The sequence below is a fragment of the Vagococcus vulneris genome (genome assembly GCF_003950515.1).
GTDB lineage: Bacteria > Bacillota > Bacilli > Lactobacillales > Vagococcaceae > Vagococcus > Vagococcus vulneris.
Genome location: NZ_NGJS01000013.1, coordinates 1 through 57,671, shown reverse-complemented (window position 1 = coordinate 57,671; position 57,671 = coordinate 1). Strand labels below are relative to the sequence as shown.

Annotated in this window: 58 protein-coding genes, 1 pseudogene and 1 riboswitch; of the genes and pseudogenes, 14 read left to right on the top strand and 45 right to left on the bottom strand. The window is 32.9% G+C overall.

What is annotated here, in order from left to right:
- Positions 1-351: 351 nt before the first annotated feature.
- The 4 genes from CBF37_RS08980 to tyrP all read right to left on the bottom strand — a co-directional run bounded on the left by CBF37_RS08980 (position 352) and on the right by tyrP (position 5,439).
- Entirely contained in the window at positions 352-654 is a 303-nt protein-coding gene (locus CBF37_RS08980; protein WP_125984414.1) for a YerC/YecD family TrpR-related protein, read from the bottom strand.
- Positions 655-688: 34 nt separating this feature from the next.
- On the bottom strand, positions 689-2,056 hold the full coding sequence (gene nhaC, locus CBF37_RS08975; RefSeq protein WP_206168059.1) for a Na+/H+ antiporter NhaC: 1,368 nt from the start codon (positions 2,054-2,056) through the stop codon (positions 689-691).
- Positions 2,057-2,124: 68 nt separating this feature from the next.
- Positions 2,125-3,990: a tyrosine decarboxylase gene (gene tdc, locus CBF37_RS08970; RefSeq protein WP_125984413.1), complete on the bottom strand. Its 1,866-nt coding sequence runs from the start codon at positions 3,988-3,990 to the stop codon at positions 2,125-2,127.
- 27 nt (positions 3,991-4,017) lie between these two features.
- Positions 4,018-5,439, bottom strand: a complete 1,422-nt coding sequence (tyrP, locus tag CBF37_RS08965; RefSeq protein WP_125984412.1) for a tyrosine-tyramine antiporter — start codon at positions 5,437-5,439, stop codon at positions 4,018-4,020.
- 704 nt (positions 5,440-6,143) lie between these two features.
- Between tyrP and tyrS the strand changes: the two genes are divergently transcribed.
- The 3 genes and pseudogenes from tyrS to CBF37_RS08950 all read left to right on the top strand — a co-directional run.
- On the top strand, positions 6,144-7,412 hold the full coding sequence (gene tyrS / locus CBF37_RS08960) for a tyrosine--tRNA ligase (protein WP_125984411.1): 1,269 nt from the start codon (positions 6,144-6,146) through the stop codon (positions 7,410-7,412).
- A gap of 225 nt (positions 7,413-7,637) precedes the next feature.
- Positions 7,638-8,246: a transposase family protein gene (locus CBF37_RS08955; RefSeq protein ID WP_165866680.1), complete on the top strand. Its 609-nt coding sequence runs from the start codon at positions 7,638-7,640 to the stop codon at positions 8,244-8,246.
- Between the two features lie 165 nt (positions 8,247-8,411).
- Positions 8,412-8,558, top strand: a pseudogene (locus tag CBF37_RS08950) (transposase); the annotation flags it as partial.
- A gap of 142 nt (positions 8,559-8,700) precedes the next feature.
- Here the strand turns inward: CBF37_RS08950 and CBF37_RS08945 are convergent.
- The 5 genes from CBF37_RS08945 to CBF37_RS08925 form a co-directional block, all read right to left on the bottom strand.
- Positions 8,701-9,060, bottom strand: coding sequence for a hypothetical protein (locus tag CBF37_RS08945; RefSeq protein ID WP_125984409.1), 360 nt, complete (start codon positions 9,058-9,060; stop codon positions 8,701-8,703).
- On the bottom strand, positions 9,057-10,352 hold the full coding sequence (locus tag CBF37_RS08940; protein WP_125984408.1) for a Y-family DNA polymerase: 1,296 nt from the start codon (positions 10,350-10,352) through the stop codon (positions 9,057-9,059). Before CBF37_RS08940 ends, CBF37_RS08945 begins: the two co-directional genes overlap by 4 nt.
- Positions 10,353-10,460: 108 nt before the next feature.
- Positions 10,461-11,180 (bottom strand): DUF805 domain-containing protein, encoded by a 720-nt coding sequence (locus CBF37_RS08935; protein ID WP_125984407.1) that lies wholly within the window; start codon positions 11,178-11,180, stop codon positions 10,461-10,463.
- Positions 11,181-11,319: 139 nt separating this feature from the next.
- Positions 11,320-11,517 carry a hypothetical protein gene (locus tag CBF37_RS08930; protein ID WP_125984406.1) on the bottom strand — a complete coding sequence of 66 codons (198 nt, stop codon included), beginning with the start codon at positions 11,515-11,517 and terminating at the stop codon, positions 11,320-11,322.
- A 264-nt stretch (positions 11,518-11,781) separates the two neighbouring features.
- Positions 11,782-12,261, bottom strand: a complete 480-nt coding sequence (locus CBF37_RS08925) for a GNAT family N-acetyltransferase (RefSeq protein ID WP_125984405.1) — start codon at positions 12,259-12,261, stop codon at positions 11,782-11,784.
- A 177-nt stretch (positions 12,262-12,438) separates the two neighbouring features.
- On the opposite strand from CBF37_RS08925, the gene CBF37_RS08920 reads away from it, so the two are divergent.
- The 3 genes from CBF37_RS08920 to CBF37_RS08910 all read left to right on the top strand — a co-directional run bounded on the left by CBF37_RS08920 (position 12,439) and on the right by CBF37_RS08910 (position 14,454).
- Positions 12,439-12,954 carry a hypothetical protein gene (locus tag CBF37_RS08920; RefSeq protein WP_125984404.1) on the top strand — a complete coding sequence of 172 codons (516 nt, stop codon included), beginning with the start codon at positions 12,439-12,441 and terminating at the stop codon, positions 12,952-12,954.
- Positions 12,954-13,820, top strand: a complete 867-nt coding sequence (locus CBF37_RS08915) for a DUF6681 family protein (protein WP_125984403.1) — start codon at positions 12,954-12,956, stop codon at positions 13,818-13,820. Before CBF37_RS08920 ends, CBF37_RS08915 begins: the two co-directional genes overlap by 1 nt.
- A 121-nt stretch (positions 13,821-13,941) precedes the next feature.
- Positions 13,942-14,454, top strand: a complete 513-nt coding sequence (locus tag CBF37_RS08910; protein WP_125984402.1) for a GNAT family N-acetyltransferase — start codon at positions 13,942-13,944, stop codon at positions 14,452-14,454.
- Between the two features lie 49 nt (positions 14,455-14,503).
- Here the strand turns inward: CBF37_RS08910 and CBF37_RS08905 are convergent, their stop codons facing one another.
- The 10 genes from CBF37_RS08905 to rpsO all read right to left on the bottom strand — a co-directional run bounded on the left by CBF37_RS08905 (position 14,504) and on the right by rpsO (position 27,093).
- Positions 14,504-15,472, bottom strand: coding sequence for an AEC family transporter (locus CBF37_RS08905; RefSeq protein ID WP_125984401.1), 969 nt, complete (start codon positions 15,470-15,472; stop codon positions 14,504-14,506).
- Positions 15,473-15,483: 11 nt separating this feature from the next.
- Positions 15,484-17,124, bottom strand: a complete 1,641-nt coding sequence (locus CBF37_RS08900) for a malolactic enzyme (RefSeq protein ID WP_125984400.1) — start codon at positions 17,122-17,124, stop codon at positions 15,484-15,486.
- 182 nt (positions 17,125-17,306) lie between these two features.
- The gene (locus CBF37_RS08895; protein WP_125984399.1) at positions 17,307-18,170 is read right to left on the bottom strand and encodes an SPFH domain-containing protein; all 864 of its coding nucleotides are present in this window, start codon (positions 18,168-18,170) and stop codon (positions 17,307-17,309) included.
- A 479-nt stretch (positions 18,171-18,649) separates the two neighbouring features.
- A complete protein-coding gene (locus CBF37_RS08890; protein ID WP_125984398.1) occupies positions 18,650-21,376 on the bottom strand; it encodes a YhgE/Pip domain-containing protein in 2,727 nt (908 codons plus the stop codon).
- Between the two features lie 25 nt (positions 21,377-21,401).
- Complete coding sequence (locus CBF37_RS08885; protein ID WP_125984397.1) at positions 21,402-21,872, bottom strand: RrF2 family transcriptional regulator; 471 nt, start codon at positions 21,870-21,872, stop codon at positions 21,402-21,404.
- 195 nt (positions 21,873-22,067) lie between these two features.
- The gene (gene thiT, locus CBF37_RS08880) at positions 22,068-22,628 is read right to left on the bottom strand and encodes an energy-coupled thiamine transporter ThiT (RefSeq protein WP_125984396.1); all 561 of its coding nucleotides are present in this window, start codon (positions 22,626-22,628) and stop codon (positions 22,068-22,070) included.
- Positions 22,629-22,684: 56 nt separating this feature from the next.
- Positions 22,685-22,782: riboswitch (TPP riboswitch) on the bottom strand.
- A 661-nt stretch (positions 22,783-23,443) separates the two neighbouring features.
- Complete coding sequence (locus CBF37_RS08875; RefSeq protein WP_125984395.1) at positions 23,444-24,064, bottom strand: DUF2812 domain-containing protein; 621 nt, start codon at positions 24,062-24,064, stop codon at positions 23,444-23,446.
- Between the two features lies 1 nt (position 24,065).
- The gene (locus CBF37_RS08870) at positions 24,066-24,380 is read right to left on the bottom strand and encodes a PadR family transcriptional regulator (protein WP_240626694.1); all 315 of its coding nucleotides are present in this window, start codon (positions 24,378-24,380) and stop codon (positions 24,066-24,068) included.
- A gap of 121 nt (positions 24,381-24,501) precedes the next feature.
- Complete coding sequence (pnp, locus tag CBF37_RS08865; RefSeq protein ID WP_125984393.1) at positions 24,502-26,646, bottom strand: polyribonucleotide nucleotidyltransferase; 2,145 nt, start codon at positions 26,644-26,646, stop codon at positions 24,502-24,504.
- Between the two features lie 177 nt (positions 26,647-26,823).
- Complete coding sequence (gene rpsO / locus CBF37_RS08860) at positions 26,824-27,093, bottom strand: 30S ribosomal protein S15 (protein ID WP_125984392.1); 270 nt, start codon at positions 27,091-27,093, stop codon at positions 26,824-26,826.
- 261 nt (positions 27,094-27,354) lie between these two features.
- Between rpsO and def the strand changes: the two genes are divergently transcribed.
- Positions 27,355-27,921, top strand: a complete 567-nt coding sequence (gene def / locus CBF37_RS08855; protein WP_125984415.1) for a peptide deformylase — start codon at positions 27,355-27,357, stop codon at positions 27,919-27,921.
- A 97-nt stretch (positions 27,922-28,018) separates the two neighbouring features.
- On the opposite strand, the gene CBF37_RS08850 is transcribed toward def, so the two are convergent.
- The 5 genes from CBF37_RS08850 to CBF37_RS08830 form a co-directional block, all read right to left on the bottom strand.
- Positions 28,019-28,597: an NAD(P)H-dependent oxidoreductase gene (locus tag CBF37_RS08850; protein WP_125984391.1), complete on the bottom strand. Its 579-nt coding sequence runs from the start codon at positions 28,595-28,597 to the stop codon at positions 28,019-28,021.
- A gap of 22 nt (positions 28,598-28,619) precedes the next feature.
- Positions 28,620-29,312, bottom strand: a complete 693-nt coding sequence (locus tag CBF37_RS08845) for a nicotinamide mononucleotide transporter (RefSeq protein WP_125984390.1) — start codon at positions 29,310-29,312, stop codon at positions 28,620-28,622.
- Entirely contained in the window at positions 29,305-30,036 is a 732-nt protein-coding gene (locus CBF37_RS08840; protein WP_125984389.1) for a nucleoside phosphorylase, read from the bottom strand. The genes CBF37_RS08845 and CBF37_RS08840 overlap by 8 nt, the downstream gene beginning before the upstream one ends.
- A 2-nt stretch (positions 30,037-30,038) precedes the next feature.
- Positions 30,039-30,695, bottom strand: a complete 657-nt coding sequence (locus CBF37_RS08835; RefSeq protein ID WP_125984388.1) for a Crp/Fnr family transcriptional regulator — start codon at positions 30,693-30,695, stop codon at positions 30,039-30,041.
- A gap of 400 nt (positions 30,696-31,095) precedes the next feature.
- Positions 31,096-31,887 carry a formate/nitrite transporter family protein gene (locus CBF37_RS08830; protein WP_125984387.1) on the bottom strand — a complete coding sequence of 264 codons (792 nt, stop codon included), beginning with the start codon at positions 31,885-31,887 and terminating at the stop codon, positions 31,096-31,098.
- Between the two features lie 340 nt (positions 31,888-32,227).
- Between CBF37_RS08830 and rpsD the strand changes: the two genes are divergently transcribed.
- On the top strand, positions 32,228-32,839 hold the full coding sequence (gene rpsD, locus CBF37_RS08825) for a 30S ribosomal protein S4 (RefSeq protein WP_125984386.1): 612 nt from the start codon (positions 32,228-32,230) through the stop codon (positions 32,837-32,839).
- Between the two features lie 258 nt (positions 32,840-33,097).
- Here the strand turns inward: rpsD and CBF37_RS08820 are convergent, their stop codons facing one another.
- The 10 genes from CBF37_RS08820 to zapA form a co-directional block, all read right to left on the bottom strand.
- Positions 33,098-34,342, bottom strand: a complete 1,245-nt coding sequence (locus CBF37_RS08820; protein ID WP_125984385.1) for an ABC transporter permease — start codon at positions 34,340-34,342, stop codon at positions 33,098-33,100.
- Positions 34,335-35,240 (bottom strand): ABC transporter ATP-binding protein, encoded by a 906-nt coding sequence (locus tag CBF37_RS08815; protein ID WP_125984384.1) that lies wholly within the window; start codon positions 35,238-35,240, stop codon positions 34,335-34,337. The genes CBF37_RS08820 and CBF37_RS08815 overlap by 8 nt, the downstream gene beginning before the upstream one ends.
- A gap of 19 nt (positions 35,241-35,259) precedes the next feature.
- Positions 35,260-35,952, bottom strand: a complete 693-nt coding sequence (locus CBF37_RS08810; RefSeq protein ID WP_165866679.1) for a DUF2812 domain-containing protein — start codon at positions 35,950-35,952, stop codon at positions 35,260-35,262.
- 36 nt (positions 35,953-35,988) lie between these two features.
- The gene (locus tag CBF37_RS08805; protein ID WP_125984382.1) at positions 35,989-36,282 is read right to left on the bottom strand and encodes a PadR family transcriptional regulator; all 294 of its coding nucleotides are present in this window, start codon (positions 36,280-36,282) and stop codon (positions 35,989-35,991) included.
- 166 nt (positions 36,283-36,448) lie between these two features.
- The gene (locus CBF37_RS08800) at positions 36,449-37,654 is read right to left on the bottom strand and encodes an NAD(P)/FAD-dependent oxidoreductase (protein ID WP_125984381.1); all 1,206 of its coding nucleotides are present in this window, start codon (positions 37,652-37,654) and stop codon (positions 36,449-36,451) included.
- A 343-nt stretch (positions 37,655-37,997) separates the two neighbouring features.
- Entirely contained in the window at positions 37,998-39,785 is a 1,788-nt protein-coding gene (gene uvrC / locus CBF37_RS08795; protein ID WP_125984380.1) for an excinuclease ABC subunit UvrC, read from the bottom strand.
- 83 nt (positions 39,786-39,868) lie between these two features.
- Positions 39,869-40,180 (bottom strand): thioredoxin, encoded by a 312-nt coding sequence (trxA, locus tag CBF37_RS08790; protein WP_125984379.1) that lies wholly within the window; start codon positions 40,178-40,180, stop codon positions 39,869-39,871.
- Positions 40,181-40,257: 77 nt separating this feature from the next.
- On the bottom strand, positions 40,258-42,636 hold the full coding sequence (locus tag CBF37_RS08785) for an endonuclease MutS2 (protein ID WP_125984378.1): 2,379 nt from the start codon (positions 42,634-42,636) through the stop codon (positions 40,258-40,260).
- Positions 42,637-42,697: 61 nt separating this feature from the next.
- Positions 42,698-43,246, bottom strand: a complete 549-nt coding sequence (locus tag CBF37_RS08780) for a CvpA family protein (protein WP_125984377.1) — start codon at positions 43,244-43,246, stop codon at positions 42,698-42,700.
- A 19-nt stretch (positions 43,247-43,265) separates the two neighbouring features.
- Positions 43,266-43,733, bottom strand: a complete 468-nt coding sequence (zapA, locus tag CBF37_RS08775) for a cell division protein ZapA (protein ID WP_165866678.1) — start codon at positions 43,731-43,733, stop codon at positions 43,266-43,268.
- Between the two features lie 156 nt (positions 43,734-43,889).
- Between zapA and rnhC the strand changes: the two genes are divergently transcribed.
- Complete coding sequence (gene rnhC / locus CBF37_RS08770) at positions 43,890-44,822, top strand: ribonuclease HIII (RefSeq protein WP_125984375.1); 933 nt, start codon at positions 43,890-43,892, stop codon at positions 44,820-44,822.
- Positions 44,823-44,905: 83 nt separating this feature from the next.
- On the opposite strand, the gene CBF37_RS08765 is transcribed toward rnhC, so the two are convergent.
- The 8 genes from CBF37_RS08765 to pepA all read right to left on the bottom strand — a co-directional run bounded on the left by CBF37_RS08765 (position 44,906) and on the right by pepA (position 49,108).
- Positions 44,906-45,271, bottom strand: a complete 366-nt coding sequence (locus CBF37_RS08765) for a hypothetical protein (RefSeq protein WP_125984374.1) — start codon at positions 45,269-45,271, stop codon at positions 44,906-44,908.
- 108 nt (positions 45,272-45,379) lie between these two features.
- On the bottom strand, positions 45,380-45,691 hold the full coding sequence (locus CBF37_RS08760; protein ID WP_125984373.1) for a DUF1292 domain-containing protein: 312 nt from the start codon (positions 45,689-45,691) through the stop codon (positions 45,380-45,382).
- Positions 45,692-45,761: 70 nt separating this feature from the next.
- Complete coding sequence (ruvX, locus tag CBF37_RS08755; RefSeq protein WP_125984372.1) at positions 45,762-46,181, bottom strand: Holliday junction resolvase RuvX; 420 nt, start codon at positions 46,179-46,181, stop codon at positions 45,762-45,764.
- Positions 46,178-46,444, bottom strand: a complete 267-nt coding sequence (locus CBF37_RS08750) for an IreB family regulatory phosphoprotein (protein WP_125984371.1) — start codon at positions 46,442-46,444, stop codon at positions 46,178-46,180. The genes ruvX and CBF37_RS08750 overlap by 4 nt, the downstream gene beginning before the upstream one ends.
- A gap of 92 nt (positions 46,445-46,536) precedes the next feature.
- Positions 46,537-47,154, bottom strand: a complete 618-nt coding sequence (ytpR, locus tag CBF37_RS08745) for a YtpR family tRNA-binding protein (protein ID WP_125984370.1) — start codon at positions 47,152-47,154, stop codon at positions 46,537-46,539.
- Between the two features lie 75 nt (positions 47,155-47,229).
- Positions 47,230-47,685: a universal stress protein gene (locus CBF37_RS08740; RefSeq protein WP_125984369.1), complete on the bottom strand. Its 456-nt coding sequence runs from the start codon at positions 47,683-47,685 to the stop codon at positions 47,230-47,232.
- A 25-nt stretch (positions 47,686-47,710) separates the two neighbouring features.
- Positions 47,711-48,022, bottom strand: a complete 312-nt coding sequence (locus tag CBF37_RS08735) for a thioredoxin family protein (RefSeq protein WP_125984368.1) — start codon at positions 48,020-48,022, stop codon at positions 47,711-47,713.
- 9 nt (positions 48,023-48,031) lie between these two features.
- Complete coding sequence (gene pepA / locus CBF37_RS08730; RefSeq protein ID WP_125984367.1) at positions 48,032-49,108, bottom strand: glutamyl aminopeptidase; 1,077 nt, start codon at positions 49,106-49,108, stop codon at positions 48,032-48,034.
- 197 nt (positions 49,109-49,305) lie between these two features.
- On the opposite strand from pepA, the gene CBF37_RS08725 reads away from it, so the two are divergent.
- The 4 genes from CBF37_RS08725 (at position 49,306) to CBF37_RS08710 (ending at position 53,481) form a co-directional block, all read left to right on the top strand.
- Positions 49,306-49,665, top strand: coding sequence for a PepSY domain-containing protein (locus tag CBF37_RS08725; protein ID WP_125984366.1), 360 nt, complete (start codon positions 49,306-49,308; stop codon positions 49,663-49,665).
- A 1,054-nt stretch (positions 49,666-50,719) separates the two neighbouring features.
- Positions 50,720-51,403: a response regulator transcription factor gene (locus CBF37_RS08720; RefSeq protein ID WP_125984365.1), complete on the top strand. Its 684-nt coding sequence runs from the start codon at positions 50,720-50,722 to the stop codon at positions 51,401-51,403.
- Positions 51,339-52,502, top strand: coding sequence for a sensor histidine kinase (locus CBF37_RS08715; RefSeq protein ID WP_125984364.1), 1,164 nt, complete (start codon positions 51,339-51,341; stop codon positions 52,500-52,502). Before CBF37_RS08720 ends, CBF37_RS08715 begins: the two co-directional genes overlap by 65 nt.
- A gap of 97 nt (positions 52,503-52,599) precedes the next feature.
- Positions 52,600-53,481, top strand: coding sequence for a D-alanyl-D-alanine carboxypeptidase family protein (locus tag CBF37_RS08710; protein ID WP_125984363.1), 882 nt, complete (start codon positions 52,600-52,602; stop codon positions 53,479-53,481).
- 500 nt (positions 53,482-53,981) lie between these two features.
- Here the strand turns inward: CBF37_RS08710 and CBF37_RS08705 are convergent, their stop codons facing one another.
- From CBF37_RS08705 to CBF37_RS08695, 3 genes are all read right to left on the bottom strand, one after another.
- Entirely contained in the window at positions 53,982-54,794 is an 813-nt protein-coding gene (locus tag CBF37_RS08705) for a TraX family protein (protein ID WP_125984362.1), read from the bottom strand.
- Positions 54,795-55,011: 217 nt separating this feature from the next.
- Positions 55,012-55,503 carry a thioredoxin domain-containing protein gene (locus CBF37_RS08700; protein WP_125984361.1) on the bottom strand — a complete coding sequence of 164 codons (492 nt, stop codon included), beginning with the start codon at positions 55,501-55,503 and terminating at the stop codon, positions 55,012-55,014.
- Between the two features lie 2 nt (positions 55,504-55,505).
- Positions 55,506-56,186 carry a hypothetical protein gene (locus CBF37_RS08695; RefSeq protein WP_165866677.1) on the bottom strand — a complete coding sequence of 227 codons (681 nt, stop codon included), beginning with the start codon at positions 56,184-56,186 and terminating at the stop codon, positions 55,506-55,508.
- A 281-nt stretch (positions 56,187-56,467) separates the two neighbouring features.
- Between CBF37_RS08695 and CBF37_RS08690 the strand changes: the two genes are divergently transcribed.
- Positions 56,468-57,259 (top strand): TraX family protein, encoded by a 792-nt coding sequence (locus CBF37_RS08690; RefSeq protein WP_125984359.1) that lies wholly within the window; start codon positions 56,468-56,470, stop codon positions 57,257-57,259.
- Positions 57,260-57,671: the final 412 nt, after the last annotated feature.

Here is a 57,671-nt window from a genome sequence, read left to right as displayed (position 1 = left end):
AGATAAGTTTAATATATTCTTGTCTCTGCGAAAAGTTGTCTAAGATTTGATACTAACACCACTTTGATTATCTTCCCAATATATCAACGCACTTACTTGTATTGATTATTTTTTAATTAGTAGTTAATAAATAATTTAATGGTAAAACTTAAGAAATTCTAGAATAGTCCTCCGATATAAACATAACTATTGACACACTTCAATATTAAATACCATTTATATCTAATAAAATAACTAGGTATAAAAAAATAAAGAAGAGGCAAGACATTAATTAGATAATGCCTTACCTCTTCTTTACTATGCTTTCCCGTAAAAACATATATCGTATTTTATTTATATTGGCTAATACAATTATTCTTCATTATACTTTTTCACTCGATCTAACAAAATTTTATAAGAATCGTTACCTTCCTCAATGGACCGTTTTACCCTTGAAATAATCGCTGTACTTGCCTGCGTTACTTCTCGAATTTCTTGATACGTCTTTCCTTCCAACAACATCTCCGCAACAGTGAATCTTGTTATAAAAACTTTCATTTCTTTAAGCGTCATCAAATCGTCAAAAAACGCATAGCATTCATCCATATTATCTAACTGTAAGACACACTGAAAAAAACGATGGATATCTCGATCTGGTAATTGATTGATCCTCATTAATTTTGCCCCTCCCCCGATTGATTAGACTTAATTAGTTTTCTACTTTTATAAAAAAACCAAATAGAATCGTTACTAGAGGTAATACATAACAAAAGATAGCATATGGTAGATAAGACATTGTTGGAACACCTAGTGTGCTTGTTATAAATACTGCACTTACTCCCCAAGGAATCAATGGGTTTATTGTGCTCCCAGCATCACATAATGTTCGTGATAAATAAACTGAAGGTATTCTCAGTTTATTAAATGTCTTTTTATAAGCTTCTCCTGGTAAAATAATCGACAAATACTGCTCCCCAATTAGCAAGTTAACTCCCAAACAAGTTAATGCGGTAACCAAGATGACTTTCCATGTGCTATTTAAGCCGCCCCCAATATTCTCCAGTATTATATCAATAATCGACATTTTTAGCAATAAACCACCTAACGATAATGCTAATATAATTAATGAGACTGACCACATCATACTTTGTATTCCCCCTCGTGATAACAAAGCATCGACAATCTCATTATGAGTATTAGCAATGTATCCATCTTGAATCCAATTACCTATCTTAAGCAATGGTATTGAAGGTTGATATATTTTAATTAAAATAATTGATAAAAATATATTTAGTAACAACGATGGAATCGCTGGTATTTTTCGCCAAGCACATAATAAAAGAATAATCACAGGTATCAAAACAATAAAGCTAATCGTAAAATGAGACCGTAATGTCCCAATTAATATTTGAATGTCTTTCGTATTGTGGCTTTTTAGTGACTGATGCCCAATCAATAAGTAAAAAACAAATGAAATAATCATTGTTGGAATCGCAGTCTTAAATACATTTTTTAAGTGGTCAAATAAATCTACATCTGCAGTAGCAGCTGCTAAATTAGCTGTATCAGATAATGGCGAGACAACATTACCCAGGAAGGCACCTGACACAATAGCACCTGCGATTTGAGACAACTCAAATCCCATTATTTTCCCCATCCCAACAAAAGCAATCCCCACAGTTGAAATTGTTGTAAAAGAGCTACCTACTGATGCACCAATTAATGCACAAATAAGAAAAACAGCACTTAAAAAAAATTTAGGCGTTAGAAATGAGAAACCATAGACCATAATGGTTGGGATAGTCCCCACAGCTATCCATAGACCAATTAAAGAACCAATCAAAATAAATAAAATGATTGGAATGATTCCCGGTTTTACTCCTTCAACAATCCCCTCATGAAGATCATCCCAACTGGCATGTTTATACTTCATAAAACCTACCATCAATATGATTGAGAATAAGATACCAACATGCGCTGGTAATTTAAAGCCGATAATACTGGTTCCTATTGTCACTAAAATTACCAATAGGATTCCCACTGATTCTTTAAATGATACGGTTTTATTTATTTTCATCACTCCTATCTAGAAAAAGTCGATGCAACTGACTCACACCGACTTTCAAATCAAGTAAATTTAATTAACTATTTAACATCATAGATAGCATCTAATTTATCTTGAATAGCTTGTTTTATTTTTTCAGCATAAATATCAAATACTTTTTTATCATTCATGTACGGTGACATAGCTGAAGCTCTTAAGATTGTTACTTTTTGTTCTTTTTCCCATTCAGCATCGCTAAATCCTAATCCTTTAACGAAATCAAGTGGGCTATTGCCGTATTCAGGTACTGCGAAATCTGTATGTGATGTAATAAATTCATTTTCGTAAGTACCGCCTTTTTCATAAGAAGCGTAACTATAAAATTCATCATTCAAATCATTCATCACTTTAAGATCAGTATTACCTTTTTCATTGAAAACATAATCAACCATATTAAAGTCAGGATGAGTTAAAGCATGCATTACAACTGTTTTATCGCCAACTTTAAATTCCAATCCATTGATAAGTTCATAGAAATGGAATGCTCCTTCGATACTTGCACCAATTAATTTACCAAAACCTGTAACATTTAATGGTAAGACACGATGTGCTGTCCAAACTGCTGCAGCTGTTGCTCCGGCTTTTGAACCTTCAAGGATATAAGCACCAAGTAAAGCTGGAATATCTGCACCTTTTTTAAATACATATGTTGCAAAGTAAGAAATCATATCACGCATACGAACATCTTTAATTACAACACCACCAGCTGAATAAGGAATGTATCCCATTTTGTGTGGATCAATTGTTACAGATTCGCAATCAGAAATTGCTCTGAAAGAGTTATAAACTTCTTCTGTTAACCAAGTATTTTTGTCATAGAAAATATTGTTTTTAGCATAAACCTCTTCAATATTAGCATAATCAATAAATTTGTCATTTTCATCTAAGAAAATAGAACGAGCATAACCACCGTAAGCAGCATCCACATGGATATAGAAGTAAATACCTTCTTTAGCTAATTTTTCACGTAAAGCAACAATTTCATCAACACGGTCAATTTGTCCTTCTTCTGTTGAACCAACAACAGCAACCACACCTAATGTTGGGATTCCTTGTGCAGCTAAATCACGAATTACTTCTTCTAATTTTTCAACGTCCATACGGTATTCATTTGTAACATCACAAGCGATAACTTGATCTAGTCCAACTCCAATAATATCAGCTGATTTTAACCAAGAATAATGTTTTGTTTGTGGAACAATCCATTTTCCTAATTTTTTAATATTTTCACCACTACGAGCTGTTTTTTCTTTAATCTCATCATACTTATCTTGATACTTATCAAGTAAATCTAATGTATCTTCAACTGACATATTTAATAATTCCCATTCAGTTTTGTCAGCTAATGCTTCAGGAACAACTTTTTTAATTGCTAATGGAGCAGATTTAAAGTTACGAGCATACCAGATACCTTCTAAGTTAGCGATTGAACCATCACATGCGATGTGACCCCAGCCATTTTCATAACTCATTAATGTGGCAAAATCGTGACCTACTTCTTCTTCCATTTTTGATGTTGCTGGTGATGATTCATAAGCAACATTATTTCCATTCCATAACATAGCAAAGTTATAAGCAATGATAGCTGGTAATAATGTTTCTGAATTCATATGTCCCCAGAAACGACCTGCTGAATGCCATGGCATTGAATCAGTACGCATTTTTGAGCTTAACACGTTAAAAACGGAATTCATGTTATCGACGGTTGCTTGGAATGATTCGCTACGACGATCTTGTGGTGTAATAACTGGTAAATCTTGTGGCATATAATTTTGTCTCCAGCCAACATGTTCATCAATCAAACGGTTTAAAATATCTTTGTAGATATCAACGTTTTCACCCTTGTCACCTAAGAATAATGCTTTTAAATTTGTATCAGTTGGATCAATAATATTTTTGTTAGACATAATACTCTCTCCTTCTATTAAACATTTTTATTTATTGTCTGTGCCTGTGTTTTTCCATGATGTTTTTTTGTTTTTATAAATCAGTAATGCAATGCCCACCATTATTACAGTGGCAGCAATTTGATAAATAACATAAGCAACATGTCCATTTTCTCCAATAGAAGCTGGTGGAATTAAACTAACTGCGATTGTTAAGACAACACTTAAAATAGCTAAGCCTGCAACGCCCCACATTAAGCCATTTCCTTTACTACCTAATCTAAATGGTCTAACGGCTTCTGGCATACTGTACCGTAATTTGATAGCTGAAATAGCAATTAAAAAATAAACAATACAATAAAGAATAGTTGTTGTAATTGTAATAACTAAAAAAGCAGAACTAACATCTGGAATTAATCCATATAATAAAGAAACAAATGAGATAACAGTCGCTTGAACTAAAACGATGTTGATTGGAATACCTTGTTTATTACGTTTTTGGAAAAATTTGGGTAAGTTTCCTTCATCTGCTACTTTAATCATTGATTTACTTGGTCCTAAGACCCAAGCACTTAATTGTACTAACACACCAATTAAAATCATTAATGAGATAATGTTATTAAATATGGCAGGAATACCTAAATCTTCTGTCATAATAACAAATGGTTGTGTAATATTTGCAAGATTCATTTGACCATTTGGTACTGCATTGGCCACACTTAAACCTGCCACTAAATTAAAGAAAACTAATACTAATACTGATACAATAACAGCGATTGGATAGTTTTTCTTTGGATTATCAATATTGTTTGCATGAACAGATGAAATTTCAACACCAGCAAAAATGAAGATAATACCTGTTAATGTTGGTAAGCTTCCTAGATTACTTAAATCTGGGAGCAATTTACTCACTTCAAAATTAGCTAAATAACCAGTTGTTGTAATGCCGTTTTTAATAAAATAAGCAATACCTAAAATAACTAAAGCCAAGAATGGAATATAAACACCAATAATAGAGCCCCAGTCACCGGCAATCTTAACCATATCAAATTTTAAGTTAAGTAAAGTAATAACCCAATAAGAAATTAAAATCATAATCATAACAAAAATATTGTTATTACCTAAGTCCGGCTTATTAATGACATAACCTAGTAATACACCTACTGTTGATGCCACCATTACCATACCAAAAAACATTTGAACCCATAATAACCATGATGTTACAAAGCCCCATTTTTCACCTAGAGCATTTTTAACCCAAACTTGAGGTCCACCTTCTTCAGGCCAAGTAGTTGATAACTCTGCAGAAATTAATGCAATTGGTAAAGCAAAAGCACAAGCAGCAATCAACATATAAAAAATTTGGGTCCAACCAGTAGATGCCAAAGTCGGCACGCTACGAACGGTTCCGAAAAAAGCCATTGTAATACCAATTAGTCCAGCTAAGGATAATTTTTTCCCTTTACTCATAACTGTTTTAAGCTCCTTTATTAAATTTTTAAGCACTGCGTACAATGATATAGGCCTATATTTTATGACGACGCATGTTCTTTTAACAACAAAAGTATACAAAATCACAATGTTTAATTCATTAAACTTATTATAGATAAATTAAAGAAAAATGAGAATAATGGTTAGCCCTATCTTCGCTTTAACGCACTAAAGCGTAAACCTGTTCATACATTGAATTTGCTCAAACTTTGCTAATTCTAACTTTTTTAATTTTTTATATTATTTAATCAGAATGTCATTAAAAATAAATGTTAGTTTCATGTTGCATTGTAATTATATTCTAATGTTAAATATGCCATTCTTTATATTTAACGACCTAATAAAAAATAAAAAATCTGTTTTTTTATTTTTTATTGATTGACTTTCTTTTTTTTTTAAACTATGATGAATTTATCAAATAAATATCTTGATTTTGAACAAAGTAGTTTATCTTGTTTGTAGCAAAAGAAAGCTGATGGGTGATGAAAATCAGCACGCTGGATAAATGAATTACATTCAAAGACTAAGTCAAGCGTCTAACCTAACGTAACATGGTTACGAGTGGTGTTAAGTAACTTAACACAATTTGGGTGGTACCACGGAATAGTGATTTCGTCCCTATAGATTAATATCTATAGGGGCTTTTTTATTTTTATTATTAACTTATGAAGGGATGAAGTAGTATGAGTAAGAACATTATTGATGAATTAGAATGGCGCGGAGCAATCAATCAACAAACAGATGCTGAGGGCTTGAGAGAATATGTAGAAAGCCATAAAATTTCACTTTACTGCGGAGTGGATCCAACAGGAGATAGCATGCACATCGGACATTTGATTCCATTCATGATGTTGAAACGTTTCCAAAACTTTGGTCACCATCCTTATATTTTAATTGGTGGTGCAACTGGTACAATTGGTGATCCTAGCGGTCGAACAAGTGAAAGACAATTACAAACAATGGAACAAGTTCAACATAATGTTGATTCATTAACGAAACAAATGAAACAGTTATTTTTCTCTAAAGATAACGAACATGAATTAACAATGGTTAATAATTACGATTGGACACATGATTTAACCTTATTAGATTTCTTGAGAGATTACGGTAAAAACTTTAATATTAATACTATGTTAGCAAAAGACATTGTCTCTAGTCGATTGGATTCTGGTATCTCCTTTACTGAATTTGCTTACCAAATTCTTCAATCTATGGACTACTTACATCTATTCAAAGCACATGATGTACGTCTTCAATTAGGTGGCGCAGATCAATGGGGTAATATCACTGCTGGATTAGACTTAATCCGTAAAAAAGAAGGAGCTGAAGCAAAAGCATTCGGCTTAACAATTCCATTAATGTTAAAAGCAGATGGTACTAAATTTGGTAAAACAGCCGGTGGAGCAATTTGGTTAGATGCTAATAAAACATCTCCTTACGAATTTTACCAATTTTGGTTAAACCAAGATGATCGTGATGTCGTTAAATACTTAAAATTCTTTACTTTCTTAACACAGGATGAAATTGAAGAATTAGCACACAAAGTGAAAACTGATCCTCATAAACGTGAAGCCCAAAAAGCATTAGCTGAAGAAATGACACTTTTCGTTCACGGTAAAGATGCTTTAAACGATGCTTTAACTATCACAGAAGCATTATTCTCAGGTGATGTTAGTCAATTAACTTCTGATCAAATCGAATCTGGCTTTAAAAATATGCCTTCTAAAACAATGCCAAAAGATGCTATAAATATTGTTGATTGGTTAGTTCAAGCTGAAATTGAACCTTCTAAACGTCAAGCGCGTGAAGATGTAACAAATGGTGCAATTTCAATCAACGGTGAACAAATTAAAGATCTTGAATTTGTTGTCAGCCCAGATAATTCATTCGATGGTAAATTTATTATTGTTAGAAAAGGTAAAAAGAATTACACATTAATTACTATCAAGTAATTTCTATTAATACAATAATACTTTTCAAGCTCTTCAATCATATTGAAGGGCTTTTTTTATTCTGGCAATATAATTTTTGATGTGGATGAAGAAATTCATCTACATCTATTTTTTTACAAAAAAAAGAAACATATGAATTTTCCAGGTAAAATTAAGTGACCAAACCAAACTTTAGAAGGGAAGATTCATATGTCTCACAACCATTGTATCCGAGTTTCGCTTGATTTGAAAGGTGAAAATATTTACTTTGATTCTATTTTTTGTGAAGAAGAGATTACTAAAGGAGTTAAATCTAAAATTTATAAAGGAAGACTTACTTATAAGCCTTTGGCTTGTCCCTGCTGTGGCATTAAAAACAAAAAATATTCCATTGTCAAAAATGGTTTTATTACTTCTCGAATAAAGTGGTTAAGTGTTGCTCATTACCCAACCTATCTTTTATTAAACAAACAACGATTTCTTTGTCGTCTATGTCATTCGTCTTTTCTAGCGGAGTCTTTAGAAATTGATAAACATTGTTTTATTGCTAATAGAGTGAAACAATCTATCGGCATGGAATTGTCTGACGCTATATCGCTGAAAGATTTATCTAAAAGACACTTTGTATCGCCGATTACAATTAATAGAGTTCTCAATTCATTAGGCAAAAAGCTATCAAATAGCTTCACCGACTCACCTCAAAGCTTATGTTTTGATGAATTTACATCTGTTAAAAATAAACAGGGTAAATATAGTTTTATCTATTTAGATTCTGTCTCACACAAAATCATTGATATTTTGCCGGAAACAGATATAATGGATTATTTACTTAGCCTGAATCAAGAATTAACTTAGACTTAAGCTTCATCAAGATTTACTCTATTGCAGTAAAACAAATGATTCTGAGGCTTTCTCTGACCTACTTCTATTGAGAAATGAGTTGATTTCTGATTCAATGAAAACTTCAGTTAAAACGCTGAGAAAACATTTACTAAGAATTGATTTCCATTCTCTAACGGACCATTAGAGGGATCTATTAATAAAATTAAACTAATTAAAAGAATAGCTTACGGATATAGAAGCTTCCTAAACTATAAATATAGAATATTACTAAGTTTTAAAGACAAACAAATAAGCAACAAAAGCCAGTCGGATTTCATTGCTTAAATTCAGCTTATTTTTACTCATTCACATCATTTGATGTAGAGCCTAATAAACTCAAGTGTATAGCGAATTAAAAACACCTTAGACTTTAGTGGTATTAATCCATGATAATGTTCTTCCTTCCAGTAGAGTATCACTATTAATTTTACTTATTATACCACGCTTTAGCTTCTTCAAGGCTAATATGTCTAATCTGATTCAACTGTATGGTCATGTCCTCTATATACAAATAATCTTCATCATAACCCATGAGCTTTCCCCTAATATCTGGCATATAACCACCCTCCATATCTCGTAAATTCAATTGAATTATTATCTCTAAATCTTTGTACAACGAATAATCGATGATTTCAAATATATCTGATTCTGTCATTTCCGTTTCTGCTGTAATAAGATTATCACGAATTTTTTGATCCACATCTACTTCTCTCATATGTTCAAACAAATAGAATCCATTATATTTTTGTATACCTCGATCATAATAGTAATTATTTAACTTAATCATAATCCATCCATTCCTCCCGCATGCCCACCAATTAAAGTCGATCGCTTGATAGCTGTTGCACCCTCTAAATAACTACTAGCACGAACAATTGATTGAAAACCATAACGTTGACGAATAACATCAATTGTATTATCTAACTCTTGATTGGAGATACTCTCATTTGGAGATTCAAATAAGTTGAGCTGTAAAAGAGTCCCATTTTCTAACTTTGAAAAACTAATACTTATATTTCTAATGGCATAGCCTGCATCATAGCGCTTAAAAAGTATCAAGCAATAATCAGCTAGCTGTCTAGATTGATTTGTCGCTGGAATAGTCATCTGTCGACTAAATCCCTTCTCACTCTCATTTTTTGAGTATCCTATAGTTAAATGGACACAAGCTGTTTTCATTCCCTGTTTACGTAGTCTTGTCGCAACTTGTTCAGCCATTTCTCGAATAATTATTCTAATTTCAGCACGTTTAGTATAATCTTTCAACAAAACTTGACTATTACCAATACTCTTAGAACGCGGTGTATACGTATCTGAAATATCTGTTCGATCAATCCCCCAAGCATGTGCAATTAACTGTTGTCCTATGACACCTAAAGATTCCTTCATACGAAAAAAGTCATATGCTGCCAGTTCCTTAATTGTTGCTATTCCCATTCTATTTAAACGCTTTTCTGTTCGTTTATTAATGCCCCAAAAATCCGTCATGGGTGTAATCTTCCAAACCTTTTCAGGAACATTTTGATAGTGCCAACTTGCAATTTTCTCTGGCGTACATTTTGCTTCATTATCAAGAGCTAATTTACTAAGAAGCATATTATCACCAATACCAATCGTACAGTATAGTCCTGTTTCTTTAAAAATATCCTTATGAAATTGACAAGCAAATTCATACGCTGACATTCCAAATAATTTTTTTGAGGCTGTTACCCGTATAAAAGATTCGTCAATCGAATAAATTAAAATATCTTCATCTGCGACATAGCGACGAAAAATATTATTAATTTTTATATTTGTTTTGATGTACATGTTCATACGTGGTGGAACAATAAGTAAGCGAGGATCTTCAGGAATTTCATACCTACGTGTAATATTGGTTATCCCTAATTCTTTTTTTGCCATTGGTGAAGCCGCCAGAGCCAAACCACCTCCGCTTTCTGGATGACTCATCACCACTAATAATGCTTTTAAGGGATTTAATCCTCTAGCCACACATTCAATACTCGCGTAAAAACTCTTCATATCAACACACAGTGTTTCATGTATTGGTTCCAAATTATAATCGAAATATTGTTCCATTATTAACCACCTCAAACCAATTATACAAACATACGTTCTCTTTTTCAAATTATTTTTAACAAAATAAAAAAAACGCCTTGCATGATAGTATGCAAAGCGGAAATATTTTTAATCTAAGTTTTTCTTTTCATGATCAGCTTGATTAATTGTTGCCTCTTCATTTATTTTATCAAGTTCAGCTGCTTGAGGGCCTTCTTTAGCAAATTGTTTATCATCACTAACATTCTTTACTTCTTTTTGCTTAAAAATAGCTCGTAATATTTTATTGTCGCTACTTGTTGCAAAAAATCCTGTTGGCATAAACGCAGTAAGGCTTATGAAAAATGATACTAGCATCGTAATAAATGTTAATGAAACTGGTAGATATAACCCGCCAAACATTGATGGGAGTGCCGATAAATCAGGGCCTCCATGACCAGTATAACCAATATTTGCAACTATTCCACTCAGCATTGTCGCATACACATTGGTAACCACTGTATAAGTCAATGCCCCATAAACCAGGTACAGCGTAAAAATACTTTTACTTCGAATGCCGCTATCTCTCATACGTCTCACTGATAACGTTAGGCTTGGAATAATAATTGCGATAGAAAATAAAAACATCAGCATCGTAACAAAAAATATTCCTACAGCCGAATTAAAAGCTAGTAATACTCCTGATAACATCATTAAGAAAAACAAACAAATATAAATAATACCTAAGAAGAGTTGTGCCCACCAATAGCCACTACGAGTGGTTGTTCCTCTGAAATCTAGATAGCCAGACCAAAAATCTTTTATTGCTTTACCAAACGATACCTTACCTGTTTCTTCTATTTTTTTCATACGAGCCCCTCCTTACATTTCCATTAAATATATCATATTTATTTAGTTTTTTACAACACTTTATTATTTAGTGTATATTTTTTATTTCAATTACAACAAATTCAATATTATTTTCTTTCTCAAACGCACTTAACACCTGTTAACTCAGTTCTGTCTTTACCTTTGCTGCCTCGGTATAGCGAACTAGATAACTAACACTTAATAAAATATTTTCTTCAATAACAGTCAAATTAAGTATAGGTTTCGGGTCTTGCTGAAAAGCATCAAGTAATTCTTGTATTTTTTTGTCCTCTTTTAAATCTGATAATTGTGTTGCATAGTAATGATTGGTAATCATTACTAATATTTCTTTAGCATACTTCCAATCGCTATCATGACCTATCGTATACTGAATCTCTTACCAATTAAATTGACCTAACTCTATATAATTTGCAATATTATTTTCAAATATTACTTTATTAGGGTAGCGTATCGTTCATCCAGTTAACGCTTCAAACGATAGCCACTTTTTTATTTCAACTAACTCAATTAGTATCTATTTAAACCAAAAAATATCCAAATATTCAAATTTATAGCAACTATGTACCATTACACAATTAGTTTAATTTTTCTCATAGACATAATCATTCATGATATATCCTTCACCTATGTCAACGTAGCGTTCATCCACTCTTTTAAATCCTTTATGCTCATAAATTTTGATGGCTTGCTCATTTCCCTGATTAACATTTAAATGCAACACCTTACCCTTACCTAATTCGTCATACCAGTCAAATAATTGAGATGATAAACCCTTTCCGCGTACTGAATTATTTAAATAGAGTTTGCTAATATAAATCTGAGTATCCGTTTCCTCATATGCTGTGTAGCCGACATTTTCTCCCTTATAACGGATTAAAAAATATTGAGCGCCACTAGCAATTTCCTGTTTAATATTATCAATTGACTGATAATTAGTCATCATGTATGTTACTTGATCAATACCAATAATCGGTGTAAACACCTCACGCCAAATTGGTTCTAATATTGTAAAAAGCTGTACGATATCCTGATTTGTTTTAACAAGTTGTTTTTCTAACATCTAAAAATCCCCTTCATTTTTATTTTTACTCAGTTTATCATAAATTTATTGTTACAATTATTTATCTAACTTTAAATTCTCTTTACAATTTATCCATAAAAAATTCACGATTTAAAAAATGTTTCGTGTTAGAATAGAGTTTAGACGTTCTATCTAATTTATTAAGGAGATGAGCAGATGGCGCAAAAACGAGTTGTGGCACCCTTTTTAAAACCGATTGCCATACTAACAATTTCCGTTGGGATTTCAACAACAACAGCAGTATTTGATAGTAAAAGCTATAAATCACCAAAACCGGAAAAAGTTGAGCAAACTGTTAAAACAACCGATACCACTAATCTGAAAAAAAATACCGATCAAACTACTGGTGGGACAACACATGGAACTGAAAATATTGAAACTAATGAAAGTAGGCAGCCTGCATCTCGTGATTCTGAAAGTCGCGGCGCAGATAAAGACAACAATTCAACACGAGAAACATCCCAAAATACTGATCAATCAAACAACGATAATAATAGAAATTATATAAATGATTCAAATAATAATCAAAAAAATAGCAGCGATAAAAACGATACAAATGTTACGCCCAATGATCATAACGGAAATGAAGACAATAATAATGATGCCCAAATAAATGATAACCAAGAAAATTTTAATCGTGTTAACAATAATCAAAAAGCTGGTGATAACTAATGGAAGCTCTAATTACCTTAATCTTTACGAATATCAGCAAATTTTTGAACTACTTGAATATTAACCCACGTTTACAAAATAAAATCTTTACCGTTGCCGGATTAGTTCCGACTTTATATATTCTTCGAATTGTAAATGGCTATTTTAGGAATGAAAATTATTGGCAAGCAGTAGTATACTTAATAATTTTTATTATTTTAATATATTTTACTATCATTAATTTCATCTATTATTTTCATGACCGAAAAGTTAAGTGGGATGTGACAAATTTCATTGAAGATATCGTACCGGAAGATGCCACATTTAATGGGACTGCTGCGACAACTCCAATGGGGAAACCAGTTATTCACGGAAAGAAGTTACCTTTAAACTTAGTCGAAGATGCTGATTTAATCATTAATGATGTCGTCAATAAGTTAATTGACTCAAAAGAGATTAAATCACACGAATTAAATGAAAATACCTACCTAATTGATAAATACACGCTTATTCCTTATTATAAAATACGTCACAGCGAGTTATGGATTGGTTCAACCTATCACGATTTAATCAAAATAGCTAAAATTAAATTAATTGATGATGCTGATGAACTTATTCCTCTTGGCGTTTTCGTATTAGGTGGCCCTTACAGAGTAGATGGTGTCACATATAAGGAGCCCTACCGCGTACAATTACGTGTGAGAGATAATCAGGAATCTGACGAACCACCATCAAACCCTGTCCCAACAACACCTAATACATCGAAAAAGAAAGCAAAAAAAAATCGAATGAAAATTCGCAAAGAGAAAGAAATCCAAAAAGAGAAAAAATCTGAAAAACAAAAACCAACGATTGATTCTTCTGTAAAAATAAAAAAAGATGACTAGCCATATTTTTAAAGCATGAGACGAGAACGTCCCATGCTTTTTTCTAATAAATAGTTACCTTTTAATATATTATATTGTACAATGAAACTATCTTATAATGACAATTAGGAGTGATTAATTGATGAAAGAATTCTCTCATCCAACGTTTCCAACCATCCAAATCCGCTTATTAAATGAAAAAAATAATTTTGCGACAGTTAAACAATTTTTACTTGAAACAACTGACTATTTTACAGATTATCAAAAAAAAGAACCGACTAATGAACAAGTAATCACATTTTTTAATGAGCTACCACCAAATACATCAATACACAAAAAAAATGTTTACGGAGTATTTGATCAGGATACTATGATCGGGATGATTGACTGGGTGATTGACTATCCAGAAGAAAATCAATCAATTATCGGTTTATTTGTCTTACGACATGACTATCGCGGCGTTGGTTTAGCTCAACCGCTCTATGATGCTTTGGAACAAATGGCGAAAGAGACTGGAAGCCAAAAAATTACTTTAGGAGTACTTGAAAGTAATCTCCCTGCGGTAGCATTTTGGAAATCTCAAAATTATCAAATCTTAAAAAAAATTACTTCTAATTACGGTCCTGAGTTAGTGATGACAAAAGCATTGAATTAACATAAGAAGCATTGAATGACTTCCATTCAATGCTTCTTCATCATTCTGCTTAAAATAAAATACCTAATAGAGAATTAATAATAGGAATAACAATAACAAACAAAATTGTACTTGTCGTTACAATATTTGTAGCATACTCAACGTCACCATGTGCTTCATTCGCTAGAATTGGTAAAACGGCTAATGCTGGTGCCGCTGATTGAATAATCAGTGTTTGTGATTCTAGCGTTGGTAAATTACCAAAGATATCACCGCAAAAAGTAATGAGCGCAATCATAACGGCTGGTGCTAAAACGAAGCGACCAAGCAAAGCAACTATTGTATCCCTATCAAAGTGAATACTCTTAAGCCCGGCATCACACAAAACAATCCCAATATATATTAGTGATAATGGTGTAACAATATTTCCCACATAAGTTAATGTCGAATTAATGAATGCAGGCACTGGAATGGTTAGCAGTAAGAAAACTAAAGCAACTAAAAAGCCGATTAAAGGAGCCGGTAATAACTTTCTCCAATTAAAAGATTTCTTCGATCCACTGCCGTTCTTTTTTGTCGGATCATCATTAGCGATAATTAAGGCGCCAAATGCCCAAGTTGAAACAGTGTTAGTCACATAATAGACTAAGAAATAGGGTAAACTCTTTTCACCAAATAATGCGATATTTAAAGGCAATCCAATAAAGATGGTATTAGCATTAACAACTGTATTAATAAACACACCTTTTCTGCCTACAGGTACTTTTAATACCGCGACTAAAATATACGCAACTACGTAACCCAAAAAGACAGCTAAAAATGAATACAGCAATCCATTTGATAATGAAAATAAAGTCTCTCTAGTTAAATACTTTAGAACAGACACAAATATTGAAGCCGGAAGCGCCACGTTCATAATTAATTTTGAAACATTTCCAGCAAAACTATCAGAGAACCATCCGCGCTGTCTTAAAATAAAGCCTAAGGCAATCATTAAGATAATTGATAGAATACTGCCGATTGATGTTAAAAAAGCCACTTAAACCCCTCCTAGTTATTTAAAGATTGGTATTTTGGTTGCCATTTAATTTTTTCAATAGCGGCCTTAATATCAGAAATAGATTCTTTTGTTATGCCTTGATTGACAGCACTCTCTCCAACTGCAACTGCTACAGTTTCTGAGAATTCAGTTAATTTAGAAACTGGCGGTAAAACAGCTGCCCCGTCCTTGCTTGTATCCACGATACCGCCTAATGAATGGGCTGCCTCAGAAATCATCGTATCATTTAAAACTTTGGCTGTAGACGCAATAGTTCCTAGACCTAACCCTGGATAGACTAAAGCATTATTAGCCTGACCTATTTCATAGGTAACACCTTTATACTCTACTGGTGCTGCAGGAATACCTGTAGCCACAAGTGCTTTCCCATCAGTCCATGTAATTAAATCTTGTGCCGTTGCTTCGGCCAATTTTGTCGGATTGCTCAATGGAAAAATAATGGGTCTTTCTGTATGAGCTGCCATCTCTTTAACAATATCCTCTGTAAAAGCACCTGCCATAGTGGATGTACCTACTAAAATTGTTGGATGAATTTCTTGGACAACCGCCTTAAGTGTCGTTAGCTGATTTGCATTTTTAAATTCTGAGCGTTTTCTAGTAAAAGGCTTTTGTTCAGGTGTTAAATCATCCATATCATCGAATAACAATCCTTGTTTATCAACTAAATAAAAGTGTTTACGCGCTTCATCTTCTGATAGACCTTGTTGCAGCATTTCTTCGTATATTCGGCTGATAATACCAGCTCCAGCCGTCCCTGCACCAAACGAAAGGTATACTTGATCTGTTATTTTTTCACCTGATATATTTAAGGCCCCTAGAATACCAGCTAGGGTAACAATTCCAGTCCCTTGGATGTCATCATTAAAAGTTGTGATATTCTCTTTGTATTTGTTTAAAATATTTGCAGCATTTAATCTGCCAAAATCTTCCCAATGTAAATATAATTTAGGAAATAATTTTTCTGTTGTTTTAACAAACTGATCAACAAACTCATAATACTTATCTCCACGAATTCTTTCATGACGGTTACCTAAATAAAGCGGATCTTTCAGTAGCTCTTCCCGATTAGTACCGACATCTAGCACTACCGGCATTACTGTACTAGGGTCAATTCCTGCAGCAGCAGTATAAACCATTAATTTTCCGACAGAGATATCAACACCATTTACTCCCCAGTCACCTATCCCTAAAATACCTTCTGCATCTGTTACAACAATCAGCTGAATATCACGACCATCTGCACCATTTTTTAGTGTTTCTTCCATTAATTCTGGTTCATCTATTGATAAGTAAATAGCGTTTTGTGGCTGAATGAATAACTCACTATAGTTCTCAATTGTATCAGCAATCGTTGGATCATAAACAATCGGCATAAACTCTACCATATGTTGGCTAAATAAATAGTAGAACAATGTCCGATTAGTATTAAAAATTTCCATTAAGAATAAACGTTTTTCCAAATCAGATGACTTACTGCTGTATTGATCATATACCTGATTGGCTTGTTCCTCTATTGTTTGTACTTTGGGCGGAATAAGACCAGTTAATCCAAACCGTTTTCTTTCTTCTTTAGTAAAAGCTGTCCCTTTATTTAAAAAAGGATTATTCAATACTTGATAGGCTGATTTCATTAATGTATCTCCCTTTCATGTAATAAATTAGTCTTTTTCTAAAAATATATCAATTCATGACTATATTCGCATGATATTCTTTTAACTAAAAAACGTCAATCATTTCCCCTTATACAAAACATAAATAACACTTAACTAAAAAAAGCATTAGAATTTCCATTTCTAATGCTGAATTACTCCTATTATTCTCGTACATCTCCTGTATTGATTACCGGTTGCGTTCCTTTATCAGTAATAATCGAAACAAGCAGATTATTAATTAATTGCAATTTTCGTTCATCGGTAAATTTCATCTCTTGACCTTCTTCAATTTGTTCTAGAGCCATTTGCGTCATCGACACAGCTCCTTGAACAATCGTTTGACGAGCAGACAGAATTGCTTTAGCCTGTTGTCTTTGCAGCATGGCACTTGCGATTTCTGTTGCATAAGCCAAGTGATTCAAACGTGTTTCAATAACTTCAACACCGGCAACTGATAAGCGATCTTCCAGCTCTTTAGCCAACTCTTCAGATACCTCAGTTGTATTACCTCTTAACGTAACATCATTATCTTCAAAGGTATCATATGGATATTTTGAGGCAATATGTCTGATTGCTGTTTCACTTTGAATCTCAACAAAATCACGATAGTTATCAACACCAAACAGAGCTTTTGCAGTATCAACGACTTTAAATACAATGACAGCTGAAATTTCAACGGGATTGCCATCAGAGTCATTAACCTTCAAAACAGCACTATTAAAATTTCTAACTTTTAATGACACAGGTATTTTTCTTACTAGCGGAATTGTTATAAATAGTCCATTTGATTTAATTGTTCCTAGATACTTTCCAAAGAAGAGAATAGCTTTCGCTTCATTAGGCAGAACAATTGTAATTGAACTTAAAAAAAGTATCGAACACACCATTAAAACAAAGCCGATGACACTAAGAATAGGGGAACTTTCCACATTAAGTGCGAATAATATACCTCCTAAGATTAATGTAATCAATAAAACAACTGTCGCCAAATAACCATTGACATGAAATGCCTGTTTTTCTTCCATACAATTACCTCCATTTTATAATAATACCCCCATGTTACAACACCTGCTATTAAATCTCTACCATGAAATAGTCTCTACAAGATAATTTAGTGCCTCTACACACGACGTATCATCTGCTAATTTAATTATTGTCAGAGACAGGTTCATCTACGTACTGTCCTCAACAGCAATGTCCCAATTCTTTGCACTTTCAAAGTTCATTATATCACCAGAATAACTTTAATAATCATAAAGATCCCTGAGCCAGTATTGGTTTCTTTAATACCTTCCAACATTTTTGGAACTCTCTCAACAATATTTTCCTAAGCAAATCACAACCCTTCCAACATCTAATTAACAACACTTTCTGATTGATTAATAATTTTTTTGTGGAACGACAGCCCGTTCAATTTGTTAGTTATATAAATATTATATCATCTTATTTAATTTATCGAAAAAATAGAAAAGCCATGTACGTTACGTACACGGCTCTCATATAATTAATGTAAAATCCGACCTTCTTTAAGATTCTCATTTAATTTACTGAATAAACGATCAGCTTTCGGATAGATAACATAACCAACAATAAAGAATACTACTGTCACACTGACTAAAACAGTAATGGAACCAACCGCATTTGGCCAATAAATGCCACCAACTGATTCACGTAAAAGCCGAACAGCATAAGTAAATGGAATATATGGGTTAATCGCTCTGAAAAATGGTCCCGACATCTCAATTGGGAAGTTCCCAGCACCTGCGGAAATGGAAAGTACCAAGATGATGATTGCAATCCCTTTCCCTAAATTATCGAATAACGACACGAGAACGTAAACCATGGTCATAAAACAAATGCCGATAATGAAAGCAAATATAAAATTCCAAAACGGCTCTTTTGTATAAGCTCCTATCATGAATTGATTTCCCAACACAACAATAAACGTTTGCCAGAAACCAACTGTTAGAAAAGTCATAAAGCGAGCTAAAAATTGTTGACGTTTAGTAAAACGACCCTGTTGCTTTTCATCTAAATAGACTTTTGTCGTTGCAATACTTGAAAATAATATAGCTCCTACCCAAATACACAACGCTGTATAGAATGGTGTGCTAGCAGAACCATAATTAGGAATTGGATAAACTTCAGTAGTCTTTAATTTAACAGGTGACGATAAGAAATTACTTTCTTTATTTGCATCGGCTTTCAAGTACTTAATAACTTCAGTTAAATCAATATCTTTTTGACCTTCACGTATTTTTGCACTGGCTTTTTGAATTCCCTGTTTCAAATTTGGCCAGTCATTATTTACCATATCAACAGCCATGCCTAGAGCTGATTCGAGTTTGGGTGCTTTCTCGTTAACCTCTCCCATTGTCCTACGAATATCTGTTTCAATACCTGGTAATTGCTCATTGATAAAAAACGTAGCCAAATTCATTTTTTGTTTTAATAAAGGAAAATCATTTGTAAAGAAGTTCGCTCCATCATTGATACCACCAACAATTAAGTTCATATTTCCATTTAGCAACAGATTGGCTGAATGAATTTCCTGCTGAACTGCGGGCATTTCTTGACGATATTTTTCTAAAAATCCGACAGCCTCTTTAATTACTCCTTGTGTATTGGTCATCAAGTCATCTAAGCGATCAATCAAATTATCATCAATAATTGATTGTGTTGCATTTCCAGCACTGATTAATAAATCTTGGACTTGAGAAATCAAGTCATCAACTGATGATTGAACCGCACTAATGTCGATTCCAGAAATAATATTATTTATATTAGCTGCTTCTGCACTGATAGCAGATAATTCCTCTTTAATACGGTCTGGAGAAGATGTAATGTCATCCCAATTTGTCAAAACATAATCTACTCGTTGTTGTGTATGATTTATGGCTAACTGTAGATCAGTCAACTTATTAATAATACCATCTAATGCATTAGTTCCTAATAATGCTTGCAAATCTTTTAATAAAACAATCTCATGCCCTATCATATTGCTTTGCGCAGTCAAACGATCTGATAATTTAACTAGATGGGTATGAATAGCATTTAATTCATCTGGTGTTAATTTTTCATTAGCAATCAAATCAGAAATGTCTGCCGTAATCTGAGCCGTTTCACCAGAAATGATTAAAACAATTTGTAAACCTGAGTCAATTCCAGATGCGATATTTGGTAAACTCTCTTGAACCTTATTTAAATCTTCACTAACCTGAGGTACTAATTTATTAGCAGTAACAGCGATTTGACTAACTTCAGGTAATATCTTTTGCGTATCTTGAATAATACCTAGACCTTTGTTAGCCTCATCGATGGCTTGATCCATTGTACCAGTAATTTTGTCAAAATCACCATCAATCATTGCAACCTGACGTCCTGCATTTTGAATTTGGGGAATACGGTCTTGAACTTTATAAACCAAGCCACCAGTTTCTTCAATTTGCGGCATTTTTCCATTTAGGGCTACAACTTTTTGTGTCATTTGATTTAATTCAGGAATATATCCAACAAACTCATTGGCCATGTCTAACTTTTGCTTAAATTCAGGCATTTTATTATTAAATTGAACCAGTTCTTTCGTGTAACCATCAATGACATCAATGTTATCATCTAATGTCAAAATCTTACTTGTTATTTTTTTGATTGAAGGTAAATTTGAATCTAAGTCAAAACCAATCTTATTCAACTCAGCAAATAACGTTTCACTGACTGTACCGATAAATTCAGATGAGATAGTATCTTGTAAAGTACTTGCCCCTTTATCAGATATCTTGGGAGCAATCGCATTGATTTTCTGGTTAACGCTGTAAACCAATTCTGGTTTCTTGATATCTCCTTGAATAAAACTCGTTAAATTTTTTGAAAAATCTTCAGGAATGTAAATTCCTGCATAGTATTTACCACTTTTAACACCTTGATCCAGTGCTTTTTTACTATCAACGAATTGCCACCCCAAGGTATGGTTCTTCTTTAAATTTTTTAACATATCATCCCCAATGTTAACTTCATGTTTCATTACATCAACTGTCTTATCATCTGAATAAACAGCTATTTTTATATCAGATGTATTTGAATAGGGATCCCACAATGCACCAATATTAAACCATGCGTACAATGACGGAATAATCATTAATGCCAGCATTAAAATCAATGTCAATTTATTATGAAATATCCGTTTCCAATCTGCTCTATATAGTTCTAAAACATTTCCTATTCTTTGTTTCATCTTTCTCTTCCTCTCCCCTACACTACTACTCAATATTCCAATCGCGCGTCGGTTGTGTTTGATAATCAATAAATACTCGATCTAAAATATCCTTTACTGTGATATCCTGCAGCGCAGCATCCCAGGCTTTATCTGCTTGGGAAAAAAAACTTTCAATAACATTTTCGCTACTTTCTGCTATATCTGTAAAATCAGAAAATGCCTGTTCCAATACACCGACATGTGGAAATGAACGGAAGGGCCCTTCAATTGATTCAACTATTTCTAATAACGATATCTCTTCCAAATTACGTTCAATGTAAAAGCCGCCATTTGCACCTGACACACCTGAAATAATTTTTGATACAACTAATTTTCGTAAAAGTTTTTTTACATAAGAGGGAGATACCGTTAACTTTTCATAAATTGCTCGTGAAGATGCTGGAATGTCCTTTGTTTGTGTCGCCAACATTGCCATTATCGCTAACGCCTGCTCTGTCGCATTCGTTAATTTCATGAAATTCCCACTCCTTATTATCTACTTCAAAAAGCTATTATAGACTTATAATATCTATAATTCAACTATTATTAACGCAAAAAAGATTAAATAACGAATTATTTTTTATATAAACTATTATAGCTTTATATTATCTAAATAAGAAAACAAAAAAGAAAGATATCTTTTTTAAAAGACACTTCCTTTTATCATTTATCAATATGATTTTGGTATAAATAGTTGCGAGTTTTTCTTTAATAACAGTACAATCACAATATAAGTCACTATACCAGTTAACACAGCACTTGTTCCGTTAATAACCAACGAATAAACTACTGGTGACAATCCCCATATAGCATATTTTCCCCAAAATATAAATCCAGCAATAAAATGGAATACGTACCTAGCGATTAAACCAACTGTCGTCCCCAATAAAGCATATGTCTTTGCCTTATTTGATTTGAGAGATAAAGCTTCTTGAAATCTTCTACTATATACCCCGGCCAATCCAGTTGCCAAATAAGCAAAAATATATTCGATTAATCCTTGTGACAAGGTTAATATATAGACCTTCCCTAATAGAAAATGCAATAATCCCCAAACTAGACCAGAATACAACGCAGGCACTGTCCCGCGTCTTAGAGCATAAATAGTTAGTGGTATCATTCCAAGCGAAATTGAAAAACCTGGTCCAAATTTTACAGGTATAAAAGACAGCACCATCGCTAAGGCTGCTGCAATAGCACCTTCTAACATAATTCTTGAACGATTCGACAAAAAAAATTCCTCCCTTATTATCAGCAAGACCAGCCAATCATTCAAAGAGAAGATTTGTATTCTATCCACACAATTCCTACGACTGTTTTAACAATATCAGGTTCTAGGGTTTAGAGTATTCTCATTCTCAGCAAAAGCTCCCCTTTGTGATGGCGGTATTATTTTAATGTATGCGTTATTATCTCATTAAATTTGAACAACGTCAATCAAGTTCATAAAACTTATAACTATTTCATAAATACTATTTTTGTTATGATACAATTTTATTTAGAAAGAGGCAGGCATAAAAAAACTGAAACAATAATTCGATATTTATTTAATTTTCATCATGAGCTTATTTTTTTACACCCACCATATATAAATTGATAATCAGTTAACAATGAGGCTCCTTATTATCAAAATTAGTTAATTGTCAACCTTAACTTTACCAAAGCATACACTACTTTGATTGTTCACCGCTTTCTTTTACTTTGGATTAACTTAAATATTCAAGAGAATATATTTAATTAAACAAGTTATCTATTAACCAATACTATCAGTTTTCTATTCATAAATCTTTGGTAATTAGTACTTAAATACATACAAATCAGTATCGTACAAGTACTTATTAAAATCTTGATTGAAATTATCTTTTATTCATTAGTCCTTATTTTACTATATAAATACCATATCCTATCAATCAATTTTGGTCCCTTTGTAGTTATTTTTTAATCGTTAAATTTTATCAAAATACTGCCACTAACTATTTTATATCCTTGTATAAATTTAAACTATTCTGTTAAAAGTTCAATCCAATTAACGTAGTTGAACCTTTACTATATTTTTTGTTTTAATTGATTGATTGAACGCTGCGCCACGATAAAATTGGTTAATAAAATAATTAACACTGTTGGAAAAACTAAGTACGCTGCTAAACGTAATAAAGCGAAAGGCAACTCAAAAAGTATTGCTTTAATCATTAAATTATGTGGCATAGCCCATAAATCTTGAGTTAGAAAAATCGATGATGGATTTTTAATGAATTGAACAAACGAGTCTTTAAATAGGATGAAGTATACTAACAACAAGCTGACATTAGTTGTCCCGATAGTATTTCTAACACGAATTTGACGCTCCAGTTTCGATTCAATATCAGAAAACAATTCATCATGCTGTTGTTTTTGACTAATAAAATATTGACGACCTTCTTTTTCATATCCTCGTATATATTCCCAACCAGAATCATCCATAAATTGTAAATAGTCTTGTCGTGCCTCTTTATTTTTAAATGATCGGCAATCGATACGAATTACTTTATCAGTTGATAGAGATGTCTCCTTAAATTTATAGATTCCATCGCCGACAGGTCCAACTAATAATAATCCTTTAGTTAATTGTTTGTTTAGCCATCTCTCTTCACGATCAATTGATGCAAAATAACGAATTTTTCGTTTCATCTTATCTCTCCTCCAATTTTTTAAATAATGACACACATGCTGCCATCCGTTCAGCTTCTTTTTTCAGTAATGACTCACCCACATGTGTAATCACATACATTTTACGTCTTTCCAAGTCAGAAGGCACTTGCTCTATCAGTTCTTGTTTAACTAACGTATCAAGTGCACCATACATTGTTCCTGCAGCAATTTTAACACTGCCGTTACTTAATTCCTCAATTAACTGAATAGCAATATATCCGTACGTCGGTTTTTTAAAAGCAAGCAAAATATAGAAAACCGTTTCAGTTAGCGGAAGTTTTGCTTTTGCTGTCACACTCATCAACTCCTTAATTTCTTCTCAACTATATAGTATCACTATATAGTTCCGCTGTACAGTAGTACTGTATAATAATTAAAAAAAAGAATCATACAAATGTATGATTCTTTCAAAGTTATTACTCTTCTGTTTTCGCTGGAATTTCTTTTTTCTCTTCTTTAGGCTTTTCGATTAACACTTTACGAGAAGCGTTAACACGACCTTGTTTATCAACCTCTGTTACCTTAACATCAATCTTATCATTCATTTTAACAACATCTTCAACCTTATTCACACGTTCATGTGCTAATTGTGAGATATGTACTAAGGCATCTTTGCCTTTAAACAAATTAACGAAAGCACCGAATTTTTCGATACGAACAACTGTTGCATGGTAAGTTGCACCTACTTCAACTTCGCGTACTAATTCTTCAATAATTTCAATAGCACGTTTAATTTTTTCACTATCAGAATGAGCGATACTAACGTTACCTTCTTGATCAATATCAATTTTAACATCAGTTTCTTCAATAATTTTATTAATTGTTTCTCCACCTTTACCGATAACATCCTTAATCTTTTCAGGTTTAATTTGGATGATTTCAATCTTAGGTGCATAAGGGCTTAACTCAGCACGAGGTTCAGCAATGGTTGATGTTAATTCAGCTAGAATTTCCATACGTGCTTTTTTAGCTTGAGCTAATGCTTCTGTTAGGATTTTTTCAGTGATACCTTCAATTTTAATATCCATTTGCAAGGCTGTAATACCATCTTTAGTCCCAGCAACTTTAAAGTCCATATCACCTAAGTGATCTTCCATACCTTGAATATCAGTTAAAATTGTATAATTATCGCCATCCATAACAAGTCCCATTGCAATACCGGCAACAGGTGCTTTGATTGGGACACCAGCATCCATCAATGCCAATGTTCCAGCACAAATACTGGCTTGTGATGAAGAACCGTTAGACTCTAATACTTCCGCTACTAAACGAATTGTATAAGGGAAATCTAATTCACTTGGAATAACTTGAGCTAAAGCTCGCTCACCTAATGCACCATGCCCAATTTCACGACGACCTGGTGAACGCATTGGTCCAGTTGAACCGACACTATATTGTGGGAAATTATAGTGGTGGATAAAACGTTTGCTATCTTCAATACCCAGCCCATCAATAATTTGGTGTTCACCTAAAGGTGCTAGCGTACAAATTGATAAAGCCTGTGTTTGTCCACGTGTAAAGAGACCTGATCCATGTGTACGAGGCAATAACCCAACTTCTGATGATAGCGGACGGATTTCGTCAATCTTACGACCATCTGGGCGTACTTTATCAACTGTAATTAAGCGACGTACTTCATTTTTTTCCATATCTTCTAAAATTTGGCGAACTTCTTTCATCAATTTGTCAGCTTCTAATTCTTCAGCGAATTTTTCAGCATAGACTTCAATGATCTCTTCTTTTAGGCCAGAAATATTATCTTCACGTGCTAATTTTTCTTCTGTTTGAATGGCTTCAATCATACGTGTTTTATAAGTTCCGTTGATTTCAGTATCTAAATCAGCATCAACTTGTAATAAATTGATTTCCATTTTTTCTTTGCCGATTTCAGCAGCAATATCTTCTTGGAATTTAACTAAACGTTTAATTTCAGCATGTCCAAATAGTAAAGCTCCTAACATATCGTCTTCTGATACTTCTTGTGCGCCACTTTCTACCATGTTGATAGCGTCTTTAGTTCCAGCCACGCTTAATTCAATGTCTGTTGCTTCCATTTGTTCAACGTTTGGATTAATAACGTACTCACCATTCACACGACCAACTTCAACACCGGCAATCGGACCGTTGAAAGGAATATCTGATACACATAGTGCTAAAGATGAACCAAGCATAGCTGCAACTTCTGGTGCACAATCTTGTTCCACACTCATTACAGTATTAGTAATTTGAACTTCGTTACGGAAACCTTCCGCAAACATCGGACGAATTGGACGATCAATTAAACGCGCTGTTAATGTTGCACGTTCACTTGGACGACCCTCACGTTTGATGAAGCCTCCAGGTACTTTACCTACGGAATACATTTTTTCTTCATAATTAACAGTTAATGGGAAAAAATCAACATCTTTTGCTTGTTTTGAAGCAACAGCCACAGATAAAACCACTGTGTCGCCATAGCGAACTAAAACAGCGCCATTAGCTTGTTTAGCTAATTGACCAATTTCAACTGATAACGGGCGTCCACCCCAGGTTGTTTCAAATACTTTCTTTTCTGAACTCATATATAGTCTCCTTTATTGTGACAAAAACGCGAACAGTCTACTAAACAAATGTCAACCATCTATTGAATAAGAGATAACTCACATTTGGATAGTAGTGTTCCCTTCACGTTTTGTATAGTTTGAATTAAAAGAAAAGCGAGATCAAAACGACCTCACTTCCCAATAATAAATGAATGATTAACGACGTAGTCCTAAACTTTGAATTAATTCACGGTAACGAGGAACATCAGTCTTACGTAAGTATGCTAATAAGTTACGACGGTGACCAACTTTTTTCATTAATCCACGATATGAATGGTGGTCTTTTTTGTGTACATGTGCATGTTCGTTTAATGCGTTTATTTCAGCAGTTAAAACAGCGATTTGTACTTCTGGAGAACCAGTGTCTCCTTCATGACGTGCATATTGTTTAATGATTTCATTTTTGCGTTCTTTTGTAATTGCCATTTCTTTCACCTCTATAATTTTATTTTCCCCACATCTGCGTATATCGTTGGTGATTCGATAAACATAGAAATAGGCGGCGTAGTATCTCTACCACACGTTACTACTTTACTTGATTTCATAAGTAAAAGCAAGAATTTATTGTGTCTTTATTCTTTATTTATTTTCTAAAAAGCTTTTCTTTTCGAGTTCTTAATATTACAATGAACGATATAAATTATGTTAAAATAGAAAGAAATAAAGAAAGGAAGGATCACACTCATGGTGATTACAATGAATGATGTGATTCGTGAAGGGCACCCTACATTGCGTGCCGTTGCGAAAGAAGTTCCTATTCCCTTATCTGATGAGGATGTTGCATTAGGGAAAGACATGCTTCAATTTTTAAAAAATAGCCAAGACCCTGAATTAGCAGAAAAATATAAATTACGCGGCGGTGTTGGATTAGCTGCTCCGCAATTAGATGTTTCAAAGCGAATTATTGCCTTAGAAATTCCTAATACTGAGACAGAAGGAGCTGACCCTATTCTAAGTACTGTCATGTACAATCCAAAAATTGTCAGCCACTCTGTTCAGCAAGCCTGCTTAGATGAAGGAGAAGGTTGTCTATCTGTCGATCGCCCTGTACCTGGTTATGTGATCAGACAAGCCCGTATTACAGTGAGATATACTGATATTAATGGGGATACACAAAAAGCGCGCTTTAAAAATTATACTGCTATTGTTGTTCAACATGAAATTGATCATTTAAATGGTATTATGTTTTATGACCACATTAATGAAAAAAATCCATTCTTTGCACCTGAAGATGTTTTAATTCTTGGTAATTAAAAAGCTTGTCTGGCTTAAGTAAAGTCAGATAAGCTTTTTTTATAGCAATGGTTAACCATGCTTGACTAGATTAGATTGCAAAACATAATTAAATAAATTATATTCTTAAAGTTGTTTTTTCAGCTGCCAAATTTAAAAAATCTACTCTTTCTTCATTAGTAATACTGCTTACTGATCCTAAGTGCATCCACTCAATATCTTGAAAACCAACATCAGATAACGTAGTTTTTATCTGGTTTCTAAAGCAATCATTTCCATGTTCATATATTCCTTCTGCAGATTGTTCAGAAGTAGTAAATATCATTGTTTTTTTTATATTTAATAATGGTTTAACTCCATCACCATCATCATAAAAAGCAACCTTATTTAAAAATACTTTATCAAAAAAACCTTTTAATCCTGCAGGCGAACTGTACCACCAAATAGGAAAAATAAAAATTACTTGATCTGTTTTTCTAATTATATTTACATACTCCTTTACAAGAGGGTCAAATATCTCACCACTTTGATAATGTTCTAATTCTTCTATTTGCATCATTGGATTAAAATTGTCTTTACATAAATCGATGACATTATAATCACTATTATTTTTCTCTAACTTTTTCTTTAAACTATTTAAAATCGCATGATTATAGCTGCCTTTCCAGGGATGATCAATTATAATTGTTGTTTTCATAAATTTTCCTCCTATTTACTAACTATTCTCCGTATCCAAACCATAGAACAACTGCTTTTATTGAATTTAATAAAAACATAAACGTCATTACAAGGTAAATAACAGCTGTCGGATTATTTCCACTAATTATGATATAAGTTTGTAAAAACAAATTAATGATATTAATCACACAAAAACCTACCCAACCAATCGCCTTTCCCTCAACCATTAAGTACTGTGAAACAACTTGAATAATAAAAACTAAAATGTTAGCAGAAATAACCCACGTTGGTGCATTTGCAGGTAAAATAGTTGAACCAAAGAAATAAAGAATTAACCCACCACCTATAGCAATGACTGCCGATATGTATAAGTTTGATTTCGTTACTTTGGTGACCTCAATTTGTTTACCCATTGTTAAAAAACCTTTTGTATAAAGGAAAAAAGCATAAATTCCAACTAACATCATGCCGGATAGGCCAAATTTGTAATTATTAAAAGTATCAAGCAACGCTCCTATAATTCCTAATCCAGTTGCTAATTTTCCAGTCTGATTTGCCAAAAGTAATACAACTGTCATCCCAATTATACTCCCCATAAATGACGTAACAGTTGTTAAGCTTAAATGCCCCTTTGAACTTAATATTGTACTAATTACAACTAGAATAATGCCTGAAATAATCCATATCGTATCCCATAATCGACTATTCAAAACTTGGTATAATTTTTTACTCATTACGTATCCCCCCTGTCAAAATGTTAAGTGCTAGTAAAATTGAATTTTTCTCTCCTTGATGGAGTATTTCTTCACCACTAACTAATTGGTTCACACCCTCTTTCAACTCGTCTCCAAATGGTACGACGTTATTTAATATTGATAATACTTTTACTTTTTTAAGAGATCCTAGTACGTACAGTGAACTCGTCTCCAGGTCAGCACCTAAAACATTATGTCTAGACCAATAATGTTCTACTTCACTATTTTTTTCATAATAAAATCCATTATGGCTTCTAATTATTCCTAATCTATAAGGTATATCATTCTGGCTCATTGCTCGTTTTAATAGATAAGGATCAGGGATTGCAGGATACTCTGTTGGAACATAATCCTCAGTAGAATGCTCGTCCCTAACAGCTCCTGTGGCAACCATAATCTCTCCAGGCATAAAGGTTTTTGTCATAGCACCACAACTCCCTACTCTAACAATCTCTCGAATACCAATATTAATCAACTCTTCTAAAGCTATTATAGTTGATGGAGAACCAATACCTGTAGAAGTAACTAAAATTCTTTCATTATTATAACGACCAGTCATTGTTTTAAATTCTCTGTTATAGGCAAGAAGAACTGGATTCTTTAATAATGCTGCAATCTTATCTACTCTATTTGGATCTCCAACTATAATTGCTTTAAAAGTATCATCTTGATTTTCAATTTGTAAGTGCGGCTGTAAATTCATCATTATTCCTCCTTATATTTTTTTAATTCCTTTTTATCTAGTACTCTGATTAATCCATTAATATTTGAAATAATTTTTTTTTCCTTTAAATCTCGTAAGATTCTATCAACGCTTCTAGAGGAAGAAGATACACCTGCTAAAATTTGATTACGCTCAATCACACCAGTCGAACTCTTTAATTTTAATAATATAAAACACACTTGTTCTTTTGTAGAAAAAAGCGAATAGACTTCTGTCAAATTACTCAAGCGATATATTTGTTCACAGAGTGAGGACAGTAATCTATTATTTATATTTCTGTCTAAATCTAACCACTTTAAAAAATCTTTCCTACTAATTCGAAGTAAGCATATTTCACTCTTAGACTGAACTGAAACACTAAATGGATTCTTGTTAACAATTTCATGTTCCCCTATAAAGTTTCCTGGTTTATAAATATCTAATACTATTTTTCTACCGTTAATATTCTCAATAAAAATTTCTACCAACCCATCTACTAAGATGTATACATATGGCGAAATAGTTCCCTTACGCAAATAGAATTCATTTTTTTTAAACTTTATAACTTCGATTAAATTCAATACAGAATAAGGACAATCTTCAAGTATTTTCTGAACCTTATCATTCGTACTCAATAAATTATTCAGTTCTTTATTCATTTCATCCTCCTTATATATAATATTATAACTAGATAATTAAGAATAATCACTGTATTATTTCTCTTAAAATACCGCTTTTAAGAAAGCGCTTACCGAAAAAAGGAGACATTTGTCTCTCTAATCATTTATAAATACTAGCAAATATATTTTAAGATAAAGAAATTTTTAATCTATAAGGTGTTTTAGCAGTCAAATACGACAAAATATTTCTATCATGAAAAATTGAGAACTACCTGTCTGCTCTTTAAGTTTAATTTATCAATCATTACCTTAGATGGTCAGAAATAATTCCTTTAACAACGTATAACTAGACTAACTAAAAATTGAAAGGAGCCGAAGATTTTTTCTTCGACTCCTTTGTTTTATCTCAATAATATTAAGTGTATTATTGATTAAGATTTTAATCTAAATAGTGTAGTTCTGGTTGTTTATTAAGCCAAGCATAGCCTAACCCAATAACTAATCCGCCGCCAATAAAATTGCCGATAAAGGTCATAATCAAATTTAACCCAATACCGCTTAATGTCAGACCGGCAAGCGGACTAGCTGCTGAAAAATAGGCTAACGGAAAGTAGATAAAATTAGCGATAACGTGCTCAAATCCTAAAAACGTGAAAATTGAAATGACTAGAATAATCGCCATGATTCTTCCGGCATCACCTTTGACAACCATCGACATGACTACGGCTAAGTTAACGATAATATTTGCAAAAATCCCTTCAATCAGTGTTTGCATGACTGTTTTATCTAATTTTGCTTCTACAATATGAGCTAAGAAATTATCACCTGACAAACCTTTAAAAGCATCGGTTTGTGCGAGTAAATAAGCACATACTAGGGCACCAATTAAATTAAATAAGACGCAGACACCTAATATTTTGGCTGCTTGGCCTGTTGTCAGTTTCTTACGGTATTTTGCAACGGTCATATACATCATGTTTGATGTACCTAATTCTGCGTTCAAAAAGATTATCAGCACTAAACCTAAACCGAATGCTGCAGCATAAAGCAATTTTCCGGTTGCACCGTCAAATTTTAAACCCAAGCCTAATGCTATTGCTGACCCTAAACTCAAGTAAAGCGTAGCAAGTACTGAACGTAAAGCATATCTGCTAAAGCTGTTTGTAATCAAATGCTGCTTCTTATTAATTGAATAATCTAATTTCCCCATCAATTCTGATTGTTTTTCCATCTTTTGTTGATTCCCCTATTTTAAAATTTGTTTATTTATTCACTATATCGAATGACAAAAATGAAAGCAATAACATTTGTTAATAAAATCACATGTGTTTTATGATTAAAAGTAAAATACTATTTGCTTTCTTCTATGAGAAACGTTATAATAAAAGGCGTGTAAAATAATGCAGCTAGAAAATAAACAGCTCGTTCTTAGTTTGTCTGCCTAGCAATAGGTTCAATTGTGTAACTACGGCTGCAAGAGTGAAGATTGAAAGACACACTATCCGAATGTTAATATTTTCAAGATCTTATTTTACTCCAAAAAAAACACAATTATATTGGAGGACTTTTTAATGTCACGTTATACTGGACCAAGTTGGAAAATTTCAAGACGTTTAGGTATTTCATTATCAGGAACTGGTAAAGAATTAGCTCGTCGCCCTTACGCACCAGGTCAACACGGACCTAACCAAAGAAGAAACAAATCTGAATATGGTATGCAATTAACTGAAAAACAAAAATTACGTCTTATGTACGGTTTAAACGAACGTCAATTCCGTAACTTATTCGTAAGAGCTGGAAAAGTTAAAGAAGGTAAACATGGTGTTAACTTCATGATCTTCTTAGAACGTCGTTTAGACAACGTTGTTTACCGTCTAGGTTTAGCATCAACTCGTCGTCAAGCACGTCAGTTTGTAAACCACGGACATATCTTAGTTGACGGAAAACGCGTCGACATCCCTTCATACGAAGTGGAAGTTGGACAAGTTATTTCTGTTCGCGAAAAATCTAAAGATTTAACTTTCATCAAAGAAGCTGCTGAATCAACTGTAGGTCGTCCTGCATTTGTAAGCTTTGACGCTGAAAAACTTGAAGGTAGCTTAACTCGTTTACCAGAACGTGATGAATTACCACAAGAAGTTGACGAGTCATTCGTCGTTGAATTCTACAACCAAAAACTATAAGAGTTTCTTATATCCTTTTACCATCGCTTTCGAGCGGTGGATTTTTTTTGAAAATAACTAAAAAAATTCATACTTTCCTATAAATTCCTTAAAAAATATCAGTTATACTATATATATTAAGTGGATGAACTTGGTGTTTTTACTATATAAACTTTGGGTTTGTCCTATTATATTATATAGGTGCAGGTTCGACTCCTGCCGTCCACGTTAACAGGAAAAAAGAAGCGAAGATACTTTTAAAGTATGTTCGCTTCTTTTTTATTTGCTAAATTTTAGAGCATCTTTAAATACGTTCATCATGCTCTTATCACTATAAATAAGAACCGTTGATTTATACACTTTAGCTGAAAATTTTAACAAAATAGCAATAGCTAAAACTAATAAACCAATTGAAAAGAATAATTCAGGCTGTGTCACATCATCATTAGCGATACGAATTGGCATTGAGAACGATGAAAAGAACGGAATATATGAAAATATTTTAATCAAAATATTTTGTGGATCAGAAATTCCCATCATCAATACTGGTAAAGCAGCTGCTAAAATTAAATAAGTCACTGGTGCCGCCGCTTTAGGAGCATCTTCTGAACGACTTACCAGCGACCCCATAAATGCTGATAATATCGTATAAATCAATACTCCAAATAATAAGAATAACAAATTGTAGCCTAACAGCCCTTTTGCTATAGCACCCACAGATATTGAATCAGTAATATCTTTCATCAACTTACTGTCTTGCATAAAGTAATATGCGCCTAATCCAGTTACTAAATAAACACTGACTTGTGTCAAAATAACTAATGAAATTCCAACAATTTTTCCATAAAAATGATTTGCAGCACTTGTGCTAGACAGAATAACTTCCATAATACGAGTCCCTTTTTCAGAGGCGACTTCTTGTGCTGTAATAGAAGAATACAGCATCACAATCATATACATTGCCATAACAATAAAGAAACCGACCATTGTCATGATCATTCGATTTTCTGTTTTATCTGTCATTTTATGATTCTTGAAATCAACTTGCCGATTTTTTAATTGTGCGGGCGTCATCAACCTTTGAACTTCTTGAGGACTTAATCCCAGCATTTGGCTCGACTTAGCTAATTGTATATTATTCAAATAGCCGTGCATCTTTTGTGAATCTTCACTACTCATTGTATCGGTGCCGATAAACTCACATGATAGTTGTTGATTTTTTTCTTTAATGACTAAATAACCATCAATTTTTTCCTCTTCGAGAGCTTTTTGAGCTGACTTCTCAGTAGTTATCTTTTTATCTACAGTAAAATCTTTTTTCGATTGTGTAATAAACTGGTCTCTTACTTGTACCGCTTCACTGATAACTGCAATTTTGCCAACTTCTGTAGCTTTGCTGCTGAAATACCCAGCGCCCAAAGAAACAGCAATCATTAGGAACGGTGCCAATACCATAACTAAAAAACTCACTGTTTTAACATGCTTTTTATACGTTTCCAAAGCAACTACCCAAAATTTACTCATGACCTTCACCTACTTTTAATTTGAATATATCTTCTAATGACGGCGGTTGCTGATTAAATACTGGAATATATTTCGTACCAGCTGCTATAATGTCTTCGAAGATTACCTTGCCGACTTCACTATCTGCTAATTGAATATTGTAATAATTTGGTCGAATTTCTTTAACATCTAAAACACCATCAATTGTAGCCAAATCAGAGCACGACAATTGAGTCTCTACTTCTAAATGTGTTCGTCCAAACTGCTCTCGAATACTGTGAACTGGCCCGTCCAACACCACGTCTCCTTGACGAAGCATAATTAAATGATCACAGATTTGTTCAACATTTTCCATGTTATGACTTGAGAAAATGACACATGATCCTTTACTTTTTAATTCAATAATTCCTGCTTTTAATAGTTCAGCATTTACCGGATCTAATCCACTAAACGGCTCATCTAAAATAACTAATTTCGGTTCATGAATAAGTGTTGCTATCAATTGAACTTTTTGCTGATTTCCTTTTGATAACGACTTAACTTTGTCCGTTTTTTTACCCTTTACCTGAAATTTTTCCATCCAATAATCGATTAACGGTACAATCTCTTTCTTTGTTTTACCACGCAACTTGGCAAAATAAATCAATTGATTTTCAATCGTATCTTTCGGATACAATCCTCTTTCTTCAGGCAAATAACCGATAATATTATAATCATCTTCAGTTATATCATGACCATCCCACAATATATTTCCCGAATCCGGATCAATAAAATCTAAAATAAGACGAAACGTTGTTGATTTTCCTGCCCCATTTTGTCCAATCAATCCTAAAATTGTTCCTTCTTTAATGGTAAAAGACACATCGTTGACTGCTGTCATCTCTCCAAAACGTTTTGTCAAATTCTTAACTTCTAACATATGACGCCTCCAAATCTATTTATAATAAACCCAAATAACTAACAACAATACCAATCACACCACCAACGCCGCCACTAATTAACATGATTAGTACTGAATCTCTTACAAAGCGCTGTCTCTTAGCAAATTTTTCTGGATTTTTAAAATTAGCAGTCCGTGTCGGATATGTCACACGAAAATAGCTAATCAAAAAAATTGCGATAAGAGGAAATAAAATTCCTGCTATCAGAGAAACAAAAATAAAGTAATAAAGTCCTACAGGTATATTCTCAGACAATTGCTTTACTAGTGCCGATTTGAAAAATAATGCTAATAATAAGCTAATAGCACCATAAATTGTGTACCACTTGATAAGCCATATATTTTCTGATTTTATTCGCTCTTGATAGGTCTCAGAATCTGTATATACAAAAGATGTTGCTGGTGCAGCTTTTAAAAAATAGTATTTTCGCCGATAATTTGTCATAACTTGCCATCCGCTGGCTTCATATAAGTCTAAATACTCTCCTACTTCGCTAGGTTTGCCAGTATAAAAATCGATTACAACTTCAGCATGTTCTGGTCTAACTGGTTCAAATACGTAAAATCCAAAAAAATTTAATTTTTTAATCTGCCATCCTTTAGCAAGTTCTTGTTTTAAACGTAATGACTCTAATTCTGAATAAAACGTAATCCCTCTCGAATAGAGATATTTTCTTTTACCGATTTTCATCATGAAGCCTCGCTCTCTTTATCTTATGATTTGATGCTAAACCAGTGTTTCTCCCAGCTCAACTAACTTTCGTCGTCTATTGATTTCCTGAGATAACTTTTCTTTGCCTTTCATTGTTATCAAGTAAATTTTTTTACGATGATCATCCTCTTCTAATTCTATATCACCTGATTTAACCAGCTTTTTTAATATCGTATACATACTTGCTGGTCCAATTGACACGTCACCTTGAGTCATATCAGTTACGTCTTTCATAATAGCATAGCCATGCTTTGGTTCTAACAATGTTAAAAGAATTAAGTACATTGAATCTGTCAAAATATCATCCAAGCATGCCATCCCCTTTCATATATCATTAAGTGATATATCACTTAATGATATAGTACTTAAAATTTTACATGTCGTCAATAAAAAAAGCAAGTTATCTAAAACGATAACCTGCTTCAATCTACTAATTTCTATCCATCTACATCATTTGACGTAGAGTTATTTTTAATTAACGATAGTAGTCAAAACGACCTTTTTTAAGAAGAGTTGATGCATTACCAACTTCTAATAATGATTTATTGATAATACTTTTCTTCATGATTGATCCAATATAACCACGAACTTCTTTACCTTTAACATTTCCCATGCCAACATTATTTCCGATAGATGCTACTGTACCGGCTGATTTAAATGTAAATGGTTTTGTAGCTTGATTTTTAATAGTTAAACTTAAGTTTTCAGCAACTGCATCACCTTGTTTTAAAGCGATTTGTGCTGTTGTAGGATATGGACGTCCTGAATCTTTATCCATTACCGCACAAACGTCACCAATCATAAATATTTCAGGGTAGCCTGCCACAGTTAAGTCAGGCTCAACCATAACACGACCGCGTCTTTCATCAAAGCCTGACTCACCAATAACTGGACTTCCTTTAACACCTGTTGTCCAAATAATTGTGTTTGCTTTAATTTCTTTCAGGTCACCATTTTCTTCATAAACTACTGTTTTATCTTTAATCTCTTTAATTGGCGTGCCAACTTTAAATGTTACACCACGTTTTTTCAAAATATCGATTCCGTATGTGCCCAGTTTTTCTGAGAACATTGGCAGTAACTTAGGCATTGCTTCAATACAAGTAATCTTAACTTGTTCTTTAGGGAAATTCCACTTAGCTGCTAATTTGGGAATACGGTTAGTAATCTCGCCTAAGTATTCAATACTTGTAAACCCTGCACCGCATACAACGATAGATAAGTCTTGAGGATCCTTTGATTTTTGATAACCAGCTAATGTCGTGTCTAAGTGTTTTCTAGCTAATTCAGCTGTCTTGATATCAACAAGCGGCAATGAGAATTCATCCACACCTGGAATGCCAAATGTTTCTGAAACAAACCCTAATGCCACAACTAAATAATCATAAGATAAATCACCAGTTCTTTCTAATGATACTGTACGTTCATCTTTATTAATTTTTGTCACTGTGTCTTTAACAAATTTAACTTTACTTTTATTAATGACATCTTCAACATTAAAACAGATTTTATCTGCAGGTTCTGTTCCGGCAGCGACCTCGTGCAATTGTGTTGATTCATAATGATAATCATTTTTGTTTACAATAATAATTTCGATATCTAAATCTTTCTTTTGTAATTCTTTTACTGTTTTTAATCCTGCATATCCTGCACCTAAAATAACAACTCTTTGTTTGCTCATTTTTAAATTCCTCCACGTCTATTATCATAATCAACTATAGTTTTTTTTCACATGATTGTCAACTGTTCAGTTTCAAACAATTTAAAGCAAATTTATCATTTTTTCTTGTTAAATCTTTATCTTATTCACGTCTTTATTTGTTATTATTTCCATTACCATTATAACAAAGGTACCTTTATACAACAAGTGTTAACCCTTTCTTTTGCGAAAAAGATTGTGAATACTAGTACTAATATGCCGATATAAAATAACACGAATATAACCGTAATTGTTTTACTAGTCGTTACTTGATACCTAGATAACACTTCATTTATTAAATATCTAAATTATTAGAAAACAATAATTATAATTTATTTTTTATTTCACTAAAGTACTGGTAGACATTCGTCGCAATGTTTTTAGGCAACCCTATTGCTATTAACTCTGCTAATTCTGCTTGCTCAATAGCTTTCATAGACCTAAATTTTTTAAGTAGCATTTGTTTTCTCTTTGGTCCCAATCCGTCAATATTATCTAAAATAGACGAAAAACTTGTCTTGCTTCGTGTTTCCCGATGAAATGTTATCGCAAACCGATGGACTTCATCTTGAATACGCTGTAATAAAAAAAATTCTGGAGACTGTCTTGGTAGTGAAACGACGTCTAAATTCGGACCAAATAGTAATTCACTTGTTTTATGCTTATCATTTTTAGCCAGGCCAGCAATTGGGATATCCAAGCCTAATTGATTTAAAAGGACATCTTGTGCCGCATGCACCTGGCCTTTTCCACCATCAATTAAGATTAAATCTGGAATTGGTAAACCATCTTTTAAAACTCGAGCATATCTTCGGTAGATGACTTCACGCATCGATGCATAATCATCAGGCCCATTAACTGTTTTAATTTTAAATTTCCGATAGTCACGTTTACTTGGCTTTCCATCCACATAAACCACCATTGCTGATACTGGATCGGTGCCCATAATATTAGAGTTATCAAATGCTTCAATGCGATTCGGTGAAGGAATCCCCATATGCTGACCCAGTTTATCTACCGCACCAATAGTTCGTTCCTGTTTTCGTTCAATCAAATCAAACTGCTCGGTTAAATAGATTCGTGCATTTTTATTTGCTAATTCAACTAGTTTTTTCTTCTCACCTCGTTTAGGTTGCAAAACTTTTGTCTGAACAATTGCTTGAACAAGATCAGTATCAATACTCGTTGGAATCAAGACTTCTTTAGGAATAAAGTGTTGATTTTCTTGGTAAAACTGTCCCATAAAAGATAGAAAATCGTCTTCAGCTTCATTATAGAAAGGAAAGTCAAAGACGCTTCGCTCAATTAATTTACCTTGTCGGACAAAAAAGACTTGCACACACATCCAACCTTTGTCGACAGCGTACCCAAATACATCTCGATCAATAAAATCAGCATTAGTCATTTTTTGCTTCGTCATAACTGTATGGATTGCTTCAATCTGATCACGGTATTCAGCAGCCTGCTCAAAATTCATATTTTCGGCAGCAGTCAACATCTTTTGCTCCAACTCATCTTGAACACCCGTGTATCCACCGTTTAAAAAACTTTTTATTTCTTCAACAATTTGCTTATACTGTGCTTCAACCTCTGGATTAATACACGGACCCAAGCACTGCCCCATGTGATAGTACAAACACACCTCATTAGGCAGATTTTTACACTTCCTTAAAGGATAAATCCGGTCAAGTAGCCGCTTTGTTTCATTTGCTGCATTTACGTTCGGGTATGGACCAAAATACAACGCCTTATCTTTTTTTACTTTACGTGTAATCAATAAACGTGGAGCCTTTTCATTAGTAATCTTAATAAAAGGATAGGATTTATCATCTTTTAAAAGAATATTATACTTAGGCAAGTTTTTTTGAATCAGATTAATTTCAAGCAAAAGAGCCTCAGTATTTGATTCGGTCACAATATATTCAAAGTCAACAATTTCACTAACCAATCGTTCTGTCTTAGTATCATGGCTTCCCGTGAAATATGATCGCACTCTATTTTTCAAAACTTTAGCTTTCCCAATGTAAATAATCGTACCTTGCTTGTCTTTCATTAAGTAACAGCCTGGCTGATCAGGTAGTAAAGCTAATTTATTTTTTATACGTTCGTTCACAGACATCACCTCTTACTTCTAGTATACACGATTCACAAAAAAATCATTTAGCAACATACTTATGCTAAATGATTTTTTATTGTTTATAAATATTTATTAAAAACTTGTTCTAATTGAGCTTTTTGATGAACGCCAATAAGTTTTTCGACCAATTCTCCATCCTTTTTGATCAATAGCGTCGGGATACTCATGATTCCGAACTCTTGAGCAGTATTTGGATTATCATCTACGTTCATTTTCACAATTTTTACACGGTCTTCATATTCTTTAGCTAAGCTATCTAATATTGGCGACTGCATACTACAAGGACCACACCAAGGTGCCCAAAAATCAACTAATACTAAACCATTACTTGTTTCCTCTACGAAGCTACTATCCATTATTTCTTGTACCATTATTGTCATCTGCCTTTCTGACTTCTATATAAATAGAGTATACCAAAGACTTATTTTACTCGCTAACAATCTGCCTGTTATTTAAATGTTGCGATTGTCGCGCCATCTCCTCCTTGGTTTGGCGGTGCATACTCAAATGTTTTAACTTGCGAATGACTACGCAGATACTCTTGCACTCCTTGTTTAATGGCTCCTGTACCACGACCATGAACGATTGTGACTTGTGGGTAACCTGCCAACAAGGCTGCATCGATATATTGGTCTAAATCAGCTACCGCTTCTTCATATCGTTTACCGCGTAAATCCAACTGTGTCTTAACTGCTTGGCGACTGCCACCGCTATCACTGCGCACACCGGTTATTCGCACGCGAGCTTCTTTCTCTGGAGCAATTACTGCCATGTCATCTTCTGACACAGTCATTTTAAGAATACCCAACTGTACTTGCCATGAATCATTACTGACTTTCTTTAACAAATTTCCACGCTGCCCATATGTTTCAACAAGCACATCATCCCCAGCTTTAAACTGCTTTTTCTTTTTAGCTTTTTTCAATACTTTATTTTTCTTTAAGTGAACTTCTTCTTCATGTTTTAAACTGGATAATTTAGTCTTAGCGTCAATTAGCTCATGTTCTTTAACCTTAGAGTCGCTCTGACTGCGTAATTGCAATTGGCGGATATCATTGATTATTTTTTCAGCTTCTTTTTCTGCATCAGCAATTAACTGATTGGCTGATTTTTTAGCTTTATCCATTTCACGTTCACGCTCAGTAAAGAACACTTGATAGGCCTCTTTCAAATCATGATGTAGCAACTCTGATTCCTCAACAAAATGACGTACCTCTAGATATTCTGTTTCCGTCATTTTTCTTTGATTTTCTAAATCTGAAATCATTTCATTTAAGTCTTGGCTCTCACCATCGATGATTTGTTTAGCTCGATCAATAACTGACAAATCAAGACCTAAACGTTTTGAAATATCGAACGCATTGCTTCGACCAGGAATTCCAATTAATAACCGATATGTAGGACTCAATGTATCCACATCAAATTCCATACTTGCGTTGATTGTACTAGGACGATTATAACCATAAATTTTTAATTCAGGATAATGCGTTGTTGCCATAACATAGGTACCAGCTGCACCGACTTCATCTAAAATCGAAATGGCTAACGCAGCTCCTTCTTGCGGATCGGTACCCGCTCCCAACTCATCAAACAAAACCAAACTGCGACTATCGATATGACGTAAAATATCCACAATATTTGTCATGTGTGATGAGAATGTACTTAAATTTTGTTCGATGGATTGTTCATCGCCAATATCAGCATAAATTTGCGAGAAAACACCAATGGTACTTTCTTCATCCGCAGGTATCGGCAGACCAGCCTGTCCCATCAATTGAAGAAGTCCCAATGTTTTTAGTGTAATTGTTTTACCACCGGTATTCGGCCCTGTGATAACAATTGCCTGGTACTCTTGTCCAATAATAATATCATTAGGGACAACCTTTTCTGGATTAATTAACGGATGTCTAGCTTGTTTTAGGTCGACATAGTTTTCTTCATTCACATTAGGAACAATTGCTTTAATCTGCTTGCCATATAAAGCCTTAGCATTAATAAAATCTAATTTTCCCAAGACAAATGCATTTTGTAATATATCTTGGCGATGCGGCATTAATTCATTGGATAATTCAGCTAAAATCCGATCGATTTCTTTACGTTCGGCAATCTGATGCTGACGTAATTTGTTATTCAATTCAACCACTTGTTTCGGTTCTACAAAAACTGTTTGACCAGATGCACTTTGGTCATGAACAACACCACCAAAATGACTCCGGTACTCGCTTTTTACCGGGATAACATAGCGGTCGTTACGCATCGTAACAATTGTATCACTTAAATAATTAGATTTGCTGCTGCGTAAGATACTGTCTAATTGTTCTCTGACTCCTTGTTCCGAACGACGGATAGCTTGACGGATACCTTTTAACTCCGCAGATGCTTCATCTGTCACATATCCATCCTCGTCAACTGCTATTTGAATCTGTTTAGTCACTTCTGGCAAGGCGACTAACTTTTGATGCCATTCGTATAAACGATACAGCTCAATATCATCATCTTCTAGTTGATCAAAAAATTTTTGAACTTCTAAAACCGTGCGAAGAACACGCCCTACTTGAGCTAATTCTGTTCCATTAAGCATAGCACCAATGTCTATTCGTTTCATATGCGGTTTAATATTTTCTAGTTTTGCTACAGGAATGCCTCCACGTAACCGTAATATTTTATACGAATCCTCTGTTTCTAAAAGATTTTCCGATACTTTATCATATTGACTCATGGGTACAAGCTGTTGTAATTGCTCTTCGCCAGATTTTGTCACAATAAATCGCATTAATTCTTGTTTCACTTTATCAAACTCTAATGTTTGACTAATTTTTCGATTCATTTAACCACGCCTTCCTACGCGTTATTATATACATAAAGAAAAAGAACCAGAAACGGCCCTTTTACATGATTGTTTTGGTAATCCACCAATGGGTGAGCTGCTTAGAAATAATCGGTGTGTGCTCAACGAGTAATCGAGCGGGACCGCTTTTTTGAAATAATTGTTGAATATAAGGGATAGGAATCATCGCCATCATTGTCAGAAAAATAGTTAATCCTATAATAACAATAATTGTATTTAAAATTCCACCAAACAAATCATTGTCTCGGCTTAATAATGCTGTAAATGATAACTTATAAAAGAATATACCAATAAAACGTGTTACCGCCCAACCGATAAATAGAATGGCAACAAAGGCAAAAGCTGCATAGAATGCCTTATCCATTTCAAATACAAGATTTTTATTGAAAAAGACCAATTTAGTTTCCTCTGTAGGTGCCGGATAAGGAATTAAAAGGGTCAATTTACGACCTAATGACAAATAATTTGCTTTAGCTGCGAGAAAGGATATAAAATATCCACCTGTATAAACCAACTGCAACGCCAACCCGCGCTGGTAACCAACATAAAAACCAGTTCCAATAAATATTAAAATAAATAGTGTTAACATAGCCTCAACCTTACTCCGGTTATTTCTTCCCGTGATTTTGTAGTTTTTTATGATTATTTTTTTGAATTTTCTCTTTAACTTGCTGATTTAATAATTTTTGCACTTCTATTTGATGCTGCATCTCTTCTTTACTAAGTTCCCGTTTTTCATTTGATAAATTTTTACGCAATTCTTTTTCATTTTTTTGTAGTTCATCTAAACGACTCTCTAAATCTTCAGCATTCGCTGCTTCTGTTTTTAGACGTTTGATTTCATCTTCTAATTGAATGATTTTTTCTTGCAACTTTACTTGAACTGATAATGTATTAATCGCTAATAAAACAGAGGCTTGTTCAGCTGAAATAGATGGTGCGCTTTCTTTAATAGCTGCCAACTGTTCATTTGCCAACTCACTAACTAGATCCATATGTGCATGAGATTCTTTACCGATAATCGTGTAGTTCTTGCCGGCAATCGAAGCTTTGTATCTGATTTTTTCTTCAGTCATTTTCCTCATGTCCCCCCTACGAAAAAAAACTCCGGACAAACTCAGTCTAATTATATCTAACTTTTTGACGATTGACAATTTTATCATTTTTTACTAAGTCAAATTAATAAAATATTGGTATACTAAACCTAACGACTAAAGGAGCAAAATAAACCAATGACACAATCAATTACATTAAAACTATCAAAAGAAATAATTAACACAATGAAAAAAAATTATCATCATGTACTTGTGAAAACACCACCTTACGCAATATTTTCAGCCAAACTGCCAGGTGTAACTATTACAGCTTATGAATCTGGAAAAGTTCTATTCCAAGGAATAAAATCAGAACAAGAGGCTGCTGCTTGGGGACACAAAAATACCTCTCCAAATAAAGTTTCAACTAAACAATCAACCACAGACTCCAGTACTTTACCCTCTGACTTTGCTGAATGGTCGGTGATTGGTAGCGATGAAGTCGGCAACGGCAGTTATTTAGGTCCAGTTGTTGTCTGCGCTACTTATGTCACTAAAGAGCAGATTCCGCTGCTTAAAGAACTAGGTGTTAAAGATTCTAAAATGCTGACTGATACGACCATTCGTCAAATAGCAAAAGAATTAAAATTATTTTTACCTTACCAAGAATTAACTGTAACGCCTGATAAGTATAATCACATTCAGCCTGACTACAATGTCAATCGCATGAAAGTTGCTTTGCATAATCAAGTGATCTACCTCTTATCGCAAAAAATTAAGCCCGAAGTTCCTCAAGCGATTTTAATCGACCAGTTTACGACTGAAAAAAATTATCTGAATTATTTAAAACGAGAAAAAAACCCCGTCACTGAACTGCTTTACTTCAAAACAAAAGGCGAGCAATATCACTTAGCCGTTGCGGCAGCTTCAATTATTTGTCGGTCAGCTTTTCTTGATGCACTCGACCAAGCAAGCCGCGAACTCGGTTTTACAGTTCCTTCGGGTGCCGGAGTCAAATCAGACCAGGCTGCTGCTAAAATTTTAAAACGCGGCGGAATGGATTTACTAAATAAATATGCTAAACTGCATTTTGCCAATACAGAAAAGGCTAAAAAAATCGCATACCGGTAAAAATTCAGCAATATCTTATGACTCTTTAAAAATAAATAAGCCTCACGACATCAATTATCAGTTAACTGTTGTCACGAGACTTTTTATTTTTCCACACTAATCTCAGTCTTTGCTACCTTATCATATAAATAATCAAGACCCTTTTCCACCTGTTTCATCGGCGGTACATAACTATTTACAGTAACAGGCCTAGCACAATCTAAATCAATTGTTCCGATGCCCGTTACACGGCTAAGTTCACTCGTTGAAATACCTAATTGATCTGCTAAATCAAACATCGTGCTGATTTTATTGACACGATGTTTCATCATGTAGAAAGACGCTGGATAACAAATCAGAATGACTATCAAATTAAGCCAATTAAGCTTATTCGGCACTATAAAAGCACCTAATACAAATAAGCTAATCAGAACAGCTGTAACAATCAGCATTCTCTTCTTTTCAGACATCTAATCGCCTCCCCTTTTATAGTTTTATTATCCCTTAACCAAATAAAAATAACAATTCTTTGAAAAAAAAGACTGAACCCGCTAATGCAGATTCAGTCTTTAACAATATTATTCTTGACTGTCTTCGTCTTCAAAAGCATTGAATACTTCTTCAATCATATTCCATTCTTCTTCAGTTTCAACTTCCATTAATTGACCTTCAGCATCGCCATCAGCTTGCTCATAAGCATAAGCTAATAACTCAACTTCTTCACCTTCAGGTGTACTTGCATCATACAGTAAAACATAATCTTTACCGAATTGCTCTTGTCCGTCAATTGTTAGATGAATACGGAATAAGACTTCGTTTCCTTCATCATCAATTAAAGTAATTAAATCTTCTTGGTCGTGATCGTGATCATGGTTATGTTCATGTGCCATTAGTGCATCCTCTTTTCTATTATCATTCTAAGACAGACATATTATACCTAAAATCAGTAAAAAAAGCCTGTTAAAAATTTTTATCTAAATAATTTTGTAAAATCATGACAGCTGCTAGCTTATCAATTACTTTTTTCCGCTTAGCCCGTGATGTATTAGCCTGTTCAACAAGCATTCGTTCTGCTTGAACGGTTGTTAAACGCTCGTCTTGATAGACAACTGGAAAACCAAAACGTTCAATCAGCATGTCTCCGTAGGTCATCGAAGCTTCAGCACGTGGTCCAATACTGTTATTCATATTTTTAGGTAATCCAACAACAAATTCAGTCACACCGTACTCTTTGACTAATTCCGCCACACGGTCTAACCCGAACTCACTAAGGTCTTCATTAATTTTAATAATCTCAACACCTTGGGCAGTCCATCCCATCGGATCGCTGACAGCAACACCGACTGTCCGCGATCCAACGTCTAATCCCATTTTTCTCATAATGTATCGATACCATTATGATTTAAATATTCTTTAACTAATTCTTCCATAATTTCATCGCGTTCATGACGACGAATTAAATTACGTGCATCTTGATAACGAGGAATGTAGGCAGGATCGCCTGATAAAAGATAACCAACGATTTGGTTAATCGGGTTATACCCTTTTTCCTTTAAGGCTTGATAGACAATTGCTAATGTTTCGCTGACTTCTTTTTTATTATCATTAAAATCAAAACGGACTGTTTCATCTGTAAAACTCATTACACTCGCCTCCTATTTCTATTAAGGTAGTTCCTATTCTACAAGAAAGTAGTAAAAACAACAATCAATTACACATAACATTTGGATAATCTTTAGATACCGACTTGAAACTCACGGCCTATCTGCTCGTCAGCAGGCAGCTCTAAGATACCTTTTTTGGTTGGCGCATTAGACAGATTTAATTCCTTCGCAGAACAAATCATTCCAAAACTTGCTTCTCCTCGCAGTTCGCCAGGCCAGATAATCAGACCATCCGGCATCATTGCACCAACCTTGGCTACAACAACCTTTAAACCTGCTCTGATGTTGGGGGCTCCACAGACAATCTGCAATGTTTCGCCATTGCCCACTTCTGTCTCAGTAATACTTAAGTGATTTGAGTCAGGATGAGGAACACACGTCTTAACATAACCCACAACAAATTTTGGGGTATCGTCAATAACTATCGTATCATTAAAACCAGCATCTTTAATTGCTTGTTTTAATTCTGCATCCTGTTCGTCAGTGAGATGAATTTGTCCAACTCCTGTTAAATCTGTTATGACATTAGATGCATCGAAAATATTCCAACCCAATAATTCATCAGTTTGGCTGTCGCTGATTTTGACAACATGTCCTTTTCTCTCAGTCTTGATTTCTTTTCCCTCTCCATTGCCGACAACGACTAACAGAACATCTCCGACTGCATTTAAATTATAACTAATAATCATTTTCTACTATTCCTTTCATATTTAAACATAAAAGAAAGTAAGTATTTTTACAGCATACTTACTCCCCTAAAACTTCTATTCTTCTGGTCTAACTACAAGTACATCACACGGTGCTGTACGAATGATGTGATCACTCACACTCCCCATAACTAAACGTTCAACAGCATTTAAACCTGATTGACCAACCATAATTAAGTCCGTATGATATTTTTCAGGTAATTCGACTGACATCATTGTTTTGGGAGAACCGAATTCAAGAATTGTTTCGACATTATCATAGCCCATTTTAGTTGCTAATTCTTTGTAGTCATTTAATAATGCTTTCGCTTGGTCAGCTTCATCTTGAACAACGTCAGGTGTAAACGTAGAATACGCCATATTGCCACTATACATTCTATTCTCCAAGATGTGAGCAACAATCACTTTTGCGTTATTACGCTGCGCAACAGCAATTGCTTTTTTAAACGCTAACTTGGCTTGATCGCTTCCGTCTGTTCCTACTAATATTGATTGATATTCTTGTGATTCCATGTTACTAACCCCTCTCAAATGTCACTTACAGTGATGTTATAAACTCTTCTATTTCTTTTTTAGTTTTTCTATTTTTACTAACAAATCGACCTAATTCCTGTCCATCATCAATTGCAACAAAACTTGGAATTCCAAAGATATCCCACTTTTGACAAATATCAATAAATCCATCTCGGTCAACTTGAACAAATTGATATTCAGGAAAATCAGCTTCGATTTCTGGCATGCTTGGTTTAATAAATACACAGTCTCCACACCAATCAGCTGTAAAGAAGAGCATTGTTTTACCTTTCTCTACAAATCCAGCTAATTCTTCATAGCTCTTAGGTATAATCATTAGCACACCTTACTTTCCGTATATAATAGTATCTACTGTTTTTTTATCTAATGATGTCAACAATTTTAATACCATTGCTTTTGCTGCTTCATAATCTTTCACACTAAACATTGTCTGATGTGTGTGAATATAACGACCAGGCACACCAATGACTGCACTCGGAATACCATCATTAGCTAAATGAGCTGCACCAGCATCTGTGCCACCTTTAGATACAAAATATTGATAAGGAATATTATTATCTTCTGCCGTTTCAAGAATAAATTCACGCATGCGACGCAGCATGATCATTCCTGGATCATAGATACGTAATAAGAATCCGCCATCTAAACGACCATTAGCATCTTTTTTTCCATCAAGATCATTCGCTGGAGAACAGTCAACAGCAAAGAATAAATCTGGTTTGAATTTATTTGTCGACACCCGGGCACCCCGGAGTCCAACCTCTTCTTGGACATTAGCACCCGCAATTAATGTATTAGGTAGATTTTGTCCCTTCAGAGTTTCTAACACATCTAGTACCAAAGTACAACCATAGCGATTGTCCCATGCTTTACTAATGATGCGTTTACCGTTAGCTGTTTTGATTGTTTCAACATCCGGTACGACTGTATCCCCTGGCCTTAAGCCATAGCTTTCAGCTTCGGCTTTTGATTCAAATCCGGCATCAAACAGTACTTCTGAAATATCCAATGCTTTCTGTCCAGCAGTCCCACGTAATAAATGAGGTGGAATTGAAGAAGATACTGCTGGAAAATCACCTTTTTTAGTCTGTACAGTAAATCGCTGTGCTGACACAACATATGGATTCCATCCACCTAGAGGAACCACTCTGAATAGACCATTATCTAAAATTTGAGACACCATGAACCCAACTTCATCCATGTGAGATGCCAACATAATACGAGGTGCATCTTCTTCCTTACTTTTCTTAACACCGAACACGCCACCTAAGCCGTCATATTCAACTCTATCAACCAATGGTGTCATTTCTTTAGCCATCAATTGACGCATGTTGTCCTCATTGCCACTGACACTTTGAATTTCAGTTAATTGTTTAATGCGTTGAAATAATTTATCATCCATGATTATCCCGCTAATTATTAGCAGGTAACACCTCACTTTCTACTTATATAGTATAACATAATTTTTTATTGCTTTTGAACAGTTATCTTTCAGATCCTTAACCATCTTGAAGATAACTGTAGATAACATTTTACTATTAATTTTTATGTTTTGTGCTACAATAAATTTAAAACATCTATGCCTTAGGAGGTAGCGATATGAATCATCATAACAAAAAAAATGCTAAGGATTTCTACTCAAAAGGTTTGTCAACTGGAATAGGAATCGGTATAACAACTGGAATTATCACAGGTGCGTTAGCAACGTATTGGTATAAAAAAAATAAAACATTATCAGCAGATGATATACTAGAAATCGTTAAATCAGCCTTTTTACAAGAGGGACCGATTGAAGGGTCTTGGATTCATTTTAAAAAGGAACCCTCTCAAAAATTTGCTATTAAAACGAAAGTCTATACAGGCGGCATCTCACGAATTGAAGACGGCGAATTAGCACAGTACGAATTTGTGGCTGATGCATATACCGGCACTATCATTGATATTCACCGCTTATCATAAGAAGAATAAGTACTATTTGGCTTGCTCCGGTTAATATTAATAAGTCAAAAAAGTACACCAGGCTGTAATGTGCTCGATCAATCGAGTACTTTACAGCCTATTTCCATTCGTCATGGATTATCTTTGCGATAAAAGAATTTATATCATCTCGGTTGTTTTAACTTTTGATATTGACGTTTTTCTATTCATTTAAAATACCTCTAAACACTGAAAATTTTTCCTTTTATTTGTAGTGTACGCTTATATATGAGAAAGGTGTAAGAAAACGAGTCGAAAAAAAAGCCTCTCTACTTCGAAAAAGTCTCGCTTTTAAAACTCGCTACAAAACGAATGGTTCAGATTTTAGGTAGTTAATTTAAAGCTATAATCTATTAAAAGTTTGAATTTATCAAAGGCATCTACTTCCGAAATGTTATCTAAAATCCTATATTCTTTATTCACGGGATAAGTAGGCATATAATCTCTTTAATATATATAACTTAAATCAATTACATATATTAAGCCCATCACAAGAACATTATAATTGATAATATCTTGTGTAGATTCATTCATAAATAAAGACTCGTTGCGATGACGTTACTGGATCAACAAAATAAATATCATTTGGAGTATTTTTAATATCTATTGCTTTTCTACCTGTTAATTTTTCGGTAGTCTTTCAACAAATGTAATTTAATTTTTTATATAAGATATTTATAGTTTCAATATCTTTAATTATTTTTATATACAGCATCTTTTCTTAATAAAACGATTACCTTTTTCAATAAAATTATTCAAGTATTTACTGGTGTTATATATGATTGAATCATCTATTTCAAAAAATAATTGAACTTGTTATAATTAAATGAGGAATCATGTTATCCTGCCTATATTTTTGAGTCTGTTTTATAGTTAAGATAATTTTTTAACTTTTATATGGATTTTTTTAACACCATAAAAGAACGCTTCTTCCAAACTTTACTGTCAAAAAATATGTCAATCAATATTTAAGCGATTATAAAGCAGTCACAAAAAACAGATACTTGTATTCATATAAAATAACGGAGGTAAATATATGGAAACTACTATTCTACTTGTAGAAGATGATCAAGATATACGTGAATTAATAACTCTTTATTTAGAAAATGAAGGATTTAAGGTTTTAAGTATAGATGATGGTTTAGTAGCTAAAGAAGCCATATTATCACAAAAATTTGATTTAGCTATACTAGATATTATGCTACCTAAAGTTGATGGTTTAACACTTCTTTCTCTCATAAGAAAAAAAGAATCATATCCAGTAATTATGTTAACTGCCAAGGGAGAGGACATCGATAAGATAACAGGATTGAACTTTGGTGCAGATGACTACATAACTAAACCTTTTAAGCCTTTAGAAGTAATTGCTAGAGTTAAAGCCCAATTAAGAAGATTTAATCAATATAATCCTAGACATCAAAATGTCTTATACTTCAAGGAGCTAGAATTGAATATAGAAAAACACCAAGCGATGTTTAATAATAAAATACTAGATTTAACACCTAAAGAATTCTCTATTTTAAAGTTATTATTAGAAAATATTGGTAATGTGGTATCTTCAGAAAATATATTTAAAATGGTATGGCAAGAAAAATATTACTCAGCATCTAATAATACTATCATGGTTCATATTAGACACTTAAGAGAAAAAATGAATGACATCGGTGATAAACCAAACTACATTAAAACAGTATGGGGAGTGGGATATAAAATTGATTAGTCGTATAAAACAAGATTTCGTTAAGATTTTGATTATTTTATGTGTAACTCTTATCATTATCTATTTTATTGCTACTAAAAGCTTTCTAGGTGAGCAACTAGGCAAAGTAGTCAGTCAATCTTTTATTGTATTCCAGAATAATAATGGAATTGAATCAAGTTATATAGATTGGACTAAGTTTAAAACATTTGTAATTTCATTAATTCTTATTAGTGTCATTATTATAGCGTTACTAAGTTATATTATTTCTAAAATAATTATTAAAAAAAATATATCAATTATTTCTGAAATAATAGCTAGTTATTTTGACGAAGACGATCCAAAAATTCCAGATGAATATCTCGAGATAAAAAACGGATTGGATAAGTTAAAAATAATAAATCAAGATAATAAACAGTCTTATAATCAAGAAATTCAAAAAAATAAGGATCTTATCACATATTTAGCTCATGATTTAAAGACTCCTTTAGCATCGATAATTGGATACCTTAGTTTGCTAATTGAAAGTCCAGACTTAACTCCTGACATGAGGATCAAATATCTTAATACTATTCTTGATAAAGCTAATAGATTAGATTATTTGACAGATGAGCTGTCTGACATAACAAGATTTAGCTTTTATAACATCACAATTGATTCTCAAGACTTTGATTTAGTTCTGCTCTTCAAACAAATTGGCGAAGAATTCTACCCACTTCTGAAAGAAAAACAACAACAATTGTTATTAGACTTGCCAGATTCATATAAAATGGTGGGGGATCCTTCAAAGTTAGTGCGCGTTTTTAACAATTTGCTTAAAAATGCTATCGCATATGGTAGGGAGAATAGTTCAATTACCTTAAAATTGATAGCCAATGATAATTTGGCAACGATTATATTGACTAATCATAGCGATTATCTATCAATAAATAATCTTAATGATATTTTTGAAAAGTTCTATCGTTTTGACAGCTCCCGTTCCTCCAAAACTGGTGGGTCAGGACTAGGACTTTCTATTGCGAAAGAAATTATTGAGGCTCATCATGGTGATATATCAGTTGCAACTGATAGTGATGTTATTCGTTTTAAAATATCACTTCCAAAAAAATATAATAAATAATATCTTTTCTTAAGAAATAATAAGAAAATAAAAAGATTATCTATATAATCATTCTTTGAATTTTTATTATAATCAATAAAAAACAAGGAGTGATTATATGAAAAAAATTATACGAATAAGTGTAATAATACTGGTCATGGTATTAATGATTAGTTCTCTTGTAGGTCTTAAACTTTCAAAAAATTCAAAAAAAGATTTAATTTCCACACTTTCTGTTGATAGTTCTGAGTTTTTGTTAGATAACCTATCAAGTAATACTGTTATTTTGCAAAAAAATATAAACAAAAAAGTTAAAATTGCATCTCTAACAAAATTAATGACAGTGTATATATTAATCAATGAAACATCCAACTTAAATGAAAAAGTAAGTATTACTGAAGATACAATCGAAACTATGAATAAAGAAGGTGCTGCACTATCTGGTATTTTACCAAATGATAACATAACGTTACGAGACTTATCATATTCAATTGTTCTCCCCTCTGGTGGTGATGCAGCATTAACAGCTGCTATTGTTTTATCAGGTAATGAAAAAAAATTTGTCAAAAAGATGAATCACTACGCTACAACAATGAATATGACAAAAACTAATTTCACAAACGCGACTGGATTGGATACGTTTAATAACTATTCAACAATTTCAGATTTACATACTTTCATGAAAAAAGCTTTAAAAAATCCATTTTTTAAAAAATTAATGTCTACTCTTTCTTATACAACTGAACCTACGGATTTTAACCCAGAAGGTTATACCTTAAATAGTACTATTTTAGACATTGATCAATCCGAAATCAAACTAGACAGTGGGGAAATAATAGGAGGAAAAACTGGATATACTAAAGATGCAGGTCAATGTTTAATTAGCTTATCGAATGTTAAAGGAAATGAATACCTTTTAATTACGACAGGTGCGACTGGGAGCCCCACAACAGAAAAAAAACACGTTGAAGATAGTAAAATTATTTTAAATAATATTTGATTCTTTACTACTGCCTTTCTTTTGATATTAGGTATTTAAATAGTAATAACCAGCAGTATTTTCGTTCATTACATAGCTTAAAATCTAAAGAGGAAAAAATATCTAGGATTTTTTATTATTAGCCACTGAAAATTTGCGGATACTTTAAAAAAATACCTATTTAGAATAAAATCGAAACAATCAAAAGATTCTGCTAACGACAAAAGTTGAGATACTTATTATAACTTCATCATGATGGTATAGTAAGATAATAAAAAAATTCCAAGTTAAAACAAAAGACCACTAGCCGACTCGCTAATGGTCTTTTGTCTCTCTATAATATATTAACGGGCAGCCTAACTCCCTTAATTTTAACCTACTATCAAGCTATTCAATAAAAAATACTATAAATAAAAAAACACTATCTTAGATATTTACAGAAATTTTACTGATGAGATTATTTAAAGTGACATGTAAGTACACCTTGTTGTCTAGTTAGAATTAACAGTAATTCAAAATGATTAAAAAACTCCTAGAAAAAGATCTCTTAATACGTAGATAATTATTAAATGAATTGGATAAAAATAGTAAAATAAATTCTTTTCCCACTTTTTGCCAGACCCACCTCTTTTTCCATTATATAAATAAATAAATGGTAGAACGCTAATCATCATGAACTCATTACTAAAAGTTAACAATTGATAAAGCGTTCCAACTGCGGGAATTGTAAAATAAGTAAATAATGTTTTACCTAATAGCAATGAACAAAAGATTGTCATGCTTATGACTATTTTTTTAAAATTGCCTCTGAAAAAATAAAATATTAAAGCAACAATAATTTCATAGGGACCTCCTTCATTCATTAGTATTATTGGAATTAATAGTATAATACCCAAAATATGTAAAATAATTTGGGGAATAGATAATTTTTTACTACGTATCGAGTCAATACTCCAAATAAATAGAAAGATAAAAGCTAATGTCATAAAAATATTCTGTCCTTGCAGTATACTTATCACATCAAATTCACCAGTAACAGGATTATCAAAATTACTCTTGGTTAAAAGATTATGACATATATTAATAGCTGTCATCAATATTCCACCAACAAATAAACGACTAAAATATTTCATTTTATTTTTTGTATAAAAGTAGCCTTCAACTAAAAAAAAGACAAACAATGGAGCAACAAATCTACCAAGTAGAGATATCCATAGAGGCAAATGTAAAAATTCGGTCAAGTAACTATTGACATGATCAATTGTCATAAAAATAATGGCAATGATTTTTAAACTAAAACTAGATAATCCTTTTTTATTTGTAGATTCAATCATTAATATACAACATCCTTTTTATTTTTTTACTTAGAAAGTATAACAAAAACTGTATTGTATATTAATGCGACCTTAGCCCTATTTTCATATAATACCGTTCTTTATGGATATTGAGTTGTATGTTTAACCTAATAATTATTAAAGGCTCTCAGAATGTTTTCTGAGAGCCTTTTTCACCCGGTATTACCAGAGCTATGTAAACTAACCTGTTAAATAATTATTTATTCTTTTTATATTTAAGAATCATATTTTTTAAATTATTTTTTAGTTCATTTTCTTGAGATACAGTCAACTGTTCTTTTGGTGCGTCATGTCCTTCTAACGTGCCTACATGATATTGATATGTTCCATCTTCACTAATCATTACAATGAGAGGAACTACTGTATCATCAAATTTTGTTTTTTCATGCATATATTTTTTTAAATTTTCTCTGTCCTGTCCTGTAAAATTTTCCTTATGTGTATCAACATAGTATGCTTTTTCATTATACTCACTTAGTACTTTGTCTAACACAGGGTATAATTGTTGACACCATGGACAATCTTCAAAACCAAATATATATATTCCTCTTTTGTTTTTAGAAATATTTTCTAAAACTACTTTTGGATTTTTATCGTTTTCTCTAAAGCTTTTTATAGAACTATTAGTCAAAAGAATAATTAATAATAATGTTAAAATGACACCTATCATTGCATACTTTTTATTCATTATTAACGAACCCAACCACCATGTCCATAGCAACTATTTGCTCTTCCCCTAGCACTAGGATTACCAGTAGCTACAGCTCCATCTTTACAATATCCTGTTACTCCGTCATTTGCTTTATTATTTTGAGTAGCTTGTTGTCTTGCTTGATTTTGTGCAGCAAGAGCTGCTTCTTGTTCTTCTCTTTGTCTTTTCTCAGCTTCTGCCTTTTCCTTAGCTTCTTGTTCTTCTCTTTGTCTTTTCTCAGCTTCCGCCTTTTCCTTAGCTTCTTGTTCTTCTTTTGCTTTTTTCTCAGCTTCTGCCTTTTCCTTAGCTTCTTGTTCTTCTTTTGCTTTTTTCTCAGCTTCTGCCTTTTCTTTAGCCTCTTGTTCTTCTTTTGCTTTTTTCTCAGCTTCTGCCTTTTCTTTAGCCTCTTGTTCTTCTTTTGCTTTTTTCTCAGCTTCTGCTTTTTCTTTTACAACTTGCTCTTCTTTTGCTTTTTTCTCAGCTTCTGCTTTAGCCTCCGAAGATGCTGTAATCCCAATTAAAATAAAAGAAAAAAATATCCCTAATATCGCTCCTAAAATATATTTTTTTGTTCTAAACTTTGCTTTTACTAAAAAAAATACCAAACAAATTATTGAAATAAAAAAAGTAAGTACAAAAAAATTAGTCATATAAATCTCCTCCAAAATAAAAAATAACATCAATTAAGTTTAATATATCTTTTTTTTATTGTAAATACGTTTTAATTACTCATACTATAACTAACCATATATAAAACAAGAACAAATTATCAAAATTTTTGATTAAAGGTTCTTCAAAATATTCTAATAATATTAGCAAATATTGGTTTTTAAAAGTAAATACGACAATGATGTTATATAACTAAACTACAAGATAGGTCTTAAGACTTATTCTAATTAGTTATTTTTTTGTTATGATGTTTATATAATAATTTTAGTATTTATAAATGTAGGGGAGAAAAATGGAAGTAATAAAAAAAAGGAATTTAACAATTTTTGATTTAAAGATAATTGGTATAGTTTTAATGTTTGTTGATCATATCCACGAAATGTTTTCTATTATGGGGACACCTGATTGGTTAGACTGGTTCGGTAGACCTGTAGCAACATTATTTTTCTTTGTTAGTGTAGAAGGTTTTAGCCATACAAGAAATAAAAACAAATATTTATTTAGATTATTACTTGGTTTTTGGGTGATGAATATTGGTTCAACAATAGTTCAACATTTCTTTAAATTAGGGCAAATAGGCTTAATGAATAATATTTTTACAGACTTATTTATTGGAGTTTTAGCAATGTATGGTATTGACTTTTTATCAGAATTTAAAAATAACAAGAAAATTAGTCAATTATTAATGGGATTATTATGTTTAGTAGCTCCGCTAGTGTTGTCAATTATTCCATTAATCGGTTTATCTAGTGGTAACATGCTATTCGTAATTTTAGCAAGATTTATTCCGATGACTTTATTTGCTGAAAATAATATAGTGATTTATTTAATACCTATTATGTATTTGCTTAGGAAAAACAAACTATGGCAGTGTTTTGTAATAGCTATTGTAGCGTTTTTATTTTTTATACAAGATCCTGCTGGAGCATTTACAAATAATACTCAATGGATGATGGTTTTTTCTGTTATTCCGATATTGTTGTATAATGGCGAAAAAGGTAGAAGTATGAAATATTTCTTTTACATTTTCTATCCAGTGCACATTTGGTTACTGTATATCTTAGCATCTTTACTTTATAATTAAATACTTATTTTTTTTACCTTTAGTTCACGCTAAAGGTTTTTATATGTAAAAAAACTCCATAATAAGTAATTTAGTTATTTAAATATTTTTGTTTCATAGATTAAAACAAAAAATTAATTTCTTATAATAACCATTATTTAAGTAAGAATTTTTATCCATCGTTTAATCTCATTATATACTGAAAAGCCAAAGAGATTTCTAAACTCACATTAAAAGATGTCACAAATTTTCTCTGTTGAATTCATGCAAAATGGTGTTAGTATCAAATCTTAGACAACTTTTCGTAGAGACAAGAATATATTAAACTTATCTACGAGAGGATGATTTTTTATGACCCGATACGAAGAAGATTTTAAACAAATGATTGTAGAACTTAATCAAACTGGACGTTCAGTTCGTTTTTTAGCGAAAG

Bases quoted from the DNA above. Each gene is read 5' to 3' on its own strand.
- CBF37_RS08980 (WP_125984414.1), bottom strand. From the start codon at position 654: ATGAGGATCAATCAATTACCAGATCGAGATATCCATCGTTTTTTTCAG.
- nhaC (WP_206168059.1), bottom strand. From the start codon at position 2,056: ATGAAAATAAATAAAACCGTATCATTTAAAGAATCAGTGGGAATCCTA.
- tdc (WP_125984413.1), bottom strand. From the start codon at position 3,990: ATGTCTAACAAAAATATTATTGATCCAACTGATACAAATTTAAAAGCA.
- tyrP (WP_125984412.1), bottom strand. From the start codon at position 5,439: ATGAGTAAAGGGAAAAAATTATCCTTAGCTGGACTAATTGGTATTACA.
- tyrS (WP_125984411.1), top strand. From the start codon at position 6,144: ATGAGTAAGAACATTATTGATGAATTAGAATGGCGCGGAGCAATCAAT.
- CBF37_RS08945 (WP_125984409.1), bottom strand. From the start codon at position 9,060: ATGATTAAGTTAAATAATTACTATTATGATCGAGGTATACAAAAATAT.
- CBF37_RS08940 (WP_125984408.1), bottom strand. From the start codon at position 10,352: ATGGAACAATATTTCGATTATAATTTGGAACCAATACATGAAACACTG.
- CBF37_RS08935 (WP_125984407.1), bottom strand. From the start codon at position 11,180: ATGAAAAAAATAGAAGAAACAGGTAAGGTATCGTTTGGTAAAGCAATA.
- CBF37_RS08930 (WP_125984406.1), bottom strand. From the start codon at position 11,517: ATGATTACCAATCATTACTATGCAACACAATTATCAGATTTAAAAGAG.
- CBF37_RS08925 (WP_125984405.1), bottom strand. From the start codon at position 12,261: ATGTTAGAAAAACAACTTGTTAAAACAAATCAGGATATCGTACAGCTT.
- CBF37_RS08920 (WP_125984404.1), top strand. From the start codon at position 12,439: ATGGCGCAAAAACGAGTTGTGGCACCCTTTTTAAAACCGATTGCCATA.
- CBF37_RS08915 (WP_125984403.1), top strand. From the start codon at position 12,954: ATGGAAGCTCTAATTACCTTAATCTTTACGAATATCAGCAAATTTTTG.
- CBF37_RS08910 (WP_125984402.1), top strand. From the start codon at position 13,942: ATGAAAGAATTCTCTCATCCAACGTTTCCAACCATCCAAATCCGCTTA.
- CBF37_RS08900 (WP_125984400.1), bottom strand. From the start codon at position 17,124: ATGAAATCAGCCTATCAAGTATTGAATAATCCTTTTTTAAATAAAGGG.
- CBF37_RS08895 (WP_125984399.1), bottom strand. From the start codon at position 18,170: ATGGAAGAAAAACAGGCATTTCATGTCAATGGTTATTTGGCGACAGTT.
- CBF37_RS08890 (WP_125984398.1), bottom strand. From the start codon at position 21,376: ATGAAACAAAGAATAGGAAATGTTTTAGAACTATATAGAGCAGATTGG.
- CBF37_RS08885 (WP_125984397.1), bottom strand. From the start codon at position 21,872: ATGAAATTAACGAATGCGACAGAGCAGGCGTTAGCGATAATGGCAATG.
- CBF37_RS08875 (WP_125984395.1), bottom strand. From the start codon at position 24,064: ATGAAACGAAAAATTCGTTATTTTGCATCAATTGATCGTGAAGAGAGA.
- pnp (WP_125984393.1), bottom strand. From the start codon at position 26,646: ATGAGTTCAGAAAAGAAAGTATTTGAAACAACCTGGGGTGGACGCCCG.
- rpsO (WP_125984392.1), bottom strand. From the start codon at position 27,093: ATGGCAATTACAAAAGAACGCAAAAATGAAATCATTAAACAATATGCA.
- CBF37_RS08850 (WP_125984391.1), bottom strand. From the start codon at position 28,597: ATGAAAACAACAATTATAATTGATCATCCCTGGAAAGGCAGCTATAAT.
- CBF37_RS08845 (WP_125984390.1), bottom strand. From the start codon at position 29,312: ATGAGTAAAAAATTATACCAAGTTTTGAATAGTCGATTATGGGATACG.
- CBF37_RS08840 (WP_125984389.1), bottom strand. From the start codon at position 30,036: ATGAATTTACAGCCGCACTTACAAATTGAAAATCAAGATGATACTTTT.
- CBF37_RS08835 (WP_125984388.1), bottom strand. From the start codon at position 30,695: ATGAATAAAGAACTGAATAATTTATTGAGTACGAATGATAAGGTTCAG.
- CBF37_RS08830 (WP_125984387.1), bottom strand. From the start codon at position 31,887: ATGGAAAAACAATCAGAATTGATGGGGAAATTAGATTATTCAATTAAT.
- rpsD (WP_125984386.1), top strand. From the start codon at position 32,228: ATGTCACGTTATACTGGACCAAGTTGGAAAATTTCAAGACGTTTAGGT.
- CBF37_RS08820 (WP_125984385.1), bottom strand. From the start codon at position 34,342: ATGAGTAAATTTTGGGTAGTTGCTTTGGAAACGTATAAAAAGCATGTT.
- CBF37_RS08815 (WP_125984384.1), bottom strand. From the start codon at position 35,240: ATGTTAGAAGTTAAGAATTTGACAAAACGTTTTGGAGAGATGACAGCA.
- CBF37_RS08810 (WP_165866679.1), bottom strand. From the start codon at position 35,952: ATGAAAATCGGTAAAAGAAAATATCTCTATTCGAGAGGGATTACGTTT.
- CBF37_RS08800 (WP_125984381.1), bottom strand. From the start codon at position 37,654: ATGAGCAAACAAAGAGTTGTTATTTTAGGTGCAGGATATGCAGGATTA.
- trxA (WP_125984379.1), bottom strand. From the start codon at position 40,180: ATGGTACAAGAAATAATGGATAGTAGCTTCGTAGAGGAAACAAGTAAT.
- CBF37_RS08785 (WP_125984378.1), bottom strand. From the start codon at position 42,636: ATGAATCGAAAAATTAGTCAAACATTAGAGTTTGATAAAGTGAAACAA.
- CBF37_RS08780 (WP_125984377.1), bottom strand. From the start codon at position 43,246: ATGTTAACACTATTTATTTTAATATTTATTGGAACTGGTTTTTATGTT.
- zapA (WP_165866678.1), bottom strand. From the start codon at position 43,733: ATGACTGAAGAAAAAATCAGATACAAAGCTTCGATTGCCGGCAAGAAC.
- rnhC (WP_125984375.1), top strand. From the start codon at position 43,890: ATGACACAATCAATTACATTAAAACTATCAAAAGAAATAATTAACACA.
- CBF37_RS08765 (WP_125984374.1), bottom strand. From the start codon at position 45,271: ATGTCTGAAAAGAAGAGAATGCTGATTGTTACAGCTGTTCTGATTAGC.
- CBF37_RS08760 (WP_125984373.1), bottom strand. From the start codon at position 45,691: ATGGCACATGAACATAACCATGATCACGATCACGACCAAGAAGATTTA.
- ruvX (WP_125984372.1), bottom strand. From the start codon at position 46,181: ATGAGAAAAATGGGATTAGACGTTGGATCGCGGACAGTCGGTGTTGCT.
- CBF37_RS08750 (WP_125984371.1), bottom strand. From the start codon at position 46,444: ATGAGTTTTACAGATGAAACAGTCCGTTTTGATTTTAATGATAATAAA.
- ytpR (WP_125984370.1), bottom strand. From the start codon at position 47,154: ATGATTATTAGTTATAATTTAAATGCAGTCGGAGATGTTCTGTTAGTC.
- CBF37_RS08740 (WP_125984369.1), bottom strand. From the start codon at position 47,685: ATGGAATCACAAGAATATCAATCAATATTAGTAGGAACAGACGGAAGC.
- CBF37_RS08735 (WP_125984368.1), bottom strand. From the start codon at position 48,022: ATGATTATACCTAAGAGCTATGAAGAATTAGCTGGATTTGTAGAGAAA.
- pepA (WP_125984367.1), bottom strand. From the start codon at position 49,108: ATGGATGATAAATTATTTCAACGCATTAAACAATTAACTGAAATTCAA.
- CBF37_RS08725 (WP_125984366.1), top strand. From the start codon at position 49,306: ATGAATCATCATAACAAAAAAAATGCTAAGGATTTCTACTCAAAAGGT.
- CBF37_RS08720 (WP_125984365.1), top strand. From the start codon at position 50,720: ATGGAAACTACTATTCTACTTGTAGAAGATGATCAAGATATACGTGAA.
- CBF37_RS08715 (WP_125984364.1), top strand. From the start codon at position 51,339: ATGACATCGGTGATAAACCAAACTACATTAAAACAGTATGGGGAGTGG.
- CBF37_RS08710 (WP_125984363.1), top strand. From the start codon at position 52,600: ATGAAAAAAATTATACGAATAAGTGTAATAATACTGGTCATGGTATTA.
- CBF37_RS08705 (WP_125984362.1), bottom strand. From the start codon at position 54,794: ATGATTGAATCTACAAATAAAAAAGGATTATCTAGTTTTAGTTTAAAA.
- CBF37_RS08700 (WP_125984361.1), bottom strand. From the start codon at position 55,503: ATGAATAAAAAGTATGCAATGATAGGTGTCATTTTAACATTATTATTA.
- CBF37_RS08695 (WP_165866677.1), bottom strand. From the start codon at position 56,186: ATGTTATTTTTTATTTTGGAGGAGATTTATATGACTAATTTTTTTGTA.
- CBF37_RS08690 (WP_125984359.1), top strand. From the start codon at position 56,468: ATGGAAGTAATAAAAAAAAGGAATTTAACAATTTTTGATTTAAAGATA.